This window comes from Streptomyces incanus (assembly GCF_042656345.1).
GTDB classification, from domain to species: domain Bacteria; phylum Actinomycetota; class Actinomycetes; order Streptomycetales; family Streptomycetaceae; genus Streptomyces; species Streptomyces incanus.
In genome coordinates this window covers 1-57,401 of sequence record NZ_JBHSPC010000161.1, presented here as the reverse complement: position 1 = coordinate 57,401, position 57,401 = coordinate 1, and the positions used below count along the sequence as shown (strand labels likewise).

The following is a 57,401-nucleotide window of genomic DNA, read 5'->3' as shown; positions in this document are numbered from 1 at the left end:
TACATCAACTCATTGGGCAGCCGCGGCGCCGTCCTGACCAGCTCATACGCCATCACCCACCCCAGCCAGCCCAACTACTTCGCACTCTTCTCCGGCGCGACGCAGGGCATCACTGACGACAGCTGTTACGTCCCCGGCTTCCGCTCCGCCGCCAACCTCGCCTCCGAACTGACCGCCGTGGGGAAGACCTGGGCCAGCTACAGCGAGTCGCTGCCCAGCCAAGGTTCGACCACCTGCGGCAGCGGACGCTACGCACGCAACCACAACCCGTGGTTCGGGTTCGGCAACGTACCCCGATCCAGCGCCAAGACGTTCGCACAGTTCCCGACCGTCTACGCCAGGCTGCCCACGGTCTCCTTCGTCATCCCGAATCTGTGCAGTGACATGCATGGCTGCCCGGTCTCCACCGGTGACACCTGGCTGAAGACGCACCTCGGCGCCTACGCGGCCTGGGCCAAGACCCACAACAGCCTCCTCGTCGTGACCTTCGACGAGGACAACAAGCACAGCAAGAACAAGATTGCCACGGTGCTGTACGGTCAGCCGGTGGCTGCAGGCAGCAGATCAGCGACCAGGTACGACCATTACGACGTGCTGCGCACCATCGAGGATATGTACGGCACATCGCACGCCGGGCACGCCGCCACCGCGTCGGACATCACCGGCATCTGGGCGAGCTGAGCGCGGGTACGTCTGCGGACCGCCGCAGCGCCGGCACCCCGCGGCATGCCCTCCGGGCTCGGGCCTGTGAGACACCTCCTGGGCGCGTTCAACCGGTGTCCGGTCACGCTACCGAGCCACCGGGCCGAGTAAGTGTCCTCATCGTCGGGGACGGCGGGGGTGGCGTTGGCGTGCAGCAGAAGACGATCGGGATCCTGAAAAAAGTCACGTCCTCCTTCGTCAGGGACAGCGGCCGGTGAGCGATGTCTACGCGTTCATCGCCGCGGAGGAGGCCGTCCACCCGGTGACCCTGCTGTGCCGTGTCCTGGGCGTGGCCCGCTCCTCCTTCTACGCGTGGCGGGAAGCCGAAGGGAAGCGGCGGGCACGCGAGCGCGCCGATAACGCCCTGGCCCCTGAGATCGCCGTGATCCACAGGGCCTCAAAGGGTGCCTACGGTGTCCCACGAGTACGCGCTGAACTGCGGCGACTGGACCGGGCCGTAAACCGTAAGCGGGCGGAGCGGATCACGCGCGACCACCGGATCACCGGTGTCACGCGCCGAAGACGCCACTCGCCGGCCCGGCCCGACCGGCAGGCCAGGCCGACGCCCGACCTGATCGGCCGGGGCTCCACCACCACCCGCCCCGGCCCCCGACTGGTCGTGGACATCGCGTACCTGCCCGCCGGCGAGGGCCGGCTGGATCTGGCCTGCCGACTGGACCCGGCAACCCGCGAGGTCGTCGGCTACGCGATGGCCGACCACCACCGCGCCGAGCCGGTGGTCGACGCGCTACGGATGGCCCACGGCCGCGGCGGCCCGGAACCCGGCTGCATCGCGCACAGCGACCGCGGAAGCGCATACACGTCGACTCGATTCCGGTCTGCAATAAGCAGGTCGGGGCTTCGCCAGAGCACCGGACGAACCGGCTCCCGCTTCGGCAACGCCGCCGCTGAGAGCTTCTGGCCGTGATCGAGGAGGAGAACGGCACCCGGGGACGGCCGGACCGGGCCATCGCCCGGGCCGAGGTCTTCACGTTCGTCGAGATGTTCTACAACCGGCGTCGCCTGAGCAGGCATCCCGGGTTCGGATACCTGACACCCCAGGAGAGGCGACAGCGGTTCCGCACCGCCCGGACACTCGCAGCGTAGAAGAGGAGTGGCGGTGATCACGGGGGAACTTCACCGGCGGGTCCACTGGACCACCGGACGTACGGCTGGTTGCGGCGCTCGGCGAACTCGGCGAACTCGTCCAGTGACCGGACGACGGACGGATCGTCCGGCCGCCGCGAAGTGGTGCCGGAGGCGTTGTCGTCCATCCGATGTCTCCTCGGCAGCCGGTACACGCTACGGCTGCTCGCCCCCGCCGTCCGCCGGAGCCTGTTCGTCCTCCTCGTCTCGTTCTCCCTCCGCTTGCGAGGGAGTGGTCCGGTACGACTCCGTGAGCTCTTCCTCCTCGCGCGCGCCCTCCGCTTGCGAGGGAGTGGTCTGGTACGGCTCCGTGAGCTCTTCCTCCTCGCGCGCGCCCTCCGCCTGTGGGGGAGTGGTCTCGCTCATCACATCACCTTCTTTTTCTTGCGGCTTTCGCGGGCCGTTGCGGTGGAACCGGAAGCCGCCGCCACGGGCTTTCGAGTTCCCCGGGTCCTGGGTCCCCGGGTCCCCGGGAAAAGCGTGCGTCAACCATTCACGGGTACCCCGTAGTGGCCAGGGGCGTGCGGCACCGGCCGGCGAAGCGGAACCGCTCCCACACCGTCTGCGGCGACACCGCCCTGATCCTCCCGACCCTCGGCCGCGGCGAAAGGGACTGCCAGAACGGCGAGGAGCAGTTCATCACCGTCGAGGACTCCATGAGCCAGGTGCACGCCTCGTCCGGGCGCCTGGAGCCGGCGTCCGGCCACGTTGTGCCGTGTGACCCACTGGGAGATCGCGTGTTCGGCCTGGTCGAAGCCGGTTCGGGGGCCCCGCGTCTCGATCAGTTCGGCCTTGAATGAGGCTGACTTCGGCCCGCTGCGGCAGTTCACCCTGGCCAACCCCAACCACCCCGACCACGTGGTCCGGACCCGAGCCCTGCACGCCTGTCTGCGCCGGCGCAACGCCAACGCCCGCCACCCCGATCTGCTCGCCCCCCAACGCCACGAACGCGCCCGCGTCCGCGGCGAGAAACGCGTCCGCTGGGGCGGACGCCCGCTCACCACCGCGGCCTGACTCGTCCCGGCGGTGCGGTCACAGCGGCAGACAGCCGGGCCGTCGATCACTTGACATGTGCGGCGACGGTTCGCGCGCACTCCATCGCCTCCGCATGCGTGGTGTCCACCTCCAGGTCATAGGTCACGCCCTGGTGGACCACTTCCGCCTGGGAGGCGGCCATTCCGATGGTCCGATCGCCTCGTGCGACCTCACGGTCTGTGGCCACCGCAGCATCACACCGGACGCCGACCCACAGCACCCGCAGTTCGCCCAAGGCTTTCTGCCATCGCTGCTGCGAGTCCGCTCCGCCGAGGAAGACCTCATCAATGATGACCCGGGCGCCGGCACGGGCCATCGCGGCGACCCCCTCGATCCATGCCGCTTCCAGCGTCCGGAACTCCGGACCGACGATCACCGCTCCGTCCGGAGCGAACTCGATCCCGCCATCCGACGCCTGCATGGACGCCGGCATCGCCTCAACCAGCGTGTCTGTCCCCAGGGCCAGCCACGGATCCGGCAGTACTGCCTGCAGACACCGAACGATCCCGGACTTCCCCGAGCTGGAACCACCGTTGAGAACGATCACCTGAGTCATCACCGCGCCACAGTAGAGGCACCAGGGCAAGGCTCGAAACGGATTTCCGCGAACCCTGCACCACCAGCCACGACCCGGCGAACCTTCCCGGTCGGAGCACCAGCAGCGGTACCGGGGACTGATACACGAGGTAAGGACGGCACATGCAATCACAGCAGTTCCCCGGCCGTCGGGGAAAGAGTGCCCACGAGCACGACAGCGGCCTGAAACGAGCGCCGGCGAAAGGGGAGCCCGGTGCTGAGGTCGGCCGATGCATGGCGAACGTACCTGTCACTTGGTGTTGCGGCCCACGGCACACCGTATGGAGGGTCGAAGACGCCAGGCGATCACCCGGGGCCACGCCGGCCTGCGCCTGATGGGTCCGCGGCCAGGGTGCCCACCAACTCCCGCTGTCGGCTCTTGGACGTGCCGTTGGCGAGCTCTATCGGGGCGGCTGTGGTGTGCCCGTTCCTTGGACCTGTGCACGCTCGTCGGCCGTACGGTTCTGACGCGCTGCGCCCTCGTCGGCATCCGCGTTCATGGGCTGCCGAGCGGGCGGTCCGAACCTCGGGGTGGCGTGGTCTGCCGGACGGAGTCCCGTGTCCGAGGGCCGGTGTCCTTCCTCCCACCTCCATCACCGTATGCCTGACCAGCCTGGGTCGTGTCTCGAAGTCAGCTTCCCTGCTGCATGGCCAACGGCCTTGCCCGGCTGCCCGGACAGGGGCGGCCCTGAAAACATGTCGCCCGTGCTCGCCTCGTCCGGTACGGTCGCGGAATTGTTTTCACTGCTGGGAGCCCATGAGGTTCGCGTGTGGCCTCTCCGGCAGTTCCCAGGCTGAGAGCAGGTTTCGTCAATGGCATGTCGTATCAGTGAGCTCGTGCTCGGTTGTCGCGACCCTGAGGTGCTGGCGCGGTTCTGGTGCGAGGTCCTGGACTTCGTCGTGCTCGACCGTGAAGGGGACGACTGCATCGAGATCGGGCCGCGCGGAGGGTTCGGCGGTCCGCAGCCGACGATCATCCTCAGCCGCAGGGACGAGCCGGAGCCGGGGAAGTCCCGGCTGCACATCGACGTCAACGCCACCGACCGCGATCAGGACGCCGAGCTCGAACGCCTTCTGAAGCTTGGTGCGCGCCCGGCCGACATCGGCCAGACAGGGGAGGAGCAGTGGCATGTCCTGACCGACCCCGAAGGCAATGAGTTCTGCTTGCTCAAGGCCCGCCTCGACCCTCTCTGATGCTCATCGGTCACGCCTCGGCACCAGGCACCCAGGGGCTGCCTCGAAGTCCGGTGTGACGGGCGTGTCGTGATCGTGAAGTAAGTGAGGTCTCCGGTAGAGGGTTCATCGACCAAGAAGAACCCGAACGCCGGAGACCTCGGGGCCACCCTCGTGGTGACGGGGCGGCTCGACCTGACCGATGAGCAGCGGGCGCGGCTGGAACCGCTGAACATGTCGGCGATCTGCCGGCCGAGTTCGGCCTGACCCGGACTCAGGCAGTGACGACCCGCCGCCCTGCGCAGGCTGACCTTCCACCGATCGGCCCAACCGAATTCCCTTCCCCGATCCGGGTGGCCACCTGCTCGAGATGCGCTTTAGGCCGTTTTCGAATGAGATGGGGACGGCGCCGCCTGCCAGCGAGGTCGGCGGGCCGAAGGAAAAGGAGCGATTTGTGACGACTCAAGGGACAAGGCTGCCTGCCGGCGTGGTCGTGATCGAGGGTAGCGAGTGCCCTCCGGCGACTTTGGGGCTGTGGAAGCACTACGAGCGCAAGGGCCCCGCCTACGGGATCGGCGCGGGGTACACAGTGGCCCTCAGCGAGCTGCCCGCGGATGGCGGCAGCATGACGAAGAACGTGTCCTCGTGGGTCAATCAGACCCAGAGCGACGCAAAGCTGATCAGCAGCAAGGGCACCCGCATCCTCGAAGCCGGCAAGTCCCTGAAGGAACCCGCCGAGCACAACGACACCGTCGAACGGGTCGAATGGGTTCAAGGCTGACAGCCCAGCGCTCTTCACCACCGGGCGGGGCACTCGCGGCACCCGGTGCAGCTTTGCCTCTCCGCACCTACGAGGGCCGGGCCCGCCAAGGGCGGGCCCGGCCCTCCGGCTAGGCCCTCGTGGCGGCTTCGGTTTCCCTCCGACGTGACCACCCGGGACGCCCGGCAGCCGTGGCGTCATGCCCGACTCACCCTGACCACCGGCCGGTTGGCTGTTCCCTGGCGTCCGAGCCGGGATCACGGGGCCATGACCGGCGACAAGCACGTCGGCGAACGCGTCCTGGAGGCCCTGGAGCCGCTGCTGCGGTCGTGCACAGTCCCGGCCGTGAGCGGGCGGACGAACCTCACACACCCGGAGGGGGCTTGCGCGTCCTCTACGAGGTGATGCTCGCGCCCGGCGCGACAGCCGTCGACGTCGAGCGGGACCAGGAGGTGATCGTGGAATGAGCCGACGCCCCGAGGGCCGACGACCGAGGCGGGCGCCGCCACCGGGGCGAGGTCGGTAGCGGCGTCCCGCCCTGCTCGGGGCGCCGGGGGTCCGTGCCCACGCGGGTGCGGACCTTCGGCGCGTCCGCGGTCAGCCGGAGGTGTCGGGAGAGACGGTGTCCGTGCGCCCGGACCCGAGGCCGCGCCGGGTCCTCGGCAGAGCCGGGGGGCGGTTTTTGACCCCTCCTCAGGCCCGCGGCTCGCCGAGATCGGAAGGCGAACGCCGGGCAGCGCGTCGAGAAGATCAGCCTGTGTGGCGCGGACGCCCCGGGCAGGAGCCTCGGAGCCGGCGCCGAGCATGCGGCGGGGGGCACGGCGATCATCGTACGGCCGGGGCTTGTCGCTGAACCCCTGGTATCCCGGACGGACCGGACCCGCGAAGGGGCGGGCCCCCGGATCACCGTGCCGACGTCTACCGGTCCGCCCCAGGTCTGATGGGGTCGGGTTGCTGGAGAATGGACTGTCCAGCAGCCTCCGGAGGCCGTCATGCCCCGCAGCCATCCGCCCGAGTTCCGCCGCCGCGTCCTTGACCTTGTCGAGTCCGGCCGGAAAGTCGCCGAAGTGGCCAAACTTCTCGGCATCAGCGGGCAGACCATCCATGTCCGGCGCCGCCGGCGCCTGATCGACACCGGGCAGGTGCCCGGTGCCCCCACTCGTGAACAGGCCGAACTTGCCGCAGCCCGCAAGCGGATCGCGGAACGGGAGGCGGAGTTGGCCATCCACCGCCGGGCCACCGAGCCGCCGGGGGAAACCACCTCCCAAAAGGCGGTTCGAAGCCATCCGCGCGAGGGCCGGCGAGGATCATTGCGCGCAGCGGGCCTGTCGGATGCTGCACGTGAGGGAATCCGGCTACTCCGCATGGCGCGACCGTCCGCCCTCGCCGTGGCCGGTCAAGCATGCCTGGCTGACCGAGACCGTCGTGGATATCCACGACGATGGTCGCCGGTGGGCGTCGCGTATCGGCGAGAGCCAAAAAGATTTCGGGCGTCGATGTCGAGAACCCGTGGCCGGCTCCGTCCCCGCAGTGAAGGCGACCAGAAGGGGTCGCACCAGCACCGAGGAGAAACACGATGGCCAAGTACCTGCTGCTGAAGCACTACCGTGGCGCTCCGGCCGCGGTCAACGACGTGCCCATGGACCGGTGGACGCCGGAGGAGATCTCGGCCCACATGCAGTACATGAACGACTTCGCTGCCCGGCTCGAGGGAACCGGCGAGTTCGTCGACGGTCAGGCGCTCGCCCCCGAGGGGACGTTCGTCCGGTACGACGGCGAGGGTCGCCCGCCGGTCACCGACGGCCCGTTCGCCGAGACCAAGGACCTCATCGCCGGCTGGATGGTGATCGATGTCGACAGTCACGAGCGCGCCGTCGAGCTGGCCGGGGAACTGTCGGCCGCCCCCGGGGCGGGCGGGAAGCCGATCCACGAGTGGCTCGAGGTACGGCCGTTCCTGACCGCGCCGCCCACCATCACGGAATGACGACGGACATCACGACAGAAACGATGACGTCATGACGTCGGAGGTGAACGAGGCCCTGCTCCGGAGCCTCACGCCGAGCGTGCTCGGGATCCTCGGCCGCCGCGGAGCCGACTTCGCGGCGGCCGAGGACGCCGTGCAGGACGCGCTGGCCGAGGCGGTCCGCGTCTGGCCGGCCGCGCCGCCACGCGACCCGAAGGGCTGGCTGGTCACCGTCGCCTGGCGCCGGTTCCTCGACGCGACCCGGGCGGACACCGCCCGCCGCCGGCGTGAGAATCTCGTCGACGAGGAACCGGCCCCCGGACCCGCGCCCGCGGTGGACGACACGCTCCAGCTCTACTTCCTGTGCGCCCACCCCTCGCTGACGCCGTCGTCCGCGGTCGCGCTCACGCTGCGCGCCGTCGGCGGGCTCACCACCCGCCAGATCGCCCAGGCCTACCTGGTGCCCGAGGCGACGATGGCGTGGGGGTACCTCCCGCGCCCTTAAGGCAGTGGGGGAGCATCAGCCGGGCCAAGCGCACCGTCTCCTGCGTGCGGTTCGACCAGCCCGGTGACGTCGCCACCGTGCTGCGCGTCCTCTACCTGGTCTTCAACGAGGGCTACTCCGGCGACGTCGACCTCGCAGCCGAGGCCATCCGGCTCACCCGACAGCTCGCGGCCGCGATCGACCATCCCGAGGTGGCGGGGCTGCTCGCCCTCATGCTGCTCCACCACGCCCGGCGCACCGCCCGGACCGCGCCCGACGGCAGCCTGGTCCCCCTCGCCGAGCAGGACCGCGGCCAGTGGGACACCGAGTCGATCGCCGAGGGCGTCAGGATCCTGCAGTCGGCCCTCGCCCGCGACCGGCTGGGCGAGTTCCAGGCCCAAGCCGCCATCGCGGCACTCCACGCCGACGCGGTCACGGCCGGGGAGACCGACTGGGTGCAGATCGTCGAGTGGTACGACGAACTCGCGCACCTGACCGACAGCCCGGTCGTCCGGCTCAACCGCGCGGTGGCCGTCGGCGAGGCCGACGGAGCGCGCGCCGGCCTGGCGGCGCTCGCGGCGCTGGACGGCTCACTGCCCCGCCACACCGCGGTGGCGGCGTACCTCCACGAACGCGACGGCGACCTGGTGACGGCAGCACGCCTGTACGCCGAGGCGGCCCGGAAGGCGCCCAACCTCGCCGAACGCGACCACCTGACACGTCAGGCCGCCCGGCTCAACGCCCGTCGGGATCACTGACGGGTCACGCTCGGACGGACGGGACCGCGCGCCGGGGTTCTTCCCCCTTCACATCAAATCGATGGATAGATCGAATCGATGTTACGGTCCTGGGTGGCCGCCTCACCGTCGAGGCCCGCGCCTCATCAGCTCGTCCCGCAGGTTCGCCCCGCCTCGGGCGGTCGCCGCGCTCTTTGAGAGTCACGAACCATGGAACTCCGTACGTCCTCCACCGCGTCCTTGCCGGCTTCAGCTGTCTCGCGCGATGAGACGGTGCCGGCACGGCGCGGTTCGGCCGGGACGCGCCGCGCCGGTCACCCGCGCAGAAACCCGTAGCGAGACTCGTACGGCGGGGTCTCCCATGTTTCCCGCTCCGCGCGGTCACGCCGACCGTTCGCGAAGCCGCTCCAGCAGGCCGTCCAGAGACGCACGGCCGGCGCTCGACGCAACCGGCCTGCCGCTGTTCGGTCCACCAGGCCGGTGACGCCACTCGTGCTCAGGCCTGACATCGTCCCCCTTATTCCTGGACCGCTGCCTTCGAAAGGTTTTTGCACCATGCCGCTGGCTCTGCTGGCCCTGGCTGTCGTCGCGTTCGGCATCGGCACGACCGAGTTCGCCACGATGGGGCTGCTGCCCCAGATCGCCGACGGGGTCGGCGTGTCCGTGCCGCACGCCGGCCACCTCGTCTCCGCCTACGCGCTCGGTGTCGTCGTCGGCGCGCCCCTGCTGACGGGCATCGGCGCGCGCATACCCCACAAGCGGCTGCTCCTGCTCCTGTCGGGGCTGTTCGTGGTCGGCAACGCCGCGTCCGCGCTCGCCCCCGACTTCGGCCTGCTCTTCGCCGCGCGGTTCCTGGCGGGTCTGCCGCACGGAGCGCTGTTCGGCGTGGGCGCCGTCGTCGCCTCACGGCTGGTCGCCCCGGGGCGCGCGGCACGTGCCGTCTCGAAGGTGTTTCTCGGTCTCACCGTCGCCAACATCGTCGGAGTCCCGGCCAGCACGGCCCTCGGGCAACAACTGGGCTGGCGGTCCGCCTACTGGGCGGTCACCGTCATCGGACTCGTCGCCCTCGTCATGCTGGCCTGCTTCGTCCCCCACCAGCCACGCGGCCGGCAGTCCGGCATCAGGACCGAGCTGCGGGCCATGGGCAACAGGCAGGTCGTGATCGGCATGGCCGTCGCCGTGGTCGGGTTCGGCGGGTTCTTCGCCGTCTACAGCTACCTGGTGCCCATGCTGACGAATCTGACGGGCATATCCGACTCCTCGACCACTCTGGTCCTCGCGCTCTACGGCGTTGGCATGACGCTCGGCACGCTGGTCGCCGGCCCGCTCACGGACCGCGCCCTGCGGCCGACGCTGTATGCGGGCCTGGCCGTGCTCGCCGCGGCACTGGTGACGTTCTACTTCACCGTGCACAGCGTCGTGCCCGCCCTGGTGACGATCACCGTCATCGGTGCGATGGGCTCTCTCATCACCACGCCCGTCCAGATGCTGCTCATGGCCAAGGCCAAGAACGCTCCGACGATGGCGGCGGCCTCCAACCACTCCGCGTTCAACCTGGCCAACGCGGGCGGGGCCTGGATCGGCGGCCTGGTCATCTCGGCAGGCTGGGGCTGGGCCGCGCCCAGCCTGGCCGGTGCGGCTCTTGCTCTGGCCGGCCTCGGCCTGGCCTTCACGGGCGGCCTGATGGACCGGGGCGGCCGACGCTCCGAGGTGATCATGGAAGGCTCGGCCGTGGCCGATCAAGAGGCGCGTACGGTCACGTGACGACCGGCATCGGCCCTGAAGGGCGAGTGCCGGCACGAGGCCGAAGCGCAGGCCGGGCGTGAGGGACCACGGCTGGAGAACAGGGCCTCGCCCGAGCCGGCGGCTGCCGGCCCCCATCCTCCGGACAGCGCACGCTCGCAAGAGTGCCTCTCCATCGGTTCGCCCTCGTCGGCTGCCCGTGGGCACGTTCAAAACAGCTCTGTGCGGACGGGACGCCCTCGGGCGCCTCGCGCACGATCCCGTCGTGCTCGAAGCGCCCGGTGTGAAGGGGACGAACCGGGCAGGGGCCATCGGGCGCGGGCGGGCCCGACTCGGTGTCCAGGGGCCTGCCGGTGGCCTCGCGGTGACCGGCGGCAACGGTCTGCCGGCCGCCGTCGAGCACCGGGTCCCGGTTCGTCAGGCGCCCGGCCGTGTGGGACAGCCGGGGCGGAAACCGTCGGCGAACTCGGCGAGCGGTAGCGGAACGCATCGTCGCGGGCGTGAACGGCGGTGAGGTGCGCCCGCGACCAGGTCATACAAGCGCCTTGATACGCTTCCGGAGCCAGTCGTGCCACATCCGAGGCCAGGGAATCCGGTGGGAATCCGGAACTGACGCGCAGCGGTGAGGGGGACGGGCGGAGCACTCATGACGCCACTGGGGCGGCGGGTCGGCCAAAGGGCCGGCGCGCACCGCCCTGGGAAGGCGCTCCGTCCGGGCGAACCCGAGTCCGAAGACCTGCTGGCACCTCGCCGCCGTCGGCGGTGGGGCCCTTTGTAGGCCAGGCTCCGCGTACGAGCCCCGACAGTGCAAGGCGTGCCCGTGCCCCGTGCTCTCTCCGATCCCCGCTGCCGTGCCGCAGCCTTTCTCCTCACCCCCGCCCTGCTGCTCACCGCCTGCGGCGGAGCCGGCGACGCCGCCGCCGACAGCCCGGAACAGTCCGCCGCGTCCGGCTACCCGCTGACCTTCGACAACTGCGGGAACCAGGTCACGGTGGAGTCGGCACCCGAGCGGGTCGTCTCCCTCAACCAGGGCACCACCGAGATCCTGCTCTCCCTCGGCCTCGCCGACCGCATGGCCGGCACCGCCACCTGGACCGATCCGGTGCCGAAGGGCCTGGAGAAGGCCAGCGCGTCGGTCCCCCGCCTGGCGGACGACACCCCTTCCTTCGAGAAGGTGCTGGACACCGAACCCGACTTCGTCACCGCCTCCTTCGTCTCCACGCTCGGCAAGGGCGGCGTCGCCACCCGCGAGCAGTTCGAGGAACTGGGCGTCCCCACATATGTTTCCCCGGCGGACTGCGCCGCCGGGAAGGACAACGACAGCGGCGGCGACGGCTCCCGCAGCACGGCGCTCACCCTCGACACCGTCTACGGCGAAATACGCGATCTCGCGCGCGTCTTCGACGTCGAGGAGCGTGGCGACGAACTGGTCGCGGAACTGAAGGAGCGGGTGCGCAGGGCCACCGACGGCCTGGACGCCTCCGGCGCCTCCCTCATGTACTGGTTCGCCAACTCCCAGTCGCCCTACCTGGCCGGCTGCTGCGGCGCCCCCGGCGCCATCACCCGCGAGGTCGGTGCCGAGAACGCCTTCTCCGACACCCACGACGAGTGGCCGCAGATCAACTGGGAGACCGTCGCCGACCGCGATCCCGACGTCATAGTCCTCGGCGACCTGACCCGCAGGTCCCAGACAGCGGAAACCGCCGACGCGAAGATTCGTTTCCTGGAGACCAATCCGGCCACGCGCAACCTCGCCGCAGTGAAGAAGAAGCGGTACGTCCTGCTCAGCGGCCAGGCGATGAACCCCTCCATCCGCACCGTCGAAGGGATCGAGCAGGTCGCCGCCGGCCTGCGCGATGCCGGGCTCACCAAGTGAGCCTCCGCGCCCTGCTGCTGACCGGCGGCGGGCTCGCGGCACTGGCCGCCTCCGTCGCCGTCGCCGTGACCATCGGGCCCGCCGACATCTCCACCGCCGACGTGTGGGCGTCGGTGATGGCCCATCTGGGCGGTGGCGAGAGCACGTTGACGCCGCTGCGCGACGGCATCGTGTGGAACCTGCGGATGCCGCGCACCCTGCTCGCCGCCGTGTGCGGCGCCGGACTCGCCCTGTGCGGCGCGGTCATGCAGTCCCTGCTGCGCAACCCGCTCGCCGACCCGTTCGTACTCGGCGTGTCCTCCGGGGCGTCCACAGGCGCGGTCGCCGTGGTGGTGCTCGGTGTCGGCGGCGGGGCGGTGTCGCTCTCGGCGGGTGCCTTCGCCGGCGCGCTGGTGTCCTTCGGGCTCGTGATGCTGCTCAGCCACAGCCTCGGCGGGAGCATGGACCGGGTGGTGCTGTCCGGGGTGGCGGCCATGCAGCTGTTCTCCGCGCTGACCTCGTTCACCGTGCTCACCTCCGCCGACGCGGAGACCACCAAGGGCGTGCTGTTCTGGCTGCTCGGCTCGCTCACCGGCGCCGACTGGGGTCAGGTACTGCTGTGCACGGTGGTCCTCGCCCTGGTACTCGTCGTCTGCCTCGGGCACTCCACCACCCTGGACGCCTTCGCCTTCGGCGAGGAGGCCGCCGCCGGCCTCGGCGTGCACATCGCCCGCTCCCGCCTCGTCCTGCTGTGTGCCACGGCACTGCTCACCGCAGTCCTGGTCAGCTGCGTCGGCGCGATCGGCTTCGTCGGCCTCGTTCTGCCGCACGCCACCCGCGTCCTCACCGGCGCCGGCCACGCCCGGCTGCTGCCCGTCACGGCGCTGGCCGGCGCCGTGTTCCTGGTCTGGGTGGACACCCTCGCCCGCACCGTCGTCGACCCGCAGGAGGTACCGGTGGGCGTGGTGACGTCCCTCATCGGCGTACCGGCCTTCATCGTGGTGCTCCACCGAGGCCGGAGGAAGACATGAACGACCCCTGCCCGGACCAGCGCAGCCCGGACACGGACAGCCCCGACCCGAAAGCGAGCGGTGCCCGCCCGGACGGGGGACTGCGAGCCGACCGGGTCGGCCGCCGGGCCGACGGCCGCCTCATCGTCGACGGCGTCACCCTCGCCCCGCGCCCCGGCGAGACCGTCGGCCTGCTCGGCCCCAACGGCTCCGGGAAGTCGACGCTGCTGCGCCTGCTGGCCGGCGTCCTCGCCCCCTCCGCCGGCGTCGTCCAGCTCGACGGACGGCCGCTGCCCGAGGTCGGCCGCCGGGCCGTCGCGCGCCGCGTCGCCACCGTCGAACAGCACGCGCACACGCAGACCGACCTGACAGTCCGCGACGTCGTCGCTCTCGGCCGCATACCGCACCGCCGCGCCTGGAGCCCGGCGTCCGACGCCGACGAGCGGGCCGTCACCGCCGCCCTGGAACGCACCGGCCTGACCGACCGGGCCACCCAGTCGTGGCACACCCTCTCCGGCGGCGAACGCCAACGGGCCCAGATCGCCCGAGCCCTCGCCCAGGAACCGCGCGAACTGCTGTTGGACGAGCCGACCAACCACCTCGACATCCAGCACCAGCTGGACCTGCTCGACCTGATCGCCGGCCTGCCGGTCACCACGGTGATCGCGCTGCACGACCTCAACCTCGCCGCGATGTACTGCGACCGGCTCCTCGTCCTGCGCGACGGCCGCGCCTTCGCCGAGGGCCATCCCGCCGACGTGCTCACCTCCGCCCTCATCGAGGAGGTCTACGGCGTCCGCGCCGAGGTGACGCGGTATCCCGGCCACCCGGTCATCCGCTTCCTGCGCGGGCCCGGCACCACGACGGCTGCCCGGCCCGACCGGCCATCGGCTCAGGCCTGACCGGGCCCTGGCACCACCCTTCCTCTGCGGAACCGGCACCGAGGGCGCCACCCTGTCTGTTCCTGATCGATCGGGATCCATCGTCTTTCCGAAAAGATGAATCATCGTCCGGGTGAGGCGAATTCAGGGAATGTGCGGAGATGATTCCTTGTGCCGCGCTACCGTTGGCGGCCGTCGCGGTGTTCATGGTCGCGGCATCGGGGTGGGGGGACATGTGCGAAGAAGTATGAAGACGATTCTGTTCGTTCACGGAACGGGCGTGCGGTCGAAGCGTGAGCGGGAAGCGCTCGACAGAATCGGGGACGGTTTCCGGAAAGTACTGCCGGACACCATGGTGGAGACGTGCTCCTGGGGCGATGTCCTCGGTGTGACTCCGGCGGACGGGACCGGTGTGCCGGACGGCCCGGGACCGGCCTGGGCCCCCGACGGGCACGGAGTGGCCTGGTCGGATGCGGAGCGGGCGGTGTGGGCCCGGCTGTACGACGACCCGCTCTACGAGATCCGGACGGCGGTCCTGGCGGCACCCGGCGACGCGTCCGCCACCTCGCCGAGGGCGCTGGACCTGCTGAGGAAGCGTATCGGTGCCATGCCGGACGATCCCGAAGTCGGGGAATTGATTCCGGCAGGCGAACCCGGCGAGCAATTCCGTGCAGCCGTCGAGGAATTGCTGCATGCCCAGGAATTCGTCGCGACCCTTCCCTTTCTCGCCGCAAGGGCGTCGCACGACCTGGTCGCACGATCCGTCACCGCCGCGTACATCAGGTTCAGGGAACGGGACGGAGGCCCCGTTCTCGTGTCCGCCGCGGAACGCGACACGCTGTGGCGGGTCATGGAGAAGCGCCTGGGCGGGGCCGCCCTCGGCGTGGGTGACAGGGCCCGGGCCGTCGCCTGGTCCACGGCGCAGCACATGGCCCGTCCGGTGGTCCGGCGACACCGGGACGCCCTGCTGACCCGTGCCACACCGGCGCTCGGCGACATCCTGCTCTACCAGGCCAGGGGCGAGCCCTTGCGAACCTACCTGGCCGAGCGGGTGCGGGAGATCGACGGGCCCGTGGTCCTGCTCGGGCACAGCCTCGGCGGAATCGCCTGCTTCGAGAGCCTGGTCGCCCACGCACTGCCCAATGTACGGCTGCTGGTGACCGTGGGCAGCCAAGTTCCTTACCTGTACGGCCTGGACGCGTTGGCGACGCACCGCTTCGGCACCCCCCTGCCGGATCATTTCCGGGCCCGCTGGGTGAACGTCGTCGACAAGGAGGACCTCCTGGCCTTCCCCGCGGACGACCACTTCGCCGGCCGCGTCACGGATGTCGAGGTCGACACCCGTGAGCCGTTCCCCCGGGCACACGGCGCCTACTGGACCACACCGCGCGTCTACGACGCGGTGCGTACCGCCGTCGAGGAGTGCTGATCGATGGTCGTACGCGCTCTGGTGGTGTGCCCGGAGACGTACGAGGGCTCGTCGCTGCGGCCCATGCCCGGCTCCCTGGCCTCCGGCGTCCGCTTCGCGTCCTGGCTGGTGAACCACGTCGACGAGCCGTGCTCCCTCACCTTCCTGACCAACACCGACCACCTGTCCGGTCCGCCGTCCGAGCCCCTGTCCGACTCGCCGTCCGGCCACCTGCCCGTCGAACCGCTGACCGAGTTGTTGCCGGCGCGGCTGCGAGGGGCCTCCGCGGGCACCGGACGGACCGACGTGCGAACCGACCTGGCATCGGCCGACCTCGTTCCGATCGGCGAGTTCTTCAGCCCGGCCGACTCCAGCCCCGTGGGGGAACTCGGGGAGGACGACGCCTTCGTCCTCTACTGGATCGGGCACGGCGGCATCAACCGGGAGAACGGCAACCACCTGCTGTACCTTCCGCACAACGGGCGCATCGCGCTCGAGGACCTGACGCGTGGGATGGCAGGTCCGCGCAGACCCGGGCGTCAGCTGTTCGTGATCGACGCCTGCCGGGAGGCGGACACCGCCCGGCCCGGCGACGGCGGTGGCGGCCAGACCCTGACCATCGCCGCCGGCGCCGTCCCGCACCCGGACTGGCTGGGCCTGGTGCTCTACGGTGCCCGCCACGGCGAGCAGGCCCTCTTCGACGAGGGCCGGGGCGGGGTGTTCACCGACCGGCTCCTGGACTCACTGGAGGCGCTGCCGTTCGCCGGCCGGCTGGATCTGGAACGGATCGAGCAGACCGCCGTCGCCCTCGAGGCCCGCTTCCGCGCGGCCTACGGACAAGGGGAACCCGAGTACGGCCAGATTCCCACCCACTACTGGCTCAGCCACCGGGGCGACCTGCTCGTGGACCGCGACTTCCTGCCGGGCGTGGCGGTCACCGTCACCCAGGCCGAGACGCTGCGCCGGACAGTGAGCCGGGCCTGCCTGACTCCGGAGGAGGAGGGCGAGGTGTGGGAGTGGCTGCACCGCTACGGCCCGCGTCTCGCCGACGACGACCTGACCCTGCCGCAGACGGCCGTGCGGGTGACGGAACTACCCCACCGCGCGGACGGCAGCCACTGCATCACCGACCTCTGTGTCGTCCTCGCCCGCATCGGGCGTCTGCGGGACGGCATCCACCGGTGGTACGCCTCCTGGGCCACGGACAAAGGCCTTCCGCCGCTGGCCGACGTGTCGGTCGCGCCCACGCCCGTGCGGCGGCGCGGGCACTTGGTCATAGATCTGGAACGGGAGGACGAGCTCAGCCACGGCGAGGCGTCCGCCGAGCGAGGTGAGCCGCAGAGCACCGCGGGACCGCGCTACCGCGCCAAGGCGTGGTTCTACACAGGTCACAAGCACCAGCCGATCAGGCTGCCGAGGCAGAACTGGCGCAAGGAGGAGTTCCCCAGCCTCGTCAAGCTGATCTACGGCAAGGCCCACACCAAGGTGCAGTCCGCGCTCGACGGAGCCTGGGTGGAGTTCATCGTCGACCGGGACCTGTTCGGCCACCGCTTCGACACACTGCCGAGGTTCTCGGTGCCCAGCGGGAAGGCACCGCTGCTGGGGGACGGCGGACCGGTGGTGCTGCGCGACGGCTGGCGCCACCACGGAGGCCCGCAGACGCTGAGCTGGCAGCGGGGGGCCTCCCTCCTGGACTCCGTCCCCGCGGCACGACTGCAGTGGACCGACTGTGCCTCTTCCTGCCGAACCGGGGGAGCGGAGTTCGAACAGCACGCCCGCACCATGGAGACCGCCTTCACCCTGAACGCGGTCATCGGCACCAACGCGGGCACCACGGGCAAGGGGGCCGACGGCGCCAGGAGCGGGTCGGCCCCGACGGGAGCCAACAGCGGCGCGAACGGTGCGGCGGACCCGTGCGCCGGCATCGTGCTCTCCCGTTCCTTGGCCGACCAGGCGCACGCCGACCTCGTCGGCACGGCACTCAACAACGGCGCACTGCTGGCCATATGGCCGGCCCGGTCCCCGGCCGACGACTGCCGGCGCGGTGGTGACGACGGCGCGGTCTGCGACGGCGCGTTGGTACGGGAGAGCCTGCTGCGCAGACTCGACGGCCGTCCCCTGCACGACCTGCCCGAGATCGTCTTCGACCTGCGCAGAACGGGCGGCGCCGAGGCCGAAGTGTTCCGGGACATGGTCGTGCTCTTCGACGACCCGCGTCGTTCTCCTCTGGTCCGTGGGCCCCTGAACCTGCCCTGACCGAAGGAGCGGTCCCCACGGAAGGGGGACCGCAAGGGCCGCGAGCACCGCATGGACAGACGTTCACAAGGACGGACGTACGGAAGGGACGAGCAATGACGGAAGGGCCGGTCGCCGCCTCGGCGGTTCCCGACTGGTGGGTCTACCGCGGACACTGGGGCGAGCCCCGCACCCGGGAGAGCGGGCTCCCGGGCATTCCCGAGCCCCCGCCCTGGCGCTCCTTCGGACTGCATGCGCTGGTGCCCCCCCAGGAGGAGGCCGCGCTGCGCGCGCGGAACCCCCTGCACAGCAGTCTCCCGGTGCCGCCGCCCGGGACCGGGGGAGCGGAGTCATGGGACGAGCGGGCGGCGGTCGCCTATCGCGGCGACCGGGACGCGCACGACCTCGTGAACGCCGCGATCCAGCTCCGTCGGCCCCTGCTGGTCACCGGCCCGCCCGGGACCGGAAAGACGACCCTGGCCGCCTCCATCGCCCGGGAGCTGGCCCTGGGCCCCGTCCTGCGGTGGGGCATCACCAGCAGGTCCACCCTGCGTGAAGGGCTCTACAACTACGACGTACTGGGCCGCCTGCACGACATGAACCTGCGCAAGAACGTGCCACCGGAGCAGAGGAGGCACCGGGCGGGGAAGGACCACAGGGACAGCGGGCCCCACAAGAACGCCGGAACTCACCAGGAGGACGGACGGTACGAGGGCGTCGGCCGGCACGAGGACATCGGAAAGTACGTCAGGCTCGGCGCGCTGGGCGACGCGCTGCTGCCCAGGCGCAGGCCCCGCGTGCTGCTGATCGACGAGATCGACAAGAGCGACGTGGACCTGCCCAACGACCTGCTGCACGTCTTCGAGACCGGCGGTTACGAGATCCCCGAGCTGCGCCGGGTCGCCGAGTCACCGGTCCGTGTGCTCAGCTGGGACGGCAACGACCGGGTGCCCGTGCACGACGGCCGGGTCCGGTGCGCGCAATTCCCCCTCGTGATCCTCACCAGCAACGGCGACCGGGAGTTTCCGCCGGCCTTCCGCCGCCGGTGTCTCTTCCTGACCCTCAAACCCCCCGAGGGGGAGCGTCTCCACGACATCCTCCGCGCGCATGTCCCCGAGATGAAGGACCTCTCCCAGGTCGCGGACGTTCTGAAGAAGTACAAAGGGCTGACCGCCGAGGGCCGCCAGCTCTCACCGGACCAGCTGATCAACGCCGTACGCCTCAGGCTCACGGCCCAGTTGGGACCGGACGACCTGGAGACGATCACGAACGCGGTGTTCCACTCGCTCTCCGGGGCGTGACGCGGTGCATCCGGAGGTCGCACGGGCGCTGCTGAACTGCGACGGGGTCGGACTGAGCGAAGTGCTCGACACCGCCTGGCTGGCCGCACGCCTGCCCGTGGCCGGTCAGACGGCCGCGACGCGCCGTCCGGGGCCCGGCCCGCGATCCGTGGACCCGGCACCGGGCGATCCGGCCTCGCCGGCGGGCGGTCCGCCGTCGGCGCCGGCACCGGACCGTACATCCCCGGAGCCCGGCGGCCGGGCCGCAGACATGGCGCTGTGGCTGCCGGGCGCCGAACCCCTGCTCACCGGAGCGGGAGAGGTCGCCGCCCTGGTCGACGCACCTCTCCCACCGCGGATGCTGCCCGGCCGCCTGGAGTTGGGCAACGCCCTTCGGCCGCTGCGCCGTACCAGTCCCTCGCCCGTACGGACAGCGGTGGACGAGGAGGCCACCGCCGAGTGGGCGGCGGCCACCGGCATGGTCGTGCCGATGGTCGAGCCCGCCGAGGAGCCGCACTTCGACCTCGCCCTCGTGCGGGACACCGGCTCGTCGATGCGGCTGTGGACGCCGATGCTGCGCGAACTCGCCCGAGCCGTGGCCCAGTACGGCGTCTTCCGGTCGATCACCGTGAGCCGACTGGACTCGGGGACCGCCCGCACCGTCCCGACAACCGCCGGCGGCGGGTCCAGCAGCCTGCGCACGCTGCTGGAGCCCGACGGCAGACGCCTGATCGCCCTGGTCACCGACGGCGTCGGCCCCGGCTGGCACGACGGGCGGATGGCTGAGCAGGTCCACCTGCTGTCCCACTACGGACCTGTGGTGATCGTCCATCTGCTGCCCCGCTACCTGTGGGGGCGTACCGGGATCGACCCGCTGCCGGTGACCTTCCATCCGGAGACCCAGGGGGCCCGGTCCAGGAGGTTCACCGGCCTCGCCCGGCGGTTCACGCCGGCCGGCTGGTCCCCGGCGGACCTCTGGCCCGGTGGACGCCCCCCGTCCGGTGGCCGTCCGCACGCAATCCCCGTCGTGCCCCTCGCGCCCGGCCCCCTGAACCGCTGGGCCGCGCTGATCACCGGTGCGCACGACCGCAGCGTGTCCGCCTCGGCCTGGATCGTCACCGCCGGGTCGGGGGAGAAGCGGAACGATCCTTTCTCCATCTCCGCCTCCGCCACCGACCTCGCGCCCCACACCACGCCGGGGTCCGAGGCCGACGCCGGCTCGGAGTACACGTCCGGCACCCTCCCGGAGCCCGCCTCCGGCGACACCGCGCTCGCGGAGCCGGCCGACGTCGGTGAACTGCTCGACGACTTCGACGCCGTCGCCGGCCGACGCGCCCGCAGGCTGCTGCGCAGCCTCGCCGTGGTGCCGCTGAGTCTGTCCACCATGTGGCTGACGCACATGGTCACCAGCAACTGGCGTCAGGAGTCCTACGACCCCGCCCCGTTGGCGGAGGTCTTCTTCAGTGGTCTGCTGCGCCCCCGCCCCGCGCGGGAGGGCTCCGGGACACCGGCGGACGATCCCGCCTACGAGTTCACCGGGAACACCCGGCAGATCCTGCTGGAGAGCATGGACCGGGTCGAGGCGGTACGGGTCTTCGAGACCGTGTCCGCGTACGTGGCGAGGATGCGGGGCCGCACCGCGCTCGCCTTCCCCGCCCTGCTGGCCTCGCCGCGCGACGGCCGGCTGATCGGCCAGATCGACCCGGAGACCCGTCCGTTCGCGGAGATCGCGGTCCGCATCCTGAAAGGGATGGGCCCGGCTTACGGAGACGCGGTGCGGCGTATCGAGGCGGCCGTGGACGGGCTCGCCCACCCTGCGGACGAAGCCGCTGCCACCCCGCCCCCGACGGTTCTGGGCCCCCTCGCCCCCATCCCGCCGCCCGTCCCCGGGCAACCTGCCCCGGAGCCCGCTCCCGCCCCCGTACCCGAAGCCGCCCCGGCCTCCATCGCGTCCGACCGCACGTCCCTCCCCGAGTCGACCGAGAAACCCATGGATCACCGCTCGGAAGAGGGCACCGCGCGGCAGAGGAGACACACGATCGCAGTCCTCGGGGCCGCGCACAGCGGCAAGACGACCTTCCTCGCGGCCGCGGGACTCGCCGCCGCGGGCGCGTCCCCGGAACTGGGCCGCTGGAACGTCGTCGCCGAGAGCGAGCGGGCCGAGCACTTTCTCGTGGAGCAGACCAACTCGCTGGCGGTCGCGTGCCGGTTCCCGCAGGCGACGATGGGCCGGAGCTCCTTCTCGTACGTCTTCCGCGCCGAGCTCACGCGGGGGCGGCGCCCGGAACGGATCGACTTCGTGCTGGACTTCTGCGATGCCGGCGGCGGCGAGTACAAGTGGGAGAACTACGGCAGCAACCCCGTCCTCGACGCGTACCTGGGGCGTGCCGGGCATCTGGTGATCCTCGTCGACCCCACCAGAAACCGTCCCCAGGCCGAGTTCCTCGCCCCCCACCTGGAGCGCCTGCTGCAGGAGTACCACGAACAGCGCCGGCTGGTGCGGGGACGCCTGCCGCACCGCGTCGCCTTCTGTGTCACGAAATTCGACGAGCCCTCCGTCTTCCAGAAGGCACGGCGCGGCAACTGGGTCGGTCAGAACGCGCAGGGCGACCCGTGCGTGCCCGCCGCCGACGCGGAGGACTACATCGGCTGGCTGGCGGACGATTCCGGCTACGTGGCACGCGCACGGGCGCTGACGAAGACGTACTTCCTCCCGGACCACGTCCTCTGGTACGCGGTGTCGGCGATCGGCTTCCACCGCTCTCCCGGCGGCGTCTTGAACCTGGACGACTGCTCGAACCGGACCCACGACGAGAACGGCCGGCCCGTACTGCGGGGCTCCGCCCGGCCGGTGAACGTACTGGAACCGCTGATCGACCTGGGACGAGCGCCGGGAGGCACCTGACATGACCCCCACCCTCAGCCTCCGCGCGCGCTGGGCCGTGCTGTCGAAACCCCCGGCGGACAGCAGTGACTACCGCGTCCTGTGGTGCAGCGACGGACCCTCGGCGATGGCCTGGTTCGAACGCGTCATCAGGGCAACGCTGTTCGGCACCCCGCCGCCCTGGTCCACCGCGGGACGTCCAGGAGAGGTCCTGCCCTGGATTTCCTTCGGGGTGTGCGGCGCCGGAGCGGAGGACACCGGCAGCAGATGGATCACCATCTCGGTGACCGACTGGAACAGCTTCGCGGAGGCCACCTGGGACTCCTCGGGACGGCGGTCCGCCACCACCCGCTGCTTCCTGGTGCCCTACGAGGAACTGGCCCGGCACGGGTTGGGACTGGTCTCCCTGTGGAACGCGGTACGGCCCGTGCCCCTGCCCGGCGAGGCAGCGGAGAGCGGGACACCGCAGCCCGTGCTGCTCACGGCGCAGGCCGACCCGGTGGAGCGGACCGCGCGGCGGGTGGAGGAGGCCGGCTTCGGCTGGGCGGCCGCCACCGCCGCCGCCGCGCTCGAGGCGCCACTCGCCCTGCGGGCACCGGGCGACCGGTTCGCCCTCGACCGGATCGGCGTCATCGACGCCGTCGTCTCCTTGTTGCCCTACGGATACCGGGCCACGCTGACCGCGTCGACCTGGGCCCCGGACGCCACCGCGGACGCCCCCTGGATCTGCTACACCAGGGCGTCCTCGCCACGGCGGCGCGTCGTGGACGAGGACACCCCGCCCGACCCCGTCTCCCCGTCGGCCCGCGCCCATCTGGCCCGGCTGCGGATGCTGCGGGAGGAACTGGGCACCGACGGCCTGCTGCGCGCGCTCGCCCGGCGCACCGCCCCCGCCTCGTTCCCCGGCGACGACGGGTCGCGCCACCGGACGGGCCGGCGGGCCGACGCGCACGGAGAGGCCTGACCGGTGCCCTCGATGGAGACTCTGAGAAGCGAGGACCCCCGGCGCCTGGGGCGGTTCCGGCTGCTGTCCCGCATCGGTGCGGGCGGATTCGGCGAGGTGTTCCTCGGGCAGGAGGAGCCGGGCGGCCGGGAGCGGTTCGCCGCGGTCAAACTCATCCGTACCGATGTCGCCGAGTCCGAGCGGCTCAGGCCCCGGTTCCACAGTGAGATCGAGGCCGTCGACCGGGCCGGCGGCGAAGGCATCCCCGAACTCCTGGATGCCGACCCGGCTGCCCGCCGCCCCTGGCTGGCCACCCGGTACGTCCCGGGCCCCTCGCTGCAACGGCTGGTCGACGACGCCGGCCCGCTGCCGGAGCCCACGGTGCTCGGCCTCGGCCGCCGCCTGGCCGCCACGCTGGCCGCCCTGCACGGCTCCGGGCTCTATCACCGGGACCTGAAACCGAGCAATGTGCTCGTCACCTCGACCCGTCCCTGGATCATCGACTTCAGCCTCGTACGCCTCGCCGCCAACCCCAGCCTGACCGTCACCGCGGACGCCATGGGCAGCTTCCAGTACGCCGCCCCCGAGCAGGCGAGCGGCCTCGGCCGCGCCCAGGGGCCCGCCGACGTCTTCGCCTTCGCCGCGACCCTGCTCTTCGCCGCGACGGGACATCCCCCCTACAGCGGCCGCAACCAGTTCGACATCCGGCTGCGCGCCCTGACGGAGCCACCGGACATCACCGGCCTGCGCGACGGCCCGCTGCGTGAACTCGTCACCGCGTGTCTCCGGTTCACCGACACCGAGCGCCCTTCGATGGACGACGTACGCGCCCGGCTGGCCCGCGCGACGGACACGGACCGCATCCCCTACCCGCCCGCGGCGCTCCATGTGTTCGGGCGCCATATGGCCGCGCTGCGCGCCCTCATCGGGCCGCGCGCCGACCAGTTGGCGCGGGAGGAGAGGGAGGAGCGGGAGACCGAGTGGGCCCGAGGCAGGGAAGCGGGCCGGGAACAGTGGAGCCCCGGAAACCGGACGGACGGCGGCCTCGCGCCGACCGTGCCCGCATGCGCGCCAACCTCCGTGCCGGTACCGGTGCCCGCACCCGCGTCGGAGCCGGCGCCGGCATCCACGCCGGAGTTCGCACCCGCACCGACCACCACCGAGCATTGGGTCTGGCACTGCCACGACTGGTTGCGCGTATCCCCCTGGCTGATGGGGGACATGGTGCTGGTCGTCACGGCGGGCGGGATCCTGTACGGCGTCGAGTACCGGAGTGGGCGGCCCCTGTGGCGACTGGATCTCGGCGCACCGGTGCGGGGCGGGCTGATTCCGGCGCGGGACGCGGTGGTCCTGGGCGCCGCAGACGGAGCGGTGCACCATGTCCGGCTGGCCGCGGCCGGTCCCGAGCACACACGGCACCGGTTCTCCGCGGGAGTGCACGTGGTGGGCTGGTCCGGTGCCCCCGACGACGATCCGAACCGGCTTTTCGTCGCGGAGGGACGGAGCGTGCGCGTCCTCGACCTCCGTTCCGGGGAGTGCGGCTGGGCCGTCGAGGACGCAGGAGTCGTGACGGGACGAGCGGTGGTCGCCGTCGGCACGGTGGTCTACCGCACCGATCGCGGCCAGGTGGTGTGCCGGCGGATGGACGACGGGAGCCGGCTGTGGGGCGTGCATCCGCGTGCCGCCGGTCCGGCGGGGGTGACGGCGCTGGAGGACACCGTCGTCGTGCCGGGGGCGGACGGCACGGTGGCCGCCCTGTGCCGCGCCACGGGAGAGACGGTGTGGGCGGTGTCGGCCGGCGGCACCGTGCACCTCGCCGCCGCCGGCTGCGGTGGGGCTGTCGTGGTCGCGACCACGGAGGGCTCGGTCACAGCGCTGGGAGCCGACGACGGGCGCCCGCTGTGGACGGCGCCGGCGACCGGCGGGGCGGCGCCACGTGCCCTGGACGTCCTGGTGGACGGCTCGGCGGTGTGTGTCGCCGACCAGCGTGGGATCCGGCTGCTCGCCGTCCATGACGGTCGCCTGCTGAGGCGCTGGGAACTGCCTTCCGTCTCGGGACTGCGTCCGGCCCGGGACGGGCTGATCGCGGTCGGACTCGACGGCGCGGTACGCCGGCTGGCCCTCGGAGGGGGACGCCGTCCGGCCACGGACTGAATCAAGCCATATCGCAACATCATGTGATGTGAACGCATTTCAGGAAAGAGAATGAAGGATTCTGGCTTTTCCTCGGACAACGGGGTAAGTGCCCCGCTACGATCGCTGACGCGTTCTCAGTTCGCGTTCCATGACCGGGGGTTCCGCGATCCGGGACGGCGGCGGGGACTGCGGTCCGAGGGGGGAACCGTGAACAGTGGCAGGTGGCCGGACGCAGGGCCGGCACCCATGAACGACGGCCCTTCCGCGACCCGTGGGCGCCGCCCGTGACGCGCGTCCGCCGCGACGGACCCGAGCACGGCCGGCCGCGGTCCACGGATGCCGGGTACACCGCCGCCGGGCCACCCGGACACTGCCCCGTCTGCTGGTCGGGCGGTGCCGGGCGGCGGTGTGGAGCCTGCGGCTGGGAGCCGGAGGCGACGGCCGCCGGTCCGGCCGCACGGGACGCGGAGATCGCCGCCTGCTGGTCCTGGGACATGTCCGCGGCCGTTCTCACGACCCGGTACCTGGCGGCCGGCAGCCGTTCCCGCGGAGCGACGCCGGGCGGCACCGCAGACCTCCGGCTGAGCCCTCTGATCCGCCGCGCCCCCGCGACGGCGGCCGTACACGGTCCACGCCCCTTCGGCCCCCTCGGCTCGTTCGACCCGTTCGGTTTCCTCGATCCGCTCGGCGCGGGGGAGCGGAGGGACGCCGCCGCGGACAGCCCCGCCGGTGCGGTGTCCCTGCTCACCGCGCTCACGGCCGGCGAGTACGACGCCGTCTGCGTCCTCGGGATCTCCACCGCCGGACTGGCCCTGCGGGAGCTGGGCCGCTGCCCGCAGGGGACCGGATGGACGCACAACTCCCCGGGTGACGACGTGCGGTGGCCTGACCTCGCGCCCTGGCTGCCCGCGTCGACGACGGAACGCCTCTTCCTGCTGGCCGGCGGCATCGGTGTCACTCCCCCCTACGGAACACAGGGGGTGCCCCGGGCCGCCGACGAGGCGTGGGAGCCCGTGGTCCGCCGCGCCCTCGCCACCACGCTGGCCCCTCTCGACGCCGCACGCGCACAGGGCCGCGCGGTGCCGCTGGTCCTCGTCGGCCAGGCTCATGGATGGCGCTGGCCGGGCTACGCGGCGCGGGCCCTGACGGCCAGGGCACCGGCGGCGGCCCGGATGCTCCTTGACGCCTCCGACCCGCGGACCCTGGACGACATCGTTCAAAGCGTCTGCCGCCAGGTTCCGCTGCGGCACGGCTATGCCCTGCTCACCCGGCCCGCCCCGGGAGGCTCACCGGAGCAGCGGGCGGACACCGGCGCCCGCATCCTCTTCCCGGGCGGTACGACGCTGCCCGAGGAAGGTGAACTGTTCGCCTCCGTCGAATTGTTGGCGGACGCGGACGGAGGCGAAATCGGGGACGCGAGCACACATGCGGATACGGATGCGCGTCCCGACGCCGACTCCGGTACGCGGGACGGCGTATTCGCCCTTCCGCTGGTGACGGCCAGGGGCACCCGGACCGAGGACTGGCCGGTGCTGCGCACGGGGCGTGCGCGGGTACGGCCCGGACGCCGGACCACCGTCACCGTCGCCCTCGACAGTCACGGGCAACTCCGCTTCGCGGAACCGGAGTTGTTCACCGAAGGCCGAAGCGGGCGGACGCTGACGCGCTCCACCGACGCGGACGCGGACGTACCCCGGCCCCGAGCCGCCGCCGTCGATGTGCTGCTCCTGCTCGAACTCGGCGGCGCTCGGGCCGAGTCCGAGCGCCGCGTCGGCTTCCTGCGGTCGGTGCTCCGTCAACTCGGCGCCGCCGGACCGCCGGACCCCGAGGCCGGCCGCCACGTCGGGGAGATCCCCAAGCACCCGACGGGCCTGCGGATCGGACTCGTCGGGTACGAGGACCACAAGGTCCTGCCCGTGCGCGCCGGACCGGAAGGCGACTCCGTGCTGAGCGTCTGGGGTCCCGGCTCCGCCGAGGCCGCCGCCGAGGCCGTCCGCCGGTTCCCCGTACGGCCCGTACGGCACGACTACGGCGCGCCGCTGGAGGACGCCCTGCACGCGGCCGCCCACTGGGGCCACTGGCGCGACGGAGCCCGGCACCTGTTGCTCGTGCTGGCCCGCAGGCCGCCCCACCCCGCCCGCCAGCAGTCCGACCTCAGCCTGCCCTGCCCCGACCGGTACGACTACGAGGAAGCCCTGCGCCGGCTGCGTACGGTGGTCTGTCCCGACCTGACCGTCATCGGCGTACGCGACGCGGCGGCCGGGGACACCTCCGGACGCTGGCGTCCCCAGACCCGCGAGCGGCTCCGTCACATCTGGCGCGACCTCGGCCGCGACCACCTGTTCACGCTCGGGACACACACACCCGAAGACGTCGCCTCGTGCGTCAACCGCGCCCTGGGACGCCCCGACGAGGCCCCCGGGCTGCTGACCGACCCCGCCACCGTACCGGCGGTCCTCGGAACCGCCCGCCGCCACGGCGCGCGTACCGACTCGTCGGCGGTACCACCCAGCCAGAAGGACAGTGAGCACCATGAATGAGAACAAGCCGGACGAGCCCCGGTTCCCACCGCCGGAAATGATGAGCAAGACGTACGAGCGGAACGCGGTGGACGGGGAGGCCGAGTACGTCGGCAGTGAGCCGGTGTACGTCGCTCCGGTCGAGTTCACCCCAGGACAGCAGGTGGGGGAGGGGGAGACCCGGATCGGCGTCTGGGGTTCTCCGGCCTCCGGCAAGACCACGTTCCTGGGAGCCCTGCGCCTCGCCGCCCTCGACCCGTCCGGTCCCTTCGGCCGGTGGCAGGTGGTGCCGTCCGACGACGTGTCGGAGAGGTTCATGGTGGAGACGGCCCAGAAACTGGCGATCGACAAGGTCTTTCCCCCGGCCACCCAGGCCGTGCGCCCGTACGCCTGGCGCTTTCGCGGGGACCTGAGCGGTACCGCCTTCGGCAGACGCCGCCTGCTGCGCAAACGGCCGTCGAACCGGCTGGAGTTCGAGCTGAACGTGCTCGACGTGCCCGGCGGTGTCTACGAAGACCTCAGGAGCGACACCCTCGCCGCCCGGAGCGTCGATCACCTGGCCAGGGCCCAGGGACTCGTCTACCTCTTCGATCCGGTGCGCGAGGCGAGGGACAGCGACTCGTTCGCCTTCCTCAACGGCACCTTGACCCGGATCACCCGTCTCTCCATGCAGGAGAACCGGCTGGACGGCCCTTACCTCCCGCATCATCTCGCCGTCTGCCTCACCAAGTTCGACGACCCGGAGATCTTCCACCGGGCCCGGCGCGGCGGCTGGACCGACCTCGGGCCGAACGGCGTGCCCGTGGTGTCCGACCCCGCCGGATTCTTCGACTGGCTCGCCGACGACCTGCACGGCAGCACCATGCGCCTGGTGGGACAGACCCTGCGCGCCAACTTCCATCCCTCGCGCCTCCACTTCTTCACCTCCTCGGCGATCGGGTTCGGCACGATGCCCGGCGGTTCCGTCGACCTGCGGCGCTTCGGGAACGTCAACGTCGTCGACGGGGCGGAGCGCATCGTGGGCCCGCTCAGCCCGTACAACGTCATGGAACCGCTGGTGGCCCTGCTGCTCGGCATGCGGAACGGGGGCCGTCCGTGAACGACGCGTTCACCGTGGAGGCGCTGTGGGCCTGGTACGGCAAGAAAGCGGGCTCGCTGGCCGAGTACGACGTGATGCACTGCACCGGAGGAGCGCCCCGCCGCGAGATCTTCTCCGGCTACATCGTCGCGGCGAGCCTCGGCAACCCGCCCTCCGCGGCCGCCGGGCAGGACCGGCTGCCCTGGATCTCCGTGGCGGGTCTGCCCTTCACCGACCAGTTGTGGACCGGAATCTCCGTGATGGAGACCTCCACCCTGCGCGACGGCGCGAACCGGGCCGTCACACCCACGCGCTACCTGCTCATCGACTCCGCCGAACTGGTGCGTCGGCGGGTGGAATACACCACCCTGTGGGACGCCGTGGCCCCCGTACGGCTGCCGCCGGAGCACGACGAGAGCATCCTGCTGGAGGTGCCCCCACCGGCCGGCGAGGGGCTGGCGGAAGGTCTGGACAGCATCGCCGACCACGTGCACGGCAGCACCGGCCCCGCCGGCACCGGGCAGCGGCGGGCGGCGGCCGTGGACTGGGCCGCGTCCGTGGCCGCGCTCCTGCTGCACGGCAGCCCCGTCGTCATCACCGGCGGCGGCCGGCTCGACGCGCGGACCCGGCTGGCCGTGTTCGACGCCGTCGTCGGCCTCCTGCCGTACGGGGTACGCAGCGGGCTGCGCGTGGGCAGCTGTGTCGACGGGGGTGACAAACCGCCCACCCAGCTGGCCTTCGGACCGGAGCGCACGCCGTCCGCCCGGTGCGTCCGGCTCGGCATTCCGCCGCAGGTGCCGGCCGGCCCTCCCGAGGACTACCGGCGTCACCTCTCCCGCCTGATCGAGGTCGTGGGCTTCGACGCGGTCACCGCCGGACTGCGCGGGCTCGACGCGCCCGTCGCGCCGTCCGACCACGGGACGCTGCTCGGCGCCCTCGGCCGGCTGGACCCGTTCCACGCGGCGGTGAGCGCCGTCGAGGCCGGGAAGCAGTCCGTCCAGGTGGTGGCCGAAGGGCTGAACAGCCTGACGGACGGCGAGGGCACGGACTCCGAAGGCTTCCTGCGGCTCGTCGAGTGCGGGATCGCGTACGCGGTCGAACCCGGGGGGCGGGAGCTGCACGAGGCGCTGCACCGCCACTGGATACACGAGAGGACCGGACCGCGGGTGTCCGCGCTCATGGCGGAAGCCCTCCTCAACGTGGTGCTGAGCGGTTCCTCGCATGCGATGGACAGCACCTCGTGCCGTGCCAGGCTGGACGCACTGTGGCGGCTGGTCGAACAGTGCCGTAAAGAAGCCGAGGTCCTGCGGTTGCTGCCCGGCCGCGAACAGTCGGCCGACGGCCGGCGCCTGCGGTACGCGGTCGAGTGCCTGTGCCTGTTGGGCCCGGGCAGGGTGGTGGACGGCCGGGCCGACGCCGTGCGCGCGCTCCGGGACACGCGCCGGCTCACCCTGGAGGTACTCGCGCGGGAATCGGCCGACCCCGCGCGGCTCGTGGACTGGCTGACCCCGCTCGCGCCGGCCGCGCACGAGGCCCCCGCCTGGCTGCGTGCCTGGGCGGTGCTGTCGGTGCGCGAGGCGAGGCAGGCGTCCCAGGCCGAACCGCGTCCCACCGCCGAGGACGCTGTCCATGTGCTCACCGCCACCGTCCGCGCACGGCGGCCCGACTGGACGGCCGAGGCCGTCGGGTGGCTGTGGCCGCACCTGTATGCCGTCGCCGTCGAGCCGGGGGACGGCGGGCGCCCGGACGAGGACGGAGCCACCTCCAGGCTTCCCTTCCTGAACCGGAACCGGAGCCGGAGCCGGGGGGGATCGCGGAAACCCACCTCGGACGGGACGTCGGACACTCCGGATGTCCCGCAGACTCCGGAGCACCCGCCGGTCTCCCCGAATCCGGCCGTCCCCGCCGCCCCCATCGGCCGCGCGGCGGACCCGGCGGCCCCTTTCGGCCCTCCGGACGCGCGTACGTTGAGGGACCTGCTCACCGCGGACCCGGACGTGTGGCAGCACTGCAGGGCACTGGCCGACGTCCTGAGCTGTCTGGTGGGCGTCCCTCCGGTCGGGCCCCCGTGGCGCGAGGCGGCGTGCCTCGCCTACGCCCGGAGCCTGCACAAGATCTTCCGGGACAGGAACCTGGAACCCTTCCTGGACCTGCTTGTGGACGAGCTCGCCGGGCCGGTGCTCGACGAACCCTGGGGCCAGGAGGGCGAGTCCGTCGTACTGACGGCCCTCCTCCAGGTGCCGCACCAGGGGGCCGCCGCGGACCTGCACCGGCGCATCGCCGCCCGGGACGAGGAATGGCGGCGACGGCAGGCGGCCTGGGAGCGGGAGCGTGCCGTCCACGCACAGCGGCTCTCCGAGCGCGAAGCCGCCCACAACGCCCACCTGCGTGCCGCCCGCCGGTCGCAGGAGAGCCAGGCCGTGCAGCAGACCGCCCTGGAACGGCACCCCGGCACCGGCCTCGCGACCGGGTTCGGAACCGGGGCCGGTACCGGGGCCGGAACCGGCACCGGTACCGGCCCCGGAACCCGCCCCGATTCCCGTCCCGCTACAGCGGACACCGGCCCCCGCGCAGGCCGCGGACGCCCACCCGTCGTCGGCGGCGCCGGCCGGACGGGCGACGGGCCCGAGCCACTGGAATGCCTTGTCCGAGCCGCCCAGCATGTCGGCTCCTCCCGGGACATCGCGGCGATGTGGGCGCCGTTCACCCTCGACCTGGAATCCGCCGCGGGCCGCCAGGCCCTCGAAGTGGCCGGCCGCTGGTGGGAGAAGGCCCGGGACGGGGAACGCGCCGCGCTCTTCGGCCATCTGGAACGCGCGCTCCTCACCGAGCAGCAGTGCAGCATCGACGTCACCGCGGACATCCTGCACGAAATCAGGCGCCTGATCATGGCCGGCCGGGCCTCCGGCCACAGCGGCGGCGGATGGCAGGCGGGGCCGGTGCTCCGGGAGACGAAGCGGGACCTGCGCGCACGCCGCTCGCGGGTGCGTGAACTGCGGTGGATACGGCTGATGGCCCACATCAACCTGGTACCGGGAACGCCGCGCAAGCCCAAGAAGTGGAACAGAGGGAGCACCACCCGATGAGCAACAACCGTTCCCGGTCGGCCCGGCGCGCACTCGCCGCGGCGCTGGCCACCGCCTTCCTCACCCTGGGGTCCGCGCTGAGCCCCTTCGCTCCCGCCCGTGCCGCGGACTCCGGCGACCTGGAGCAGTTCCTGGACTCGGTGGTGGGCACCCGCAGCGCCGGCTACGCGATCGTCGTCGACACCTCGCAGTCCATGGCGAACAACGGCTCGTACGACAAGGTCCGTTCGGTGCTTCCCGCGTTCCTCGAGTCCCTGCATTCCGAGGACCTGGTCTGCCTGATCCCCTTCAGCGAGAGCGCGCGCGCCTGCGACTTGGTCTCCCGCGACGAGGCGCTCGCGAAACTCGACGAAGCGCTGCCCGCCACCCCCGAGGGTCCCGCGTCCAACTTCGGGCGCGCTTTCGAACAGGCGCTGGCCGGACTGCAGCGGGCCGGCACCGATGTCGGCGGCGTGCTGCTGCTGTCCGACGCGCAGATGCACGCGCCCGACGACGTCAAGTACCGGGACTTCACCGCGAGCGGCTGGCCCGCCCTGCGCAAACAGGCTTCGGGCCTGCCCGCCGACCGCACCCTGACCGGCTACGGCATCGCCTTGGCCCCTGGCGCCGAGGTCGAGCAGGTCCTGGCCAAGGTGTTCCCCAGCTACCGCATGCTCGATGCGTCGGGAGCCCGGACCCGGGAGGCGATGACGGCGGCTCAGGACGACACCCGTCTGATCCAGGCCGCCCAGGCCGTGGCCGGGGACAAGGGCAAAGGCGTGGCCGTCTCCTGGCCGGACAGGCCCGGGAACGGGCCGGTGCCGGCCGGATCGGACCTCCGCCTGCGGCTGACGGCCACCACCGAAGCGCTGCCCGTGCGCGTCACCGGCCTGCGGATCGAAGGGCTCCCCGAGGGCGTCGAGCCGACCGGTGAACTGCCCCGCTCGGTCGACCTCGGGCCGGGGGAGAGCCGGGACATCGACGTCACGCTCAGCTCCACCACCGTGCAGCGCAAGGGGTGGGGGAGCGGTCCCCGCACCGAGACCTGGCAACTGTCCGTCGACGGCCGGGTGAGCACCCCGGTGGCGCGGGCCTCGGAGCGGTACGTGGACCAGCGGGCCCGGCTGGCCACCGCCCCGGCCGGAGAGTCCCTGGCGGTGCGGGGGACGGCGCGGGTCACCGTCGACCCGGTGCGCTGGGCCGCCGCACTGGGCGTCCTCCTGCTCGTCCTCGTCCTGGCGGGTGTTGTGCTGCTGCGCCGGTACCGTCCGGTCCGGGGCACGCTGTCCGCCGAAGGAGTCGACACCAGGGAGCCTGTGCGGATCCCTTTGCAAGGACGCGGCGAGGTCACCGTAGACCTCTCCCCGCTCATCGCGGGCGACGGATCGGTCAGGATCCGGAGCGTCCCCGGCCCGCTCCGCGAGCAGCCGCCCATCCGGCTGCGCTGCCGCACCGCAGACCGGCCGGAACGGGAGATCGTCTGCTCGCCCGGCCAGACCGTGCTGCTGTGCGGTATCGAGTTCCACTACACGACGCTGCCCGCGCAGCGGAGATGACCGGTGCCCGCCGCCCGGCAGCGGCCGCCCGCGACATTCCCGGAGGTTCCCGCGAGACCCGCCGCCGGGCGGCGCATGGCCACTGCTCACCTGGGGGATCAGTGGTGGCGGGGCGTCACATTCCCTTTTAGTTTCGACATATGACCCAACGTCACCTCACTTATCTCACCTGCACCGTGGTCGTCCTGGCCTCGGGCATGGCCGCCGCGCCGCCGGCCGCCCAGCCCACCGTGCACCGGGTGCAGCCCGGCGCATCGATCCAGAAGGCCGTGGACGCCGCGAAGCCGGGGGACACCGTCGTCCTCTCGCCCGGCACCTACAAAGAGAGCGTCGACATCACCACGTCGGACGTCGCCCTGCGCGGCTCCGGTGCCCACCGCACCGTCCTGGTGCCCGACACGGCCGCCGACCGGAGCGCCTGCGCCGAGGCGGGGCACGGCATCTGCGTGACCGGCACGGACACGGCACTCCTCGAGGGCGTCACCGTAAGCTCGTTGACATTGCGGGGCTTCCCCGGGAACGGGCTGTGGGCCACCGGCACCGACCGGCTGCGGGTGCAGGGCGTGACCGCCGAGAAGAACGGCAAGTGGGGCATCGCCGAGGAGCGCTCGGTGCGCAGCGTGCTCAGCCACAACGTGGTCGAGGAGAACGGCGACGCCGGACTGTTCCTGTCCAACACCACGGACACCGAGGAAGGCGCCCGGGACGCCCACCGGACGGTGATCCGCCACAACCGCATGCTCGGCAACCGCGTCGGCGTCATCGTGCGGCGGCTGCGGAACCTGACCGTCGACCACAACGAGGCCACCGGCAACTGTGCCGCCGTGTTCGTGGTGGGCGACGGGTCCAAGCCCGTCGCGGGCGACCTGCGGGTGACCCGCAATCACCTCCGCGCCAACAACAAGCGCTGCGCCGCCACACCGCGGCTGCCCTTCCTGCAGGGCGCGGGCATCGTCCTCACCGGAGCCGAGGACACCCTCGTGGCCGAGAACCGGATCGAGAACCACAAGGGCACCTCCCCGCTGTCCGGCGGCATCGTGCTGTTCAAGAGCTTCGCGGGCACCGTCGACGAGCGCAACACCGTCCGCGACAACCTGGTCACCGGCAACAGCCCGGCAGACCTGGCCAACCGGGACACCGCCACGACCAACACGTTCAGCGGCAACACCTGCACGCTCTCCGAGCCCGCCGGTCTGTGCTGAACACCCCGCCGTGCCACCGCCCACCCCCTCGGTACCTCGCCCTCCCCTCAACAGCACAACAGAAGAAGCGAGGCGACGGACGACGACCGTTGATCCGGCTCCCCCCACCGCCCATGCGGCCGCGGGAGCCCGCTTTCGGGGCGGCCCGCGCCGCCGCCGGACGCGCCGCCGTTCGCCTGGGTGTGGCGGACGTACTCGACCACACCCCCATGACCGGGGACGACCTCGCGGAGGCGGTGAAGTGCCGGCCGCACAGCCGGCTGCTGCTGCGCGCACTGTTGTGCCAGGGAGTCTTCGCCGAGCGCCCCGACGGCACGTTCACGCACACCGACATGTCCCGGCTGCTGCGCGAGGACGGCTGCACAGCCTGCGGTACATCGCCCTGTGGTGCACCGAACCGTGGGCCTGGAACCTCTGGCCGCTGCTCGACGAGGCAATCCGCTCGGGCGGCAACGTCTTCGAGGACGTCCACGGCCGGGAGCTCTTCGACCACCTGGGCGAGAACGCCCCCGAGTCCGGGCACATGGTCAACCGGGCCATGACGACGTCAGCGCGCAGTCGGCGCGGGACGTCGCCGCGCTTCGACCTGGGCGACGTCTCCTCCGTCGTGGACATCGGAGGCGGTCAGGGCCACGTCCTGGCCGGGCTGCTGGAGAAGTACCCGGACCTCCACGGCACCCTGCTCGGCCTGCCCGGCGTGGTGGAGAACGCCGACCCCCGGCTGTGGGAGGGCGGCGCGCCGGCCGGGCCCGGCTCGGCGCCGGGGACTGCCGCCAGGACGGTCCCCGTACGGGCGGACCTCTCCCTCATCATGAACGTCCTGGAGCGGGAGGACGACAGCACCCGCCGGGTCCTGGCCGACATCCGCGCGGCCCGGAGCACGCGTCGTCGTCATGGAGAAACTCGTCGCCGACACCCCGACGATGCGGTCCACCACGGCCATGGACCTGCTGCTCCTCAACGTTGGCGGCGCCGAGCACACCCGGAAGAGCATGACCGACCGGCTGGCCGGCGCGGGCCCGGTCATCGGCGAGGTCCAGCCGGGCGACGCCTGCCCGCACGCCTTCGAGCGCACCGTCCCGGCTGATCCGCACCGGCCCGCACCGTCCGGCCGACATGTTCCGTACGCAGGCCGGCCCCGGGGCCGCCGGCTCCGTGACGTACACGGGACCGGCGGCCCCGGGGCTCTTCCGGGCTGTCCGCTCAGGAGCCGGCGCCGCGCTCCCAGTGGTAGAAGCACTGCGCCATGGCGTCCTTGGGGCTGCGCCAGGTCCGGGGGTCGTACGGGCTGACGTACGCCTCCAGCTGTTCGCTGATGTCGCGGAACTCGGGGTGCCCGGCCACCTTCGCGATGGCGGGCGCCGGGTCCCGCTCGGACTCGATGAGGTGCAGATACACGTCGTCGCCGAACTGGAAGAGCCGGCGCCTGTTCACCCCGATCAGGTGGGGGAGTTCACCCCGGTCGGAGGCGGCGAACACATCGGAGATCTGCGACGCCGAACCGGGCGCCATACGGGCCACGATGAGTGCGTGGTGCATCGACGGTCCTTTCAGGATCGGTCGGCGGTCAGCGGGAGGTGACGGAGGCGGTGCTCCTGCGCTCGCCGGCGGCCTGCTCGATCCGGTCCCGGATGAGCTCCATCTGCGTACGCGAGTTGCGGTTGATGTTGTCCGTCATCCAGGCGTCGTCGACCGGGGCGTCGGGCTTCATCGAGAAGTCCTGCGTCCAGTTCATCCGGACGCCGCCCGGCAGCTGCTCGTACTCCCACAGGATGTCCATGTGGGCGAAGGGACCCGTCTCGACGCGGCGGGCGCGCACGGTCCGGCGGGCCCGGTCGGGGGTGCGCTCGGAGACCCAGCTCCACACCTTCCCGTTGTCGTCCGGGTGCATGGTCAGCCGGAACGTGGTGGTGTCGCCCTCGCGGGAGAGGACCTCGACCGACGCGTACTCGCTGAACAGATCCGGCCAGTTCTCGAGGTCGTTGGTCATCTCCCACACGAGGTCGAAGGGAGCGTCGACGGTGATGCTGTTCTCGGTGTGTCCTGCCACTTTCAGGCTCCAGCCTTGAGGGTGCTGTTGACGAGGTCCAGAAACTCCCGGGGCGTCCTGCAACGCTCCGAGTCGGGGGGAAGCGAGAGGCTGTACCGGTTCTCCAGCTCGCCGACGATGCCGAGCAGGCCCAGCGAGTCGAGGCCGAAGGAGTCGAAGGGGGACTCCGCGGCCTGCTTCAGCTCCTGCGGGTCGATGGTGATGCCGGCCGCCTTCTTCATCAGGGCGGCCAGTTCGGCGACGGTTACTTCAGTGGTGATCATGAGTGTCTGCTCCTTCCCTGCCCGGACCTACCGGGCGGATTCGCCACCGCGGCGCACGACCAGCGCCGCGTTGGAGCCCATGAGTCCCCTGCTGAGGACGAGGGCCGTGCGCAGCTCGGCGGGCCGAGCGCGCGACATCACCAGGTCGAGGTCGTGGCAGATGTCGAACACGTTGGGTGTGGGGGGCACCTGACCGTGCTCCATGGAGAGCACCGCGGCCACCGTGTCCAGCACGGGTGCCGCGCAGTGGGCCCGTCCGAAACCCGCCTTGGGTGCCGTGACGGGGACCCGCTTGCCGTGCGCGCCCAGTGCGTCGGCGATGGCCAGCGCCTCGGCGCGGTCCGCCTCCGGTACGCCCATCGCGTCGGCGAACACCACGTCGATGTCCTCCGGCGCGGCGCCCGCCTCGTCGAGGGCGCCGCGGATCGCGCGGGCCAGACCCTCCCGCGACTCCTCCCAGCGGGAGGCGCCGGTGAAGGTGGCGGCGTGGCCGGCGAGGGTGGCCCGCACCGGCACCCCGCGCTCGCGGGCGCGGGTCTCGTCCTCGACGACGAGCAGCGCACCGCCCTCGGCGGGCACGAACCCGCAGGCCTTCGAGGTGAAGGGACGGTAGGCGAGGGCCGGGTCCTCAACGGTGCTGATCTCGGGATAACCGAGCTGGCAGACCATCGAGTACGGGGCCAGCGGGGCCTCCGCGGCCCCGACGACCATCGTGTCGGTGCCGCGCCGGACCGCCCCGGCGGCGTGCGCGAGGGAGTCGAGGCCGCCGGCCTCGTCGCTCGCCACCACCCCGCACGGGCCCTTGAAACCGCTGCGGATGGAGATCTGGCCGGTGCTCGCGGCGTAGAACCAGGCGATGGACTGGTACGGGCCGACGAACCGAGGGCCCTGCCCCCAGAGTTTCTGCAGCTCACGCTGCCCGAACTCGCCGCCGCCGGAACCGGCCGCGGTGACCACGCCGATGGAGAACGGTTCCGCGGGATCACCGCTGCCGAGCCCGGCGTCGTCGAGGGCGAGGGCGGCCGCCGCCATCGCGAAATGACTGAACCGGTCGGTCTGGACCAGGAACCGGTCCTCGATGAGGGCCGTCGCGTCGAAGGAGCGGACCTCGCCCGCCACGCGCAGCGGCAGATGCCCGCAGCCCTCGCGGGTGATCCGGTCCAGCACGCCGATACCTTCGCTGACGGACTTCCAGTAGGCGTCGGTCCGCTGTCCGTTGGGCGCGATCACACCGATGCCGGTGATGGCCGCGCGGCGGGGGCGCTGAGTGCGCTGAGTGCTCATCGGGTCCTCCCGCCCGGCCCGGTCAGCAGCACCGCGGACTGGAAGCCGCCGAACCCGCTGCCGACGGAGAGCACGTTCCTCAGCTTCCGGGGGCGGGCGGTGCGCGGCACGTAGTCCAGGTCGCACTCGGGGTCGGGGGTCTCGTAGTTCGCCGTCGGCGGTACGGCCTGGTGCTTCAGGGCGAGCACGCAGGCCACCACCTCGATCGCGCCGATCGCGCCCAGCGAGTGCCCCACCATCGACTTGATGGAACTCATGGGTGTGTCGTAGGCGTGGGCGCCGAGGGACCGCTTCACCGCGGCCGTCTCGTGCCGGTCGTTCTGCCGGGTGCCGGAGCCGTGCGCGTTGACGTAGTCGATCAGGGTGGGGTCGAGGCGGGCCTGGTCGAGCGTGCTGTCGATGGCCCGCGCCATCTCCAGGCCCTCGGTGGTCAGACCGGTCATGTGGTAGGCGTTGCCGAAGGTGGCGTACCCGCTGATCTCGCAGTGGATCCGTGCCCCGCGGGCCCGTGCGTGTTCGTACTCCTCGAGGACCAGCACCGCCGCGCCCTCGCCCATCACGAAACCGTCGCGGTGCGCGTCGAAGGGACGGGAGGCGTGCTCCGGGTCGTCGTTGTTCGGCGACGTCGCCTTGATGGCGTCGAAGCACGCCATCGTGATCGGCGAGATCGGCGAGTCGGACGCCCCGGCGATGCAGACGTCGGCCCGGCCCTCGGCGATGGTGTGGAAGCCGTATCCGACCGCGTCGAGTCCCGAGGTGCAGCCGGTGGAGACGGTCTGCACCGGGCCCCGCGCGCCGAACCGCTCGGCGACGACCGAGGCGAGCGTGCTCGGCTGGAACGCCAGGTGCAGCTTCGGGTCGGCGGCCCGGTGGTCCACGTCCCAGCGCGAGCCGTGCTCACTGACCTGGACGTAGTCGTGCTCCAGCCGGGTGGTGCCGCCGACCGCGCTGCCCAGCGACACCGCGGTGCGCCAGCCGTCGTCGCCCCCCGGATCGAGCCCTGAGTCGCGGACCGCCTCGCCTGCGGCGACCACGGCGAACTGGATGTACCGGTCGGCGTGCTGGCACAGATCCGGATCGAGACCGTGGCCGAACGGGTCGAAGTCGCACTCGGCCGCTATCCGCGAGCGCAGCCCGCTCGGGTCGAACAGGGTGATGCCGCGGGTCGCAGTGCGGCCGGCCGACAGAAGGTCCCAGAACGCCGTCGCCCCGGTGCCGCCCGGAGCGACCACCCCGATACCGGTGACAGCCACCCGCCGGGTCATTTTATGGCCTCACTGCGTCCGGCCGGCCGGCCCTGCCCGCTCCCGGACGTGACCGGCCCGCCCACGGTCAGCTGAGGGCCGGCCTCGGAACCGGCGTTCTCCTCGGTGTCGACGTGCCCGAGGCTCGGATGCGGGGCGAGCGGGCCCAGGTGGAAGACCATGCGGGCCTCGGCATCGGAGACGTTGCGGAAGCGGTGCCGCATGTCGATCGGGATCATCAGACCCTGCTCGGCCCGCAGCGCGAACGGCTCCCCGTCCAGGTCGACCTCGAGCGCGCCGCTGACGACGTACACGAACTCCTCGGAGTACGGGTGGTAGTGCTCGCCGATGCGCTCACCGGGCTGGATGACGGCCAGACCCATGAAGCCACTGGTGGAACCCACCGTGGCCGGGGTGAGGAGGGTCCTGAGATCGCCTCCGCGCCTTCTGTTGGGTTCCGTCTCGCTCAGGTCCACGATGCGTGGATGCTGTTTGGACATGGTTGGTACCTCCGGGTGGGGCGGGGGACGTCCGGGCGGGGCGGCCGCGGACGGCACCACGGTGTGCCGTCAGGAATCCACCGCGCCGCGGTCGGTGACGGGCAGCATGTCGGCGTGCGACAGCAGCCGGTTGAGGTTGCGCTCCGAGTTCAGCGGGGCGTCGACACCGACCGCCGCGCCGTCCAGGAGCCGCTCCAGCTCCGCCGCCTTCCCCGCACCCTTGATGCCCAGGGCCCATTCGGGGTCGGCGTCGAGGTCGCCGGTGACGTCGAGCATGCGGACCACGATGTCGTCGCGCTGGAAGACGGTGCTCGTGAAGACCGGGCTGTCCGGGTCGCCGGCCGCGGCCTCGTCCTGATGGGAGAGGAACCGGGCCAGCTCCGTGCCCTGCCCCTCGACGGCCGGGTAGTACAGTGCGTGCCGCCGCAGACCCGCGGGTTCGGGGCCGTCCGCACGGACGTGGTGCACGGAGGGGAGCGCGGTCCGCGTGAAGAACACCCGCGCGGAACCGGGGTCGGACAGATCCCGCTCCTGTTCCAGGTGGGGGTCTATGGCCTCCTCGACCGCCCGAATCTCGGGCTGAGTGGCCACGTGGCGCAGCGCCGCGGGCAGATCGCCCTCGACCTCCACGGCCCGCACCACACGGTTGCCGTGCATGAACACGGAGGTGCGGCGCAGATGCGTGTTCCCGTCCAGCCGGGCCTGGGGGGAGGAGTACCCGATCAGGTGCTCCGCGACCTTGGACTCGCTGCCCGGCTTGACGGTGAAAGTGAGCGCATGGCGGGCCACCCCGTCGCCCACGCGGACCTGCGCCTGCAGACCGGACCGCGCCTTCAGCTCGGTGCACGGCTCCGTCTCGCGCAGGACGCTGTAGCGCATGGAGCGGGTGTCGCGGACACAACTGTGCATCGGACGGACGACCTCGATGTGCTCCTCGCTGTTCACCCAGGTGAGGAAGGGAAGTGCGCTCTCCCACTCGCTGGTGATGAGCCACTGCGAGGGGTTCTCGATCGACTGGCAGAGCTGGTCCTGGATGTGACCGGGAATGGACGCGACCTTGCTGCTCATGTGCTCGTAAGCCTCGAGGAACTGCTCCTGCGCCCCGTCGTACAGGTCGAGCAGCAGAATCACCCGCAGCCTGGAGCCGTCGAACGCCGACTGCGCTATGAGTCCCGCCATGGGTTCCGTCGTGGTCATCCGGCGCACCTCTCCTCTTCTTCACGAAAGGCTCTTCAGTGGGGGTCGGGAACGGCCCCGTCGCCGAAACGGCCGGGCTCGCCCTGAACCGATCGTCGACGCGCCCCGCGAGGTGCGCGAGACACACGGGGCAGGCGGGTGAACCGCGCGTCAACCGGGTGCCGCCGGGACACGGAACGACCCGTACCGGGAATGAATGCGGCGTCCTTTCCCCGCCCGTCCAGGGCGACGCTGGAGGCAGTTCAATGAACCGATTGCAAGAGGCCGGCGAGACCGGTCACCGCACGCCCGTCCTCGTCGTCGGCGGCTCCCTCGTGGGCCTGTCGATGTCCGTGTTCCTGGGGCGTCTGGGCGTGCCGCACACGCTCGTCGAACGTCACACGGGCACGTCGATCCACCCGCGGGGGCGCGGCAACAACGTGCGCACCATGGAGCTGTTCCGGGTGGCCGGAGTGGAGCAGCAGATCAAGGAGGTCGCGTCGGTCCTGGCGGACAACCACGGCATCATGCAGACACCGAGTCTGGTGGACGGCGATGGCGAGTGGCTGTTCAAGGAGATCGACCCCGGGGGCGGCCTGGCCCGGTTCAGTCCCGGCGGGTGGTGCCAGTGCAGCCAGAACGACCTCGAGCCGGTGCTGCTGGCCCACGCCCGCGAACTCGGCGGAGATCTGCGCTTCGCGACCGAGCTGATGTCGTTCGACCAGGACGACGACGGGGTGACGGCGCGGGTCAAGAGCCGGGAGACCGGCGAGCACACCACCATCCGCGCCGACTACCTGGTCGCCGCGGACGGCCCGCGCAGTCCCGTGCGGGAGCGGCTCGGCATCGGTCAGAGGGGTCCGGGGGACCTGTTCCACAACGTGAGCGTCACCTTCTCCTCACGCGACCTCGCGGGCGTCGTCGGCGACCGCCGGTTCATCGTCTGCTACCTGACGAACCCGGAGGCCGACGGGGCGCTGCTGCCCGTCGACAACGCCGAGAACTGGGTGTTCCACACCCCCTGGCACCCCGAACACGGCGAGACGATCGAGGAGTTCACCGACGAGCGGTGCGTCGCCCACATCCGGCGGGCGATCGGCGTGCCGGACCTCGACGTCAAGATCACCGGCCGGGCCGCCTGGCACGCCGCCGAGCGGGTCGCCGAGAGGTACACCGACCGCCGGGTGTTCCTCGCCGGCGACTCGGCCCACGAGATGTCGCCCACCGGGGCGTTCGGCTCCAACACCGGCATCCAGGACGCGCACAACCTCGCCTGGAAGCTGGCCGCCGTCCACGGCGGCTGGGCGGGCCCCGGACTGCTGGAGTCCTACGACGCCGAGCGCCGGCCGGTCGCCGAGGCGACCAGCGCCCGCGCCTCGAACCGCTCGGTCGAGCACAGCCACCCCGGCTACACGCCCGCGGCGGGCGCCGGCACCAAGGGCCCGAAGGGCGGAATCCTCACCGTGGCGCTGGGCTACCGCTATCCGCAGGGCGCGGTCGCCGGCGGCGATCCGGCGGCGCCGGTCGTCCCGGAGGACCTGCGGCTGACGGGGGAACCGGGCACCCGGGCCCCCCACCTGTGGCTGGACCGCGACGGCGTCCGCATCTCCACCCTCGACCTGTACGAGCGGTCCCTGGTGCTGCTGACCGGCGAGTCCGGCGACGCCGCCTGGCACACCGCCGCGGCGCAGGCGGCACAGCACCTGCGGGTGCCCCTCGACGCCTACCGGATCGGCACCGGCCCCGCCGCGGACCTGACGCCGGACGACGGCGTGGACTGGGCACAGGCCCACGGCGTCACCGGGGACGGCGCGGTCCTGGTCCGCCCCGACGGATTCGTGGCGTGGCGCTCCGAAGGGGCCGTGGCGGACCCCGCGACGGTGTTGCGGAAGGCCGTCACGGACATCCTGGCCCGGGGACGGGACTGACGGTGCGTGCGGCGAGGCGGTGTCAGGCTCCTCCGACGCCGCCCTGCCGTCCCCGCTCCGCCTTGGCCCTGTGCTGCTCGAACCGCTGGACCGCGGGTCCGTCGTCGTCCCACGGCCATGGGGTCACCGTTCCCTGGAGCGCCTCGAACACATGGTTCGCGTCAACGGCGCGGCCGGCCGCGCACAGCGCGTACGCCAGGACGTTCAGGTCCGCCTGGGCCGCCGCGTGCTGGAAGAACCCCGGCTTCGCCCAGAGGGAGGCGGCCTGCTCCAGCGAGGCCGCGATCTGTCCGCCGTCCCACAGCTGACCGGCCGTCATGGCCCGGACGCCGCCCTGCGCCACCAGCCCCTGGTACTGCCGGACGGCCGCGGTCAGCTCGACCGCGGCGCACGGCGCGTTGGCCGGTATCCGGGTGCGCACCACGTCGATGAAGTCGAGGACTGCCGCGCTCGAGCCCCCTTCCTCCGGCGACAGATGGGCGAGCATCTGCAAGTAGGCCTCGCGGTGCCAGCGGTCGCGTCCGGTGGCCTCCCGCCAGATGGCGTTGACCTCGCTCTGCGGATACCGCTCGATGCGGGCCATGCCGAGCAGGGCCACCCAGGGCAGCGGATCCGCCGGATTCAACTCCGCGGCCCGATGGCACTGGGTCACCAACTGTCCCGCGTCCTCCAGATGTCTGTCCCGCAGGCCGCGCATCAGACCGACCCAGGAGTGGAACACCAGCGCGTCGGGGTTCTTCGGCGACCTGGTCAGCCAGGCCGAGGCCAGGTCGGACCCCGATTCGGCTGTCTCTCCGGCCAGCACGGACACCCGATGGCTGCGCTGGTCCCAGTTGTCCCCGGTTTCCTCCAGGAAGGCCGCGACGAGAGTCACCTCCGTCGACTTGACGCCCCCACCGCGTTTGCTCACCTGCCGGAGGACGCGCCCGAGGGCGACATCGTCGAGGGCGGGGGCGAGGCGGGGACGTTTACCGGTACGACTACTGAAAAGCGCCATGTCCGCAGACTAGGAACTGTTCCGGGTCCGGCAACCGATACGAGCTGATCGTTACCGATCCGGACCTCGGCGTGACGCGGTTTGGCCCCCTCGTCGGCGCCTGGGGCCTGAACAGGCCCTTATTTTTACTGGTAGTGGGAGGAAAGCGACGCGGTACGGCGGGGCGGGGCCGGCGAACTCGTTCGCCGGCCCCGCCCCGCCGTACCTTCCGTCGGTGTGTCCTTCTGTCCGCTCGGCCGTACCCGGCCGGTCAGGAAGCCGGCGCAGGGAAGGTCGGGTACTCCACGCCGGAGACGTACTGGACGACCCGGACGACCTGGCAGGAGTAGCCGAACTCGTTGTCGTACCAGAGGTACAGGATCGCGTTGTCGCCCTCGACCTTGAGGGCGCCGGCGTCGACGATCGAGGCGTGCCGTGAGCCGATGAAGTCGCTGGAGACCGCGTCGGGGGCGCTGATGAAGTCGATCTGACGCTTCAACGGCGAGGTGAGCGACACCTCGCGGAGGTACTCGAGCACCTCGGCGCGGTCGGTCGCGCGGCCCAGCTGGAGGTTGAGGATCGCGATGGAGACGTTCGGCACCGGGACCCGGATCGAGCTGCCGGTGATCGTCGCGTCGAGGTCGGGCAGCGCCTTGGCGACGGCGGAGGCGGCACCCGTCTCGGTGATCACCATGTTCAGCGGCGCGGAGCGGCCGCGGCGCTCGGACTTGTGGTAGTTGTCCAGCAGATTCTGGTCGTTGGTGAACGAGTGGACGGTCTCCACATGGCCGCGCAGCACACCGTACTCGTCCGCCATCGCCTTGAGCGGCGGGACGATCGCGTTGGTGGTGCAGGAGGCGCAGGAAAGGATCTGCTCGTCCGGCTTGAGGGTCTCGTGGTTGACGCCGTGCACGATGTTGGGCACGTCGCCCTTGCCGGGCGCGGTCAGCACGACCTTGTCGACACCGGGGCGCAGATGCTGCGAGAGCCCCTCGCGGTCGCGCCACTTGCCGGTGTTGTCGATGAGGATGGCGTTCTTGATGCCGTACGCCGTGTAGTCCAGCTGCGAGGGGTCGTCGGCGTAGATCATCTTGATGGTGTTGCCGTTGGCGACGATCGTGCCGTTCGCCTCGTCCACGGTGATCGTGCCCTGGAACTGACCGTGCACGGAGTCGCGGCGCAGCAGGGAGGCGCGCTTGACGATGTCCTGTTCGCCGCCCCGGCGGACCACGATGGCGCGCAGCCGCAGGCCGTTGCCGGAGCCGGACTTCTCGATGAGCAGGCGGGCGAGGAGCCGGCCGATGCGGCCGAAGCCGTAGAGGACGACGTCGCGCGGCTCGCGGCGGTCGGCCCTGTCGGCGCCCGTGGCACCGGCCACGGCCTCGGCGGTGAACTCCGCAACCGACAGGCCGCGGTCGTCGGTCCGGTAGGTCGCGGCGAGCAGACCGAGGTCGATCTGGGACGGACCGAGGTCGAGCGCGGTGAGTGCCTGGAGGAAGGGCAGCGTCTCGGTGACCGACAGCTCCTGGCCGGAGATCTGACGGGCGAAGCGGTGGGTCTTGAGGATCGAGACCACCGACTTGTTCACCAAGGAGCGGCTGTGCAGCAGGACGGTGACGTCCCGCTCGCGGTGCAGCTTCCCGATGATCGGGATCATCGACTCCGCGATCTCCTCGCGGTGCTTCCAGCTGGTGAACGAGTCTTCATTGACAGTCACAGGATTATCTTTCGAGCTAGGCGGCGCTCATATGATAACCATGCCGGTCAGGGGGCTCCGATGGGGTGTCCCCTCCCGCATCTTCCGACGCCGGGAGGATTGCGGGTCGTGCGACCGGGTACGCGGGCAGGACCGTGCCCGGAGCGGATCCTGGTCCGATCAGCTGATCCGCCGTTCTGCCGGTCCGCCGCGTGCGGATCGCTCGTCGCGGATCGCCGATGCCCGTCGCCGATTCCGTCCGGGGCGGGTCCGTACGACCGCCGCTACGAGGGAAGCCGCCATGGAGACACCCGCGCACGAGAACAACGACCCCACGTCCGCCCAGCGGGCTCTGGACGCTCTCGCCGACAACACCCAGGACACGGCGGCGCTGGACGCCCTCGCCAACAGTGACGTACTGATCCCCGTGCCCGACGACGCGGGTGACGAGGCCGCCGACCCCGGCGCGGTCGCGCTGCCGGTGATGGAGCAGCCGGACGGCATCCAGGTGGTGCCGGTGTTCACCTCGGAACTGGAGATGTCGGGGCTGCTGCCGTTCGTCTCCCGCTACCGGCTGGTGCCGCTCGGGGCGCTGGCCGCGCAGTGGCCGGCCGACGAGCTGTCCCTCACCATCGACGGCAGCTCGGAGCACCGCCTGACACTGACGTCCGAGGGGGTGCGCACCCTGCTGGCCCGCCCCTAGGTCTGTCCGGCGGACTACTCGCCCAGCGCGCGGGCCAGGGCCGCGCGCTGGAGCGGCAGTACCTCGGCGTGCAGGTCACGGCCCTTGCGGGTGAGCGTGACGTGGACGCCCCGCCGGTCCTTTGCGCAGAGGCTGCGGACGACCAGTCCGTCCCTCTCCAGCCGGGCGATGAGGCGGGACAGGGCGCTCTGGCTGAGGTGGACCCGCCCGCCCAGGTTCTGCACCCTGCAGTGCTCGCCCTCCTGGGGCGGCGCGGTCGCGAGCAGGTCGAGCACCTCGAAGTCGGAGGCGCCCAGGCCGTGTGGATGCAGCGCACGGTCGATCTCGCCGAGGGTGCGCGCGTGTACCGACAGAATCTCCCGCCACCGCTCCTCGAGCCGGATGCCGGCCGTCTCCGCTGCCATGAGTGAACGGTAACATTTGTTCGAATTTCAACTAACGATTGGGTGATGTACGGGCCATGCGCGCGCGACACGCGCGTCACGCCCGGGGCCGACGCGCCCCTATGCCGACTCGCGCTTCACCAGTTCCGTGGGGAGGATCACCGTGGCCGGGTCCTCGCCGCCCACCTGGGCGAGCAGGACCCGTACCATCTCGGAGCTGATGCGGTCCCACGGCTGGCGGATCGTGGTCAGGCCGGGGCTGGTGGAGACGGCGGCCCGGGAGTCGTCGAAGCCGCCGACTGCCACGTCCTGGGGCACCCGGCGTCCCGTGCGGTGCAGTGTCGTCAGCACACCCTGCGCCATCAGGTCCGAGGCGACGAACACGGCGTCCATGTCGGGTGCCCCGGCCAGCAGCCGCTCCGCGCCCGCCTCGCCGCTGGCCCTGCTGTAGTCGCCGGAGACGATGAGCCGCTCGTCGATCCCGATGCCGGCCTCGGCGAGTACCTCCTTGTACCCCGCGAGGCGCTCCACGCCGCCCGGAGTGTCGAGCGGGCCGGTCACCACGCCCACCCTGCGCCGGCCGAGCGACAGCAGATGGCGCACCATGTCACGGGCACCGTCCCGGTCGTCCGCGGCCACGTAACTCACCTTGGAACCCAGCCCGATCGGCTTGCCGCACGCGACCAGCGGCACGCCCGCGGCCCGCAGTTCCTCGGCCACCGGATCGCCCGAGTGGCTGGAGACCAGCAGCACCCCGTCGACGTGCCCGGCGGTGATGTACCGGACTATGCGCCGCCGTTCGGCCTGCGTGCCGGCGATCATCAGCAGCAGCGGAATGTCGTGCGCGGCCAGCGCCTGCGTGCAACCACGCAGCAGGACGTTGAAGTTGGGATCCTCGAAGAACCGCTCCTGGGGCTCCGTCAGCAGGAAGCCCACCGAGTCGGACCGGCCGGTGATCAGCGAGCGGGCGTGCCGGTTCACCACGTAACCCGTCCTGCGGATCGCGGCGTTGACCGCCTCCGCCGCGGACGGGCTGACGTAGTGGCCGCCGTTGAGCACGCGTGAGACGGTGCCGCGCGAGACACCGGCCTCGCGCGCCACGTCGTGGATCGTCGGCGGCCTGCGCCTGCCCCCGGTGTTGCTCATGGTCATGACTTTACGGCTCCGGACAGCAGATCAAGGCTCCAGAACCGCTGGATGACCAGGAAGAGCGCGACCAGCGGAAACACCGCGAGGAACGCACCGGTGATCACCAGGGTGTACAACGCCGGGGTGTTGGCGCCCTGTTCGAGGAGCGTGTACAGACCGAGCGTGATCGGGAACTTCTCGTCGTCGCTGAGCATGATGTACGGCAGCAGGAAGTTGTTCCAGATCGCGACGAACTGGAACAGGAAGACCGTCACCAGTCCGGGCAGCATCATCGGCAGCGCGACCCGGGTGAAGATCCGCCACTCGCCCGCCCCGTCCATCCGCCCGGCCTCCACCACGTCGGACGGCACCGACGCCGCGGCGTAGATCCGCGCGAGGTAGACACCGTACGGGGAGAGGATCTGCGGGAGCAGCACGGACAGGTAGGAGTCCGTGAGGCCCGCCCGGGCCAGCAGCAGGTACTGCGGGACGGCGAGGATCACCGGCGGCATCAGCACGCCCGCGAGCAGCACGTTGAACAGCGTCTCGCGGCCCCGGAAGCGGTAGACCGCCAGCGCGTAGCCGCTGACCGCCGACACGCACGTGGACAGCAGGGCGCCGAGTCCGGCGTACAGGGCGGAGTTGCCCATCCACTGCCAGTAGACGCCGTCGCGGTACGCGTTCAGGTCGGAGAGGTTCTCGGTGAGGCCGGTGCCCGGCCAGAACGTGAACGTGGAGAACAGCTCACTGCCGGACTTGGTCGACGCGATGACCACCCAGGCCACCGGCAGCAGGCAGTACAGCGCGCCGAGCAGCAGCGTCAGGGTGGGGACCAGGGCGATACGGCGGGGCCGCGCCGGACCCCGGCCGGTGCCCGGGGCGATGCCGGCCACGGGCTCGGTCTTGTTCAGGGCCACGGAACTCATCGGGCGACTCCTTGACTGCCGTCCCACTTGTTGCGTCGGTTCGCGGCCCGCAGGAAGCCGAAGGAGAGCACCAGGGTGGCGAGCGCGATGAGGGCGGCCTGGGCGGCGGCCGAGTAGATGTCGCCGTTGCCGAAGGCGTCCTGGTACACCTTCATCAGCGGACTCCAGGTGGTGGAGACGGAGTTGGTGAGCGGCTTCAGCGTGGTCGGTTCGTTGAACACCTGGAGGGTCGCGATGATCGAGAAGAAGAAGGTGAGCACGAGCGACGGCGCGACCATCGGGATCTTGATCTTCAGTGCGATCTGCAGGGGGGTGGCGCCGTCCAGCTTCGCCGCCTCGTACACCTCGGCCGGGATGGCCCGCAGCGCGGTGTAGATGACGATCATGTTGAAGCCGGTGCCGCCCCACACCGCGATGTTCGACAGGGCGAGGAACAGCGGACCGCCGTCCAGCAGGTCCGGCTGCGGCAGGCCGAACTCGCCGAGCACGAAGTGGAACGGGCTCACGTCGGGCAGGTACAGGAAGCCCCACAGCAGCGCCGCGATCACGCCGGGGATGGCGTACGGCAGGAAGATCGCGAGCCGGGTGAAGGGTGCGAGCCGCACCCGCTCGGAGTCCAGCATCAGCGCGAACACCAGGGCGAGCCCCAGCATCACCGGCACCACGATGCAGCCGTAGCCGAGCACGCGCAGCGCGCCGTCCAGCAGCTCGCTGTCGGAGAGCGCGGCGGTGTAGTTCTCCAGGCCGGCCCAGACCTCCTTCCGGGCGCCGGCGCCCAGGCCGAGCCCGGACACCTGCACCTTGCGGAAGCTGAGCCAGATCGCGTACCCGATGGGCAGCGCGAAGAAGAGCAGGAAGAGGACCGTCGCGGGGATCAGGAAGAGGAAGGGGGCGCTTCGGGTGCGCATCGGCGCGGAGGTGCGGGACGGGCGGGCGTGCGGGGCCCCTTCGCCCCCGTACGCCTTCCCACGTGCCGGAGATGTCACGGAGCGACCTCGAAGCCCTGCTTCTTCAGATCGGCGACCGTGTCCTGCTGCATCGTGTCCACGGCCGCGACGAAGTCGGACTTGTTCTTCGCCGCGGCACCGAAGGCGTCCTTGAACGTCGTGTACGCCACGTTGACGTTCGGGCCCCAGGCGGACGGCGCGGTGGTCTGCGCGATCTCGGCGGCGTCCTTGTAGAAGTCCGGCTGGTTGGAGAAGTACTCCGGCGGGGTGGCGAAGGCGCCGCTGAGCTGGGCCGAGGCGGAAGCCGGGTAGATGCCGCTCTCCTTCGCCAGCGCGTTCAGGGCGTCGCCGTCGGTGTTCAGCCAGGCGGCGAACTTCGCGGCGGCCTCCTTGTTCCCGGAGTCCGTGGTGACGCCGGTCGACGAGCCGCCCCAGCTGCCGGTGCGGTTCTCCCCCTCGGTCCACTGGGGGAGCGGGGCCATGGCCCACTTGCCCTTGGTGTCCGGCGCGGCCGTGCTCAGCGTGCCCGGCGCCCACACGGCGCTGACCCACGCGATCTGCTTGCCGGTGTTGAGCGCCTTGTTCCAGGCGGGGGTGTACATCGGCTGGTTGTCGATCGCACCCTCCTTGACCAGGCCGCCCCAGAACTCGGCGACCTTCCTGGTCGCGTCGTCGGAGATCCCGACCTTCCACTTGTCACCCGACGTGGTCCACCACTGCGCGCCGGCCTGCTGGGCCAGGCCCGCGAACAGGCCCGAGTCGTTGGCGGAGAACGTGGTCAGGTCCGTCTTCGGCGACTGCTTCTTGAGCTTGCGCGCGGTGTCCGCGAACTCGTCCCAGGTCGTCGGCACCGTCAGGCCGTACTCCTCGAACAGGTCCTCGCGGTAGTAGAACATCATCGGCCCGATGTCCTGCGGAACCGCGTACACCGCGTCCGTGCCGAGCGTGGTCTGCTGCCAGACGCCGTCCGCGAACTCGTCCTTCGCGTCGCCCACGTCCTTGGAGATGTCGGCGAGCGCGTCATTGCTGACCAGCGTGGGCAGCGCCTGGTACTCCGCCTGCACCAGGTCTGGGGCCGTGCCCGCCTTGTGCGCGGTGAGGATCTTGGTGACCAGCGTGTCGCCGGATGCCTGCTTCTTCACCGTGACCTTGATCTGCTCCTTCTTGCCCGGACCCTCGTTCCACAGGTCCACGACCTTGTCCATGCCGGGGGCCCAGGTCCAGTACGTCAGTGAGACCGGGCCGGACCGGGCCCCGCTGTCGTCGTCCGACGACGAGCCGCACGCGGCCAGCGCGGTGGCGCCGAGCGTGACCGCCATGGCGGAACCCACGAGGCGACGGTGCTTCGTGTATCGCATGGAACTCTCCCCTGACCTGGGCCCCCGCCTCTCGCGAAGACCTGCTGCCCCAGCGGCGCGCGGCTCGTACCCTGACTCGCGCTGCTCTGTGAGCGTTCACAGTAGAGAAACATCCCGGACGCTTGTCAATGGTTGCTGCTGTGCGGTTATGTTGGCTTCGCGCCGCCGAAAGTGTGTGTGTACGTTCCCAGTAGTTCGACATATCGGGAGACAATCCATGCCGGAGACCATCCCCACGGGCCTCACCGGGCTCGCCTTCGGTGGGGACTACAACCCCGAGCAGTGGCCGGAAAGCGTCTGGACCGAGGACGTCCGGCTGATGCGTGAGGCCGGCGTCACCATGGTGAGCGTCGGCATCTTCTCCTGGGCCCTGCTGGAGCCCGAGCCCGGCGTCCACGACTTCGGCTGGCTCGACCGGGTCCTGGACCTGCTGCACGAGAACGGCATCCGCGCCGACCTCGGCACGCCCACCGTGGTGCCGCCCGTCTGGTTCTACCGCGCCCACCCGGACGCGCTGCCGGTGACCGCGGAGGGGATGCGCTACGAGTTCGGCTCCCGCGGCGCCATCTGCCACAGCAACCCCGACTACCGCACCGCCGCCGCGGACATCACCACCAGGCTCGCCGAGCGGTACGGGGACCATCCCGCGCTCGCGATGTGGCACGTCCACAACGAGTACGGCGTCCCCGTCTCCGCCTGCTACTGCGACGGGTGCGCCGCTCACTTCCGCCGCTGGCTCGCCCGCACCTACGGCACCGTCGACGCCGTCAACGAGGCCTGGGGCACCGCCTTCTGGGGCCAGCGCTACGCGGACTTCGAACAGATCAACCCGCCGCGGGCCACCCCGACGGTCGGCAACCCCGCCCAGGCGCTGGACTACCGGCGGTTCGCCGACGCGACCGTGCGGGAGAACTTCGTCACCGAGCGGGACATCCTGCACCGCCTCTCACCCGGCATCCCGGTCACCACCAACTTCATGACGGCCCTCAGCCAGTGCGACTCCATGGACTACTGGGCCTGGGGCCGCGAGGTCGACTTCGTCACCAACGACCACTACCTGATCACCGACGGCCGCCGCACCCACGTGAACCTGGCGATGTCCGCCGACCTCACCCGCTCCGTCGCCGGCGGCGCCCCCTGGCTGCTGCTCGAGCACTCCACCTCGGGCGTCAACTGGCAGCCCCGCAACCCCGCCAAGGCGCCCGGCCAGATGGCCCGCAACTCCCTCGCGCACGTGGCCCGCGGCTCCGAGGGCGCCCTGTTCTTCCAGTGGCGCCAGTCCAGGCGCGGCGCCGAGAAGTTCCACTCGGCGATGCTCCCGCACGGCGGCACGGACACCCGCGTCTGGCGCGAGGTCGTCGAACTCGGCGCGCACATCGATGCGTTGACGCCTCTGCGCGGAACCCGCACCGAGGCCGATGTCGCCGTGCTGTGGGACTGGCACTCCTGGTGGGCGCAGAACCTCGACTGGCGCCCCACCGAGGACCACGACGCCCGCGAACGCGCCGACGCCTTCTACGAGGTGCTCTACGACCGCCACCTCACCGTCGACTTCGCCCACCCGGAAGCCGACCTGTCGCGCTACCCCCTGGTCGTCGTCCCCGCCCTGTACCTGATGACCGAGGCGGCGGGGAACAACCTCAAGGAGTACGTCGAGAACGGCGGCACCCTCGTCGTCTCGTACTTCTCCGGCATCGTCGACGAACACGACGCCGTGCACGACGGCGCCTACCCGGGGGCCCTGCGGGACGTCCTCGGCCTGACCGTCGAGGAGTTCTCGCCGCTCGGCGCCGGCGCCCAGGTGCGCCTGACCGGCCCCGACGGCTCCGAACTCGGCGCCGACGTATGGTCCGAGTTCGTGGTGCCGCGCGGTGCCGAGACCGTCTGGACCTACGCCGACGGCCTCACCGCCGGCCACCCCGCCGTCACCCGCCACCGCTTCGGTGAGGGCAGCGCCTGGTACGTCTCCACCCGCCTGGGCGCCGAAGGCCTGGACGCGCTGCTCGGCTGGGCCGTCGAGGACACCCGGATCACCCCGCGCGCCGACCTGCCCCACGACGTCGAAGTGGTGCGCCGCACCGGGGAGTCCGGCACCTTCCTGTTCGTGATCAACCACACCGCCGGCGACACCAAGGTGTCGCTGGACACCCCCGGCACCGAGCTGCTGACGGGTGAACGCGCCACGGGCCGCCTGGCGGTCCCGGCCGGAGCCGTCCGGGTCGTCCGGCTCGACGGCTGAGCCACGACTCCCCTCCGCCCGCGTGAGCAGCGCACGCCGCGGGCGGAGGGAGGCCCCGCCCCCGCCGCGGGCGGGGGCGCTCCTCTCCCCACGTCGAAGGGACGACGGACACCGATGTTCCATCCCAGACGCACACCCACACCCACACCCACACCCACACCCACACCCACACCCACACCCACACCCACGCCCACACCCACGCCCACACCCACGCCCACACGCTTACGCGTGCTCCGGGCCCTGCTGCCGCCGCTCGCCGCAGGGCTGGCCCTCACCGCGCTGCCCGCCCAGACCGCGACGGCGGCGAGCACCCTCACCAACGGCGGCTTCGAAGCAGACGGTTCGGGAGCCGCAACCCCGAGCGGCTGGTCGGAGTACGGTGCCACCGGCGCCTCGTACACCGAGTCCGGTGGCCGCAGCGGAAGTCACCGCCTGTCCCACTGGTCGTCCTCGGCCTACAAGGTGGAGACCTACCAGTACCTGTCCGGTCTGGCCAACGGCGACTACAGGCTGACCGCCTGGGTCCGCTCCGGCGGCGGCCAGAACGCCGCATACCTCGCGCTCAAGAATTGCGGCGGCACCGAACAGCGCACCGACCTGCCGGTGTCCGCCGGCGACTGGATACGGATCGTCGTGCCCGTCAGGGTGACGAACAACCAGTGCACGATCAGCGTCAACAGCGACGCCAACGCGGGCAACTGGCTCAACGTCGACGACCTGACCTTCACCCCGGGCACCTCCGGCCTGGCGGTCAAGGGCGCCGACATCTCGTCCCTGCCCAAGAGCGAGGCCAAGGGCGGCGTCTACCGGACCGCCTCCGGCAGCGCCGGCGACGGCGTCGCCCTGCTGCGGTCCGCCGGCATGAACTACGCCCGCCTGAAGGTCTGGGTGAACCCGGCCGACGGCTACAACAACAAGGCACGTGTCCTCGCCATGGCCCAGCGCGTCAAGGCCCAGGGGATGAAGCTGCTGGTCGACTTCCACTACTCGGACACCTGGGCCGACCCCGGCAAGCAGCACAAGCCCGCCGCCTGGGCAGGCCACTCCTACAGTCAGTTGAAGGCGGACGTGTACCAGCACACGTACGACGTCCTGGGCGCCCTCAAGGCGCAGGGCACCACCGCGGACATGGTCCAGGTCGGCAACGAGATCAACGGCGGCATGCTCTGGAACGAGGGGTCCACCAGCAACTGGACGCAACTCGCCGGCCTGCTCAACTCCGGCTACGACGCCGTCAAGGCGGTCGCCCCGTCCACGACCGTCGCGCTGCACCTCGCCGAGGGCGGTGACCTCGGCGGCACCCGCTGGTGGTTCGACAACGCGGTGTCCCGGGGCGTGAGGTTCGACGCCATCGGCCTGTCGTACTACGGCTACTGGCACGGTACGCTCCACGACTTCCAGACCACCCTGGACGACGCCGCCGCCCGCTACGGCAAGCCGGTCTTCCTCGCCGAGACGGCTTACCCGTTCCGCCTCGACAGCGAGGACGGGCTCGAGAACATCATCGACCTCACCGGGGAACTGGTCCCCGGCTACCCGGCGACCACGGCGGGCCAGACCCGGTGGATGAACGACGTGGCGAGCATCGTGGAGGCCGTTCCGAACGGGCGGGGCCTCGGCGTCTTCTACTGGGAGGCGACCTGGACCGCCCGCACCGGCAACGGCTGGGACCCGGCCGACCCGGCCTCCGGAAACGGCTGGGAGAACCAGGCGCTGTTCGGCTACGACGACCGGGCGCTGCCCGCGATGTCGTGGTTCAGCCACCGGTGAGCGTGTGAGCTCCTGACGTACGTACGCCGGGGTCCGGCCGCACACACGACGGTACGTGTGCGGCCGGGCCGCCCGCCGTTGTGCCGTGAAGCGGTTGTGCCGTCGATTCAATGCATCGTTCGACCGCCCTGCGGTCCAGGCGGGTCGACTGTCCGGGCAAGGGTGCCGGAGCCCCTGACACGGGGGCGTCGGCTGCGGGACAGTGGAAGAGCCCGGAGAGGGCGCCGGAGCGGAGGTGGACGGCATGATCAGGACTCCCGACGGCAGGACACGGCTGCAGATCCTGGCCTGGCTGAGGGAACCCGGCCGCGCCGAACACGGCGCCACCGCGGAGGCCGTCGCCGGCCGGTTCGGCATGGCCCACCCGGTCGCCCTCACCCACCTGCGGCTGCTCACGGCCGTCGGCCTGCTGCGCACCGGCGGTGCAGCCGGGCGCCCGTACTACCGGCGCGACGAGGTGCGGATCGCCGAGGTCACACAGATGTTCGAGAAGGGGTGGTAGTGCATACGGCCGAGGGATTTCCCGCCCGCGGGCGTTAAGCTGACCCCCGGCCGCGAGTACGTCTCGCGGCGCGGCGGTGGGGCCCGCCGTATCCGAACCGCGGCACCGCCGCCAACGGTCCCTACTTGTGAAGACGCGCGCCCGCACGTCCTGGGCCGCTCGACGAGTAGGAGACGTACGCCCGTGACACCCCCGCCCACCGAGGCCCTCCGCGCACACCCCTCCTTGCGCGCACACGCTCCCGTCGTCGCCGTGGTGGCGCTCGGCGGGGGAGCGGGCGCCGCCGCCCGCCACGCGGCCGCGCTGTGGTGGCCGACACCGGCGAACGGCTTCCCCTGGACGACCCTGGGGGTCAACATCACCGGCTGCGCCATCATCGGCGTGTTCATGGTGATCATCACCGAAGCCCGTACGGCCCACCCCCTCGTCCGCCCGTTCTTCGGTACCGGAGTGCTCGGCGGTTTCACCACCTTCTCGGCCTACGCCGTCGACGGCCACAACCTGTTCGCCGGCGGCAGCAGGGGCCTCGCGCTCGCCCATCTCGTCCTCACCCCGCTCGCGGCGCTCACCACCGTATGGCTGGCCGCGTCCGCGACCCGCCGCGTGCTGAGAAGGAGAGCCGCAGCCACCACGGAGCCGACGGGCAGTGCCCTGCGAGGAGGTACGCCGTGACCTGGCTGCTGGTCGTACTGGGCGCCATGGTCGGCGCGCCCCTGCGCCACCTCACCGACCGCGCGGTGCGGGCCCGGCGCGACACGGTCTTCCCCTGGGGGACCTTCACGGTGAACGTCGCCGGCTGCCTGGTGCTCGGCCTGCTCACCGGCGCGGTGGCCGCGGGCGCCGCGGGCCCCCGGCTCCAGCTGCTGCTCGGTACCGGCCTGTGCGGTGCCCTGACCACGTACTCCACCTTCTCCTACGAGACCCTTCGCCTCGCCGAGACGGGGGCCGTCCGCCATGCCGCCGTGAATGTCGTGGCGAGCGTCACGGCCGGCCTGGGCGCGGCCTTCGCCGGCGCGGCCCTGGCCGACGCGGTGTGGGCGTAGGGCCTGGCCGGCGGATCATGCCGGAGACGCGGGGACCGGCACGCACTCCCCCCAGCTCTTCGAGGAGGGGGCGCCCTCAGCGGCGTTGTCATCACTCGCCGGCTCTCCCACTCCCGGCTTCTGCTCCCCCTCTCGGCTTCGCTCGAGCAGGGGGACCCCCATGAGCGAGGCCCCCATCGCTCCGCGTCGACCCCCTCCTCCACCGTGCAGCTGCACGCACCAGCCCCGCTCGACCCAGCCGGACAGATGCCGCCCTTACCCCCGACTCGATCCGCCGGACAGACCCTGGTGGGCCGCCCGCCCTTGCCCGCCCTCCCGCCGGAGGGTGTGCCGCGGTCCGTCAGCGGGCCTCGCGCAGCGGTTCCCCCACGCTCCTGAGGTGGCGCAGCGCCGTGGCGTACGAGGCGAACAGCCCCGTCCGGCAGTACGGGACGCCCAGCTCGGCGCAGTACCGCTCGGTGATGACCTGGGCCCGGCCGAGGGCGGGTGTGGGCATGCTGGGGAAGAGATGGTGCTCGATCTGGTGGTTCAGCCCACCCATGAAGATGTCGACGAACACACCGCCCGTGACGTTGCGGGAGGTGAGGACCTGGCGGCGCAGGAAGTCCAGGCGCTCCCCCTCCTCGATCATCGGCATGCCCTTGTGGTTGGGGGCGAACACGGAGCCGAGGTAGATCCCGAACAGACCCTGGTGGACGGCGACGAAGGCGAGCGCCTTGCCGGGGGAGAGCACCGTGAACAGGCCGCCGAAGTACACGGCGAAGTGGGCGATGAGCAGGGTCCCCTCCAGTACCGGCCGCTTCACGGCCGGGCCGCGCAGGGCCTTGAAGCTGCTGAAACTCAGATGGGTGCGGATCCTTTCGAGGGACGGTTGATCTGGGGTTTTCCTGATCGGGGTGTGGGCGGGGTGGTGT

The 57,401-nt window shown here is 71.5% G+C and carries 48 protein-coding genes, 4 pseudogenes and 1 riboswitch (1 of these 53 running past the window's edge); of the genes and pseudogenes, 34 read left to right on the top strand and 18 right to left on the bottom strand.

What is annotated here, in order from left to right:
- From ACFP2V_RS36035 to ACFP2V_RS36025, 3 genes and pseudogenes are all read left to right on the top strand, one after another.
- On the top strand, positions 1-681 hold the 3' portion of the coding sequence (locus tag ACFP2V_RS36035) for an alkaline phosphatase family protein (RefSeq protein ID WP_381220047.1). It extends 207 nt beyond the left edge of the window; only the last 681 of its 888 coding nucleotides appear in the window; the start codon falls outside the window, past its left edge; it ends in the stop codon at positions 679-681.
- A 223-nt stretch (positions 682-904) separates the two neighbouring features.
- Positions 905-1,630, top strand: a pseudogene (locus ACFP2V_RS36030) (IS3 family transposase); the annotation flags it as partial.
- Positions 1,627-1,809 (top strand): hypothetical protein, encoded by a 183-nt coding sequence (locus ACFP2V_RS36025; protein WP_381220044.1) that lies wholly within the window; start codon positions 1,627-1,629, stop codon positions 1,807-1,809. The pseudogene ACFP2V_RS36030 and the gene ACFP2V_RS36025, both read left to right, overlap by 4 nt.
- Before the next feature lie 17 nt (positions 1,810-1,826).
- Here the strand turns inward: ACFP2V_RS36025 and ACFP2V_RS36020 are convergent, their stop codons facing one another.
- Both ACFP2V_RS36020 and ACFP2V_RS36015 read right to left on the bottom strand, forming a co-directional pair.
- Positions 1,827-1,976, bottom strand: a complete 150-nt coding sequence (locus ACFP2V_RS36020) for a hypothetical protein (RefSeq protein WP_381220041.1) — start codon at positions 1,974-1,976, stop codon at positions 1,827-1,829.
- A gap of 28 nt (positions 1,977-2,004) precedes the next feature.
- Positions 2,005-2,214: a hypothetical protein gene (locus tag ACFP2V_RS36015; RefSeq protein ID WP_381220038.1), complete on the bottom strand. Its 210-nt coding sequence runs from the start codon at positions 2,212-2,214 to the stop codon at positions 2,005-2,007.
- Between the two features lie 143 nt (positions 2,215-2,357).
- On the opposite strand from ACFP2V_RS36015, the gene ACFP2V_RS36010 reads away from it, so the two are divergent.
- Positions 2,358-2,648, top strand: a complete 291-nt coding sequence (locus ACFP2V_RS36010) for a hypothetical protein (protein WP_381220083.1) — start codon at positions 2,358-2,360, stop codon at positions 2,646-2,648.
- Positions 2,647-2,862: pseudogene (locus tag ACFP2V_RS36005) on the top strand (IS630 family transposase); the annotation flags it as partial. The gene ACFP2V_RS36010 and the pseudogene ACFP2V_RS36005, both read left to right, overlap by 2 nt.
- 46 nt (positions 2,863-2,908) lie before the next feature.
- Here ACFP2V_RS36005 and cpt read toward each other — a convergent pair.
- Positions 2,909-3,439, bottom strand: coding sequence for a chloramphenicol phosphotransferase CPT (cpt, locus tag ACFP2V_RS36000; protein ID WP_381220080.1), 531 nt, complete (start codon positions 3,437-3,439; stop codon positions 2,909-2,911).
- Positions 3,440-4,272: 833 nt separating this feature from the next.
- Here cpt and ACFP2V_RS35995 point away from each other — a divergent pair.
- The 22 genes and pseudogenes from ACFP2V_RS35995 to ACFP2V_RS35890 all read left to right on the top strand — a co-directional run.
- Positions 4,273-4,653 carry a VOC family protein gene (locus ACFP2V_RS35995; RefSeq protein ID WP_381220035.1) on the top strand — a complete coding sequence of 127 codons (381 nt, stop codon included), beginning with the start codon at positions 4,273-4,275 and terminating at the stop codon, positions 4,651-4,653.
- An 84-nt stretch (positions 4,654-4,737) separates the two neighbouring features.
- Complete coding sequence (locus ACFP2V_RS35990; RefSeq protein WP_381220032.1) at positions 4,738-4,899, top strand: hypothetical protein; 162 nt, start codon at positions 4,738-4,740, stop codon at positions 4,897-4,899.
- A 130-nt stretch (positions 4,900-5,029) separates the two neighbouring features.
- Positions 5,030-5,413, top strand: a complete 384-nt coding sequence (locus ACFP2V_RS35985) for a peptidase inhibitor family I36 protein (protein ID WP_381220029.1) — start codon at positions 5,030-5,032, stop codon at positions 5,411-5,413.
- A 308-nt stretch (positions 5,414-5,721) separates the two neighbouring features.
- A complete protein-coding gene (locus ACFP2V_RS35980) occupies positions 5,722-5,859 on the top strand; it encodes a hypothetical protein (protein ID WP_381220026.1) in 138 nt (45 codons plus the stop codon).
- 1,109 nt (positions 5,860-6,968) lie between these two features.
- Complete coding sequence (locus tag ACFP2V_RS35975; RefSeq protein ID WP_381220023.1) at positions 6,969-7,376, top strand: YciI family protein; 408 nt, start codon at positions 6,969-6,971, stop codon at positions 7,374-7,376.
- 43 nt (positions 7,377-7,419) lie between these two features.
- A pseudogene (locus ACFP2V_RS35970) lies at positions 7,420-8,597 on the top strand (RNA polymerase sigma factor).
- Between the two features lie 534 nt (positions 8,598-9,131).
- Positions 9,132-10,340: an MFS transporter gene (locus tag ACFP2V_RS35965; protein WP_381220020.1), complete on the top strand. Its 1,209-nt coding sequence runs from the start codon at positions 9,132-9,134 to the stop codon at positions 10,338-10,340.
- A 525-nt stretch (positions 10,341-10,865) separates the two neighbouring features.
- Positions 10,866-11,077, top strand: a riboswitch (cobalamin riboswitch).
- A gap of 62 nt (positions 11,078-11,139) precedes the next feature.
- Positions 11,140-12,195, top strand: coding sequence for an ABC transporter substrate-binding protein (locus ACFP2V_RS35960; RefSeq protein WP_461091902.1), 1,056 nt, complete (start codon positions 11,140-11,142; stop codon positions 12,193-12,195).
- A complete protein-coding gene (locus tag ACFP2V_RS35955) occupies positions 12,192-13,205 on the top strand; it encodes a FecCD family ABC transporter permease (RefSeq protein WP_381220014.1) in 1,014 nt (337 codons plus the stop codon). Before ACFP2V_RS35960 ends, ACFP2V_RS35955 begins: the two co-directional genes overlap by 4 nt.
- Entirely contained in the window at positions 13,202-14,086 is an 885-nt protein-coding gene (locus ACFP2V_RS35950) for an ABC transporter ATP-binding protein (protein WP_381220010.1), read from the top strand. Before ACFP2V_RS35955 ends, ACFP2V_RS35950 begins: the two co-directional genes overlap by 4 nt.
- 259 nt (positions 14,087-14,345) lie before the next feature.
- Entirely contained in the window at positions 14,346-15,494 is a 1,149-nt protein-coding gene (locus ACFP2V_RS35945; protein WP_381220007.1) for a hypothetical protein, read from the top strand.
- 3 nt (positions 15,495-15,497) lie between these two features.
- Entirely contained in the window at positions 15,498-17,729 is a 2,232-nt protein-coding gene (locus ACFP2V_RS35940; RefSeq protein ID WP_381220004.1) for a caspase family protein, read from the top strand.
- Between the two features lie 95 nt (positions 17,730-17,824).
- Positions 17,825-19,009: an AAA family ATPase gene (locus tag ACFP2V_RS35935; protein ID WP_381220001.1), complete on the top strand. Its 1,185-nt coding sequence runs from the start codon at positions 17,825-17,827 to the stop codon at positions 19,007-19,009.
- A 4-nt stretch (positions 19,010-19,013) separates the two neighbouring features.
- A complete protein-coding gene (locus ACFP2V_RS35930) occupies positions 19,014-21,893 on the top strand; it encodes an SAV_2336 N-terminal domain-related protein (RefSeq protein ID WP_381219998.1) in 2,880 nt (959 codons plus the stop codon).
- Position 21,894: 1 nt separating this feature from the next.
- Positions 21,895-22,836, top strand: a complete 942-nt coding sequence (locus ACFP2V_RS35925; RefSeq protein WP_381219995.1) for a Rossmann-fold NAD(P)-binding domain-containing protein — start codon at positions 21,895-21,897, stop codon at positions 22,834-22,836.
- Between the two features lie 12 nt (positions 22,837-22,848).
- Entirely contained in the window at positions 22,849-24,969 is a 2,121-nt protein-coding gene (locus ACFP2V_RS35920) for a protein kinase domain-containing protein (protein WP_381219992.1), read from the top strand.
- A 266-nt stretch (positions 24,970-25,235) separates the two neighbouring features.
- Positions 25,236-27,491, top strand: coding sequence for a hypothetical protein (locus tag ACFP2V_RS35915; protein ID WP_381219989.1), 2,256 nt, complete (start codon positions 25,236-25,238; stop codon positions 27,489-27,491).
- On the top strand, positions 27,484-28,569 hold the full coding sequence (locus ACFP2V_RS35910) for a hypothetical protein (protein WP_381219986.1): 1,086 nt from the start codon (positions 27,484-27,486) through the stop codon (positions 28,567-28,569). The genes ACFP2V_RS35915 and ACFP2V_RS35910 overlap by 8 nt, the downstream gene beginning before the upstream one ends.
- Positions 28,566-31,634: a hypothetical protein gene (locus ACFP2V_RS35905; RefSeq protein ID WP_381219983.1), complete on the top strand. Its 3,069-nt coding sequence runs from the start codon at positions 28,566-28,568 to the stop codon at positions 31,632-31,634. Before ACFP2V_RS35910 ends, ACFP2V_RS35905 begins: the two co-directional genes overlap by 4 nt.
- Complete coding sequence (locus tag ACFP2V_RS35900; RefSeq protein WP_381219980.1) at positions 31,631-33,169, top strand: vWA domain-containing protein; 1,539 nt, start codon at positions 31,631-31,633, stop codon at positions 33,167-33,169. The genes ACFP2V_RS35905 and ACFP2V_RS35900 overlap by 4 nt, the downstream gene beginning before the upstream one ends.
- Positions 33,170-33,309: 140 nt before the next feature.
- On the top strand, positions 33,310-34,371 hold the full coding sequence (locus tag ACFP2V_RS35895) for a right-handed parallel beta-helix repeat-containing protein (protein WP_381219977.1): 1,062 nt from the start codon (positions 33,310-33,312) through the stop codon (positions 34,369-34,371).
- 113 nt (positions 34,372-34,484) lie between these two features.
- A pseudogene (locus ACFP2V_RS35890) lies at positions 34,485-35,453 on the top strand (methyltransferase); the annotation flags it as partial.
- Between the two features lie 121 nt (positions 35,454-35,574).
- Here ACFP2V_RS35890 and ACFP2V_RS35885 read toward each other — a convergent pair.
- The 7 genes from ACFP2V_RS35885 to ACFP2V_RS35855 form a co-directional block, all read right to left on the bottom strand.
- On the bottom strand, positions 35,575-35,910 hold the full coding sequence (locus ACFP2V_RS35885) for a TcmI family type II polyketide cyclase (RefSeq protein WP_381219974.1): 336 nt from the start codon (positions 35,908-35,910) through the stop codon (positions 35,575-35,577).
- 28 nt (positions 35,911-35,938) lie between these two features.
- The gene (locus ACFP2V_RS35880; protein ID WP_381219971.1) at positions 35,939-36,421 is read right to left on the bottom strand and encodes an SRPBCC family protein; all 483 of its coding nucleotides are present in this window, start codon (positions 36,419-36,421) and stop codon (positions 35,939-35,941) included.
- A 2-nt stretch (positions 36,422-36,423) separates the two neighbouring features.
- Positions 36,424-36,684, bottom strand: coding sequence for an acyl carrier protein (locus ACFP2V_RS35875; RefSeq protein WP_381219968.1), 261 nt, complete (start codon positions 36,682-36,684; stop codon positions 36,424-36,426).
- 27 nt (positions 36,685-36,711) lie between these two features.
- Positions 36,712-37,968, bottom strand: a complete 1,257-nt coding sequence (locus ACFP2V_RS35870) for a ketosynthase chain-length factor (RefSeq protein WP_381219965.1) — start codon at positions 37,966-37,968, stop codon at positions 36,712-36,714.
- On the bottom strand, positions 37,965-39,233 hold the full coding sequence (locus ACFP2V_RS35865; protein WP_381219962.1) for a beta-ketoacyl-[acyl-carrier-protein] synthase family protein: 1,269 nt from the start codon (positions 39,231-39,233) through the stop codon (positions 37,965-37,967). The genes ACFP2V_RS35870 and ACFP2V_RS35865 overlap by 4 nt, the downstream gene beginning before the upstream one ends.
- Positions 39,230-39,712 carry a cupin domain-containing protein gene (locus ACFP2V_RS35860; protein ID WP_381219958.1) on the bottom strand — a complete coding sequence of 161 codons (483 nt, stop codon included), beginning with the start codon at positions 39,710-39,712 and terminating at the stop codon, positions 39,230-39,232. The genes ACFP2V_RS35865 and ACFP2V_RS35860 overlap by 4 nt, the downstream gene beginning before the upstream one ends.
- 69 nt (positions 39,713-39,781) lie before the next feature.
- Positions 39,782-40,909 (bottom strand): SchA/CurD-like domain-containing protein, encoded by a 1,128-nt coding sequence (locus ACFP2V_RS35855; RefSeq protein WP_381219955.1) that lies wholly within the window; start codon positions 40,907-40,909, stop codon positions 39,782-39,784.
- Positions 40,910-41,154: 245 nt separating this feature from the next.
- Here ACFP2V_RS35855 and ACFP2V_RS35850 point away from each other — a divergent pair, with 245 nt between their 5' ends.
- On the top strand, positions 41,155-42,816 hold the full coding sequence (locus ACFP2V_RS35850; RefSeq protein ID WP_381219952.1) for an FAD-dependent oxidoreductase: 1,662 nt from the start codon (positions 41,155-41,157) through the stop codon (positions 42,814-42,816).
- 22 nt (positions 42,817-42,838) lie between these two features.
- Here ACFP2V_RS35850 and ACFP2V_RS35845 read toward each other — a convergent pair whose 3' ends face one another.
- The gene (locus ACFP2V_RS35845) at positions 42,839-43,813 is read right to left on the bottom strand and encodes a hypothetical protein (protein ID WP_381219949.1); all 975 of its coding nucleotides are present in this window, start codon (positions 43,811-43,813) and stop codon (positions 42,839-42,841) included.
- Between the two features lie 250 nt (positions 43,814-44,063).
- Positions 44,064-45,509, bottom strand: a complete 1,446-nt coding sequence (locus tag ACFP2V_RS35840; RefSeq protein ID WP_381219946.1) for a glyceraldehyde-3-phosphate dehydrogenase — start codon at positions 45,507-45,509, stop codon at positions 44,064-44,066.
- Between the two features lie 280 nt (positions 45,510-45,789).
- Between ACFP2V_RS35840 and ACFP2V_RS35835 the strand changes: the two genes are divergently transcribed.
- Positions 45,790-46,191, top strand: a complete 402-nt coding sequence (locus ACFP2V_RS35835; protein WP_381219943.1) for an SseB family protein — start codon at positions 45,790-45,792, stop codon at positions 46,189-46,191.
- Positions 46,192-46,205: 14 nt separating this feature from the next.
- Here ACFP2V_RS35835 and ACFP2V_RS35830 read toward each other — a convergent pair whose 3' ends face one another.
- The 5 genes from ACFP2V_RS35830 to ACFP2V_RS35810 all read right to left on the bottom strand — a co-directional run bounded on the left by ACFP2V_RS35830 (position 46,206) and on the right by ACFP2V_RS35810 (position 50,933).
- Entirely contained in the window at positions 46,206-46,595 is a 390-nt protein-coding gene (locus ACFP2V_RS35830; RefSeq protein WP_381219940.1) for a MarR family winged helix-turn-helix transcriptional regulator, read from the bottom strand.
- Positions 46,596-46,694: 99 nt separating this feature from the next.
- Complete coding sequence (locus ACFP2V_RS35825; RefSeq protein WP_381219937.1) at positions 46,695-47,726, bottom strand: LacI family DNA-binding transcriptional regulator; 1,032 nt, start codon at positions 47,724-47,726, stop codon at positions 46,695-46,697.
- A complete protein-coding gene (locus tag ACFP2V_RS35820; RefSeq protein WP_381219934.1) occupies positions 47,723-48,628 on the bottom strand; it encodes a carbohydrate ABC transporter permease in 906 nt (301 codons plus the stop codon). The genes ACFP2V_RS35825 and ACFP2V_RS35820 overlap by 4 nt, the downstream gene beginning before the upstream one ends.
- Positions 48,625-49,536, bottom strand: a complete 912-nt coding sequence (locus ACFP2V_RS35815; RefSeq protein WP_381219931.1) for a carbohydrate ABC transporter permease — start codon at positions 49,534-49,536, stop codon at positions 48,625-48,627. The genes ACFP2V_RS35820 and ACFP2V_RS35815 overlap by 4 nt, the downstream gene beginning before the upstream one ends.
- Positions 49,537-49,610: 74 nt before the next feature.
- Positions 49,611-50,933 (bottom strand): ABC transporter substrate-binding protein, encoded by a 1,323-nt coding sequence (locus ACFP2V_RS35810; protein ID WP_381219927.1) that lies wholly within the window; start codon positions 50,931-50,933, stop codon positions 49,611-49,613.
- Between the two features lie 217 nt (positions 50,934-51,150).
- Here ACFP2V_RS35810 and ACFP2V_RS35805 point away from each other — a divergent pair, with 217 nt between their 5' ends.
- The 5 genes from ACFP2V_RS35805 to crcB all read left to right on the top strand — a co-directional run bounded on the left by ACFP2V_RS35805 (position 51,151) and on the right by crcB (position 56,487).
- Entirely contained in the window at positions 51,151-53,172 is a 2,022-nt protein-coding gene (locus ACFP2V_RS35805; RefSeq protein ID WP_381219923.1) for a beta-galactosidase, read from the top strand.
- A 228-nt stretch (positions 53,173-53,400) separates the two neighbouring features.
- Positions 53,401-54,942 (top strand): glycoside hydrolase family 53 protein, encoded by a 1,542-nt coding sequence (locus ACFP2V_RS35800; protein WP_381219920.1) that lies wholly within the window; start codon positions 53,401-53,403, stop codon positions 54,940-54,942.
- A gap of 244 nt (positions 54,943-55,186) precedes the next feature.
- Positions 55,187-55,444, top strand: a complete 258-nt coding sequence (locus tag ACFP2V_RS35795) for a winged helix-turn-helix domain-containing protein (protein WP_381219917.1) — start codon at positions 55,187-55,189, stop codon at positions 55,442-55,444.
- A 183-nt stretch (positions 55,445-55,627) separates the two neighbouring features.
- Positions 55,628-56,116, top strand: a complete 489-nt coding sequence (locus ACFP2V_RS35790; protein WP_381219914.1) for a fluoride efflux transporter FluC — start codon at positions 55,628-55,630, stop codon at positions 56,114-56,116.
- A complete protein-coding gene (gene crcB / locus ACFP2V_RS35785; protein ID WP_381219911.1) occupies positions 56,113-56,487 on the top strand; it encodes a fluoride efflux transporter CrcB in 375 nt (124 codons plus the stop codon). Before ACFP2V_RS35790 ends, crcB begins: the two co-directional genes overlap by 4 nt.
- A gap of 340 nt (positions 56,488-56,827) precedes the next feature.
- Here the strand turns inward: crcB and ACFP2V_RS35780 are convergent.
- On the bottom strand, positions 56,828-57,401 hold a 574-nt coding region (locus tag ACFP2V_RS35780; RefSeq protein WP_381219908.1), incomplete at its 5' end, for a fatty acid desaturase family protein.

What these genes read in the sequence shown, in the direction of transcription:
- ACFP2V_RS35940 (WP_381220004.1), top strand. Translation starts at nt 15,498, where the DNA reads ATGGTCGTACGCGCTCTGGTGGTGTGCCCGGAGACGTACGAGGGCTCG.
- ACFP2V_RS35835 (WP_381219943.1), top strand. Translation starts at nt 45,790, where the DNA reads ATGGAGACACCCGCGCACGAGAACAACGACCCCACGTCCGCCCAGCGG.
- ACFP2V_RS35815 (WP_381219931.1), bottom strand. Translation starts at nt 49,536, where the DNA reads ATGCGCACCCGAAGCGCCCCCTTCCTCTTCCTGATCCCCGCGACGGTC.
- ACFP2V_RS35900 (WP_381219980.1), top strand. Translation starts at nt 31,631, where the DNA reads ATGAGCAACAACCGTTCCCGGTCGGCCCGGCGCGCACTCGCCGCGGCG.
- ACFP2V_RS35830 (WP_381219940.1), bottom strand. Translation starts at nt 46,595, where the DNA reads ATGGCAGCGGAGACGGCCGGCATCCGGCTCGAGGAGCGGTGGCGGGAG.
- ACFP2V_RS35910 (WP_381219986.1), top strand. Translation starts at nt 27,484, where the DNA reads ATGAATGAGAACAAGCCGGACGAGCCCCGGTTCCCACCGCCGGAAATG.
- ACFP2V_RS36020 (WP_381220041.1), bottom strand. Translation starts at nt 1,976, where the DNA reads ATGGACGACAACGCCTCCGGCACCACTTCGCGGCGGCCGGACGATCCG.
- ACFP2V_RS35935 (WP_381220001.1), top strand. Translation starts at nt 17,825, where the DNA reads ATGACGGAAGGGCCGGTCGCCGCCTCGGCGGTTCCCGACTGGTGGGTC.
- ACFP2V_RS35995 (WP_381220035.1), top strand. Translation starts at nt 4,273, where the DNA reads ATGGCATGTCGTATCAGTGAGCTCGTGCTCGGTTGTCGCGACCCTGAG.
- ACFP2V_RS35825 (WP_381219937.1), bottom strand. Translation starts at nt 47,726, where the DNA reads ATGACCATGAGCAACACCGGGGGCAGGCGCAGGCCGCCGACGATCCAC.
- ACFP2V_RS35925 (WP_381219995.1), top strand. Translation starts at nt 21,895, where the DNA reads ATGACCCCCACCCTCAGCCTCCGCGCGCGCTGGGCCGTGCTGTCGAAA.
- ACFP2V_RS35855 (WP_381219955.1), bottom strand. Translation starts at nt 40,909, where the DNA reads ATGACCACGACGGAACCCATGGCGGGACTCATAGCGCAGTCGGCGTTC.
- ACFP2V_RS35985 (WP_381220029.1), top strand. Translation starts at nt 5,030, where the DNA reads ATGGGGACGGCGCCGCCTGCCAGCGAGGTCGGCGGGCCGAAGGAAAAG.
- ACFP2V_RS35975 (WP_381220023.1), top strand. Translation starts at nt 6,969, where the DNA reads ATGGCCAAGTACCTGCTGCTGAAGCACTACCGTGGCGCTCCGGCCGCG.
- ACFP2V_RS35860 (WP_381219958.1), bottom strand. Translation starts at nt 39,712, where the DNA reads ATGTCCAAACAGCATCCACGCATCGTGGACCTGAGCGAGACGGAACCC.
- ACFP2V_RS35795 (WP_381219917.1), top strand. Translation starts at nt 55,187, where the DNA reads ATGATCAGGACTCCCGACGGCAGGACACGGCTGCAGATCCTGGCCTGG.
- ACFP2V_RS35895 (WP_381219977.1), top strand. Translation starts at nt 33,310, where the DNA reads ATGACCCAACGTCACCTCACTTATCTCACCTGCACCGTGGTCGTCCTG.
- ACFP2V_RS35810 (WP_381219927.1), bottom strand. Translation starts at nt 50,933, where the DNA reads ATGCGATACACGAAGCACCGTCGCCTCGTGGGTTCCGCCATGGCGGTC.
- ACFP2V_RS35845 (WP_381219949.1), bottom strand. Translation starts at nt 43,813, where the DNA reads ATGGCGCTTTTCAGTAGTCGTACCGGTAAACGTCCCCGCCTCGCCCCC.
- ACFP2V_RS35920 (WP_381219992.1), top strand. Translation starts at nt 22,849, where the DNA reads ATGGAGACTCTGAGAAGCGAGGACCCCCGGCGCCTGGGGCGGTTCCGG.
- ACFP2V_RS35875 (WP_381219968.1), bottom strand. Translation starts at nt 36,684, where the DNA reads ATGATCACCACTGAAGTAACCGTCGCCGAACTGGCCGCCCTGATGAAG.
- ACFP2V_RS35820 (WP_381219934.1), bottom strand. Translation starts at nt 48,628, where the DNA reads ATGAGTTCCGTGGCCCTGAACAAGACCGAGCCCGTGGCCGGCATCGCC.
- ACFP2V_RS35965 (WP_381220020.1), top strand. Translation starts at nt 9,132, where the DNA reads ATGCCGCTGGCTCTGCTGGCCCTGGCTGTCGTCGCGTTCGGCATCGGC.
- ACFP2V_RS35865 (WP_381219962.1), bottom strand. Translation starts at nt 39,233, where the DNA reads ATGACCCGGCGGGTGGCTGTCACCGGTATCGGGGTGGTCGCTCCGGGC.
- ACFP2V_RS35885 (WP_381219974.1), bottom strand. Translation starts at nt 35,910, where the DNA reads ATGCACCACGCACTCATCGTGGCCCGTATGGCGCCCGGTTCGGCGTCG.
- cpt (WP_381220080.1), bottom strand. Translation starts at nt 3,439, where the DNA reads ATGACTCAGGTGATCGTTCTCAACGGTGGTTCCAGCTCGGGGAAGTCC.
- ACFP2V_RS35805 (WP_381219923.1), top strand. Translation starts at nt 51,151, where the DNA reads ATGCCGGAGACCATCCCCACGGGCCTCACCGGGCTCGCCTTCGGTGGG.
- ACFP2V_RS35850 (WP_381219952.1), top strand. Translation starts at nt 41,155, where the DNA reads ATGAACCGATTGCAAGAGGCCGGCGAGACCGGTCACCGCACGCCCGTC.
- ACFP2V_RS36015 (WP_381220038.1), bottom strand. Translation starts at nt 2,214, where the DNA reads ATGAGCGAGACCACTCCCCCACAGGCGGAGGGCGCGCGCGAGGAGGAA.
- ACFP2V_RS35870 (WP_381219965.1), bottom strand. Translation starts at nt 37,968, where the DNA reads ATGAGCACTCAGCGCACTCAGCGCCCCCGCCGCGCGGCCATCACCGGC.
- ACFP2V_RS35950 (WP_381220010.1), top strand. Translation starts at nt 13,202, where the DNA reads ATGAACGACCCCTGCCCGGACCAGCGCAGCCCGGACACGGACAGCCCC.